A 57,671-nucleotide genomic window follows, 5' to 3' on the forward strand; every position below is an offset into this window, starting at 1 on the left:
CTGGCAGTTTTCTTCCAGCAGCTTCGTCATTTTTTTATCCTGACGCATGGGCAGGTAGCCCGGCAGATTCTGAATTTCACAGGTCGCGCCGACGGCCATCGCCCCAGCCTGCAGGGCCCTGTCGACGCTGGCGTTATATTCTTTAATGGCCTCGACAGAGGCGGCGCGGACGTAGCTTTCCATCCGCACGTGATCAGGCACGACGTTTACCAGATCGCCGCCGCTGGTGATGATAGGATGGAAGCGGACGTAGTCTTCTTCACGGAAGGTTTCGCGCAGAGCGTTGACGCCCATGAGGCCCAGCATGGCCGCATTCAGGGCGTTGATGCCGTCGTGAGGAGCCGCCGCGGCGTGAGCCGCTTTGCCATGGTATTCGACGAGCTTGCTGACGAAGCCGTCACAGGGGCTTCCGAGCTGGATTTCGCCTTGCGGGTCGTCCGTCGTCGTGACGTGCATCTGCATCGCCGCATCGATATCGTCGAAGCCGCCCTGGTAAATAATTTCTTCCTTGCCGCCGAGGAAATGAATTTTTCCCTTATTCCGCAGGGAATTTCTGTATTCGATTTCGATGCATTCTTCAGCGGGTACGGCAAATAAAACGACGTCGCCGCCCAAATATTTCATGGCGTCCGTATCGTGCAGGGCCATGGCGACGGCCATCAGGTTGGCCATCTGTACGTAGTGGCCGCAGCAGTGCGCCGCTCCCGTCGTTTCGTCGGCGCCGGGATGATTGCGGCAGACCAAGGCGTCCAGCTCGCCGAAGACGGCGACGGTGCGGTCCGATTTCGTCCCCTTCATGCGGCCTTTTACGCCGTTGATGCCCCAGCCGTCCGTATAGGAAATACCCAGTTCGTCGAAGGCTTTCTTTACCTTAGCCGACGTCTTATATTCCTTGTAGCCCAATTCCGGTTCGGCGAAGATAGATTCGCCGAAGGCCTTTATGTCGTCGAAGCGCTTTTCAATGGCTTCGCACACCGCTTTCTTTAATTCTTCTTTTGTCATTTATACACACCTTTTTTCATAAGATTTGCTTGCTTAGAATATGCCTTCCAGATGAAGAACTATTTCCGCCATAATCGTCGCACCGAGGAACGAACCGGTCGCTACCATAAGCGCTACGGGAACGATACGCCAGGACAGGCGCTTAAAGGCCGGAATATCCTTGCCCAGCGACAAGCCGGCATAGGCCAGGATCGGCGTCGTCGCAGCCAGTACGCTGAACTTGCCCGTCGTCTGGGTAATCCAGGCTTCGCCGGGGAATCCGGGAATCGACACGATGACGGCGATGATAGAGGCCCAGAACACGATAGGCAGCTTATTCAGGCCGGGAACATGGGCCAGCAGCACGCCGATGAGGGACAGGACGACAAAGACGATAGAGCTGATAGCCGAATCGGCAAGAGTGCCGCCGAAGCCGACGCAGTTGCCGACGGTGCAGAAAATACCAGTTAATACTAAAATGATGATCGTGTCGCGCATCATGTCGCCAAAGCTCTGCTTTTCCGCAGCCTTGGGAACGGCGTCGGCGACGACGTTTTCTTCCTGAACCGCTTCGACAGGAGCATTTTTAGACCGTTTATCGCCCGTAACCAGCTCGTATACCTTAACCGTAACGGGCAGGGAAATGAACAGGGCGAAGTAAATGCCCAAAATGGTCGTCATGAGGTTTGCCGCGCCGGCATAGGCCTGGATGCGCTGCGCTTCTTCCGGGAATACGGCGACCAGAGAGCCGATAGACGCGGCCATCATGCTGGCGCTGCCGATGCCGCCGCCCATCGCCAGGGCATAGGGATGGAAAAATCCCGTCCGGGCGATAATGCCGCTCAGAATAGAAATCCACAGCGCGCCGAACAAGGTGCCGCAGATGTACATGCCCATAACGCCGCGGCCTTCAGGAGAAAAGATACCGTATTTTTCAGCAATAATCGCTACGTTCGGTTCGCGGTCAATAGAATAGCAGGCGCCGATAGCTTCGCGGCCCATCTTTAAGGCCAGGGCCATGGGAAGGCCGAAGATGATCGTGCCGAAGAAGTGACCTAATTCCTGCATGATCAACGCCCAGCCGGAATTCAGCAGCATGTGCAGGTTCGGCCCGATGCCGAGACCGATCTTTACGATCAGCACCAGCATGGCAATCGGCATAACCTTGCCGGCTACATCCATCATTTTTTCATTCATGACTCCAAGAGACGGATAACTGAGGATGCCGCCCATTACCAGTGCATACAGCAGCGGTAAAAATACGACGAGACCGAAAGAATGAACGCCTATCAGCTCAGCAATAATGATGATAATGAACGCAAATAGGTGCACCTTCCAATTCCTAAGCAATTCCATAAAAATCCCTCCTATAAATACATTTGTATGATTTTAATAATACCATACTTTCCCCTATTACCATAGGCTTTTTTTGTATTTATACAGGAAATATTTTCCTGACCCAATCGCATATATTCCCTTGTCTACGTAACAAGTATATATTTTGTATACTATAAAATATACAAATCGCAGTTATGATACATACGAAAATACAGGAACTATCTCCGCATGATGGGCGATACTAAAAAAAGAAGCCGTATCACCGCCAGTACCATAACTTTCAATCCACACCCTCGCGTAGAGGGTGACTTTTTTCTATTGGTTTATTACGAGGTATAACTCCCATTTCAATCCACACCCTCGCGTGGAGGGTGACTTTGGTTATCAAATTGAGGATTTGAGTGCTAAAAAATTTCAATCCACACCCTCGCGTGGAGGGTGACATCAGCTTGTTTCGACGTTTGATACATTGCCGATTATTTCAATCCACACCCTCGCGTGGAGGGTGACGTTGTAAGCCGCCTCGATTTTACGATCATTATCTTATTTCAATCCACACCCTCGCGTGGAGGGTGACTCTTCATTTCATATAACAGTTTTCTTTTTTTTACGATTTCAATCCACACCCTCGCGTGGAGGGTGACAGTCCGCCAGCCCCCATGTCGCCGTCTGCACAAAATTTCAATCCACACCCTCGCGTGGAGGGTGACGACTGAGCATCGTCAATTTGAGCTGCAGCGTTTCATTTCAATCCACACCCTCGCGTGGAGGGTGACCGGAGGTACTGCCAGCGACTGGTTCTTTTTGCGTTATTTCAATCCACACCCTCGCGTGGAGGGTGACTTAACTGTTCACGAGTAAAGTAATTACCGAGAATATTTCAATCCACACCCTCGCGTGGAGGGTAACTGATTAGCTTAGTATCTAAATACGCCGCAAAAATTATTTCAATCCACACCCTCGCGTGGAGGGTGACGTTTCCCTCATTGTGTAAGCCGAGTTAGATAAAGATTTCAATCCACACCCTCGCGTGGAGGGTGACGTGGGGGCAGAGGCAAAAAATAGGCAAAAAAAGTTATTTCAATCCACACCCTCGCGTGGAGGGTGACTTCAAAGAGCGGTTTAATCGCTCCATCACTACCAATTTCAATCCACACCCTCGCGTGGAGGGTGACCGCTACATTTGGTATCTCTTACTCCTAAACATAGCATATATAGAATCCTATACAATTTTATCCAGCTGATTTGCTGAAAATCGCCGTCTATTTTGACAGCATATTACTTGTTTGAGTGCGAATCTTCCTGGTATATATCCGATGCTTACGACTCGCACAGCCTATTTCTATTGCCGGAAAGCCGCTACAGAATCAACGGGCCTTCTATGTCATATCGTTTGTCGACGCCGATGGATTCTACGGTCTTTTTATAGTGTTTCCCGAGGCGATAGAAACGCAAGTTATCGACAGATTCGTCAATCACCTCATGTAATTGGTGTTTCAGCTGCAAATATTGTCCTTCGTCTACTTCGCATTCAAATACAGAGTTTTGAACGCGCTGCCCATAGTTTAAACATATTTTAGCAGCCGTCCGCAGGCGGCGTTTTCCTGCCGCTGAATTCGTACTGATATCGTACGAAACTAAAATATACATTTCGTCTGCCACCTCAATTCCTGTTATTTCCAAAGAAAGGGCGGATAGGCGTCCAAATCGTTCCGCAAAAACCGGGCTAATAACGACGCCTGCAGGAACGGAACCAATCCCCAGGAAATCTTTTCCTTTATATAGGGATGAGTCAATTCTTCTTTTTTGCGTTCCTGCCATTTGGCAATCACTTTCTTGCGCCCCGATTCGTTTAACATGACCGCCCCGTTGCTCTCGGCGTCGAAGTCCCCGGCATCGACGACCTTTTTATTGATCAAGGACAGGACAAAGCGGTCCGCAACGGGAGCCCGCAATTCTTCCATCACATCCAGAGCCAGCGAAACGCGGCCCGGCCGGTCGACGTGCATAAATCCAGCGTAAGCATCCAGGCCAACCGTCTCCAACGCACTGGCTACGTCGTTGGACAATACGGCATACATAAAGGACAAAAGGGCATTGACGCGGTTCAATGGCGGCCGGCGCGAGCGTATGCCAAACGTAAAATCGTCTTTCTGATTTAAAATCATGTCGTCAAAACAGGAAAAATACAAAGCCTGCGCGCTGCCTTCAAAGCCTCTCAGCGTATCCAAAGCAGACGCGCCCCGAACTTTTTCCAGCATATCCGTCAGCTGCTGGGAACAAGCCTGCAGACGCCTGCCGTCCAACCGGTGCTCATACTGCCGAATATATCGTTCCATGACCCATTTTTCGTTGTATACTTTAGCCGCAATGATGTTGCGGACAATATCCAATGATTGGGCCGGATCATCAGCTACGCGGTACTGCGTCCGCCGCAGCAGGATATTTCCCTTGCTGCTTCCCTGAATCTGGGCAATAAGGCGTCCCTGCGGTGACATGTAGGCAATGCCGATTCCATATTCCATACACCGTTCCATGAGCTGCGGGCTCATTCCCAAATACGTAAACAGTACAATGTCCTGCAAATTATGGAGGGGATAACGGGCCAATGTTTTCTGCTGTTCCCGGACGACGATATTCTCTCCCTGCGTCGCTAAATACACGTCAGGCTTCGTGATATACAATGTATTTAGTAGCTTTCTCATTCTCCCAACGTCCTCTCTACGTACGAGCGGGCCGATTCTAATTTCTGCAGTCCCGGAAGGCAGATATCCTGCAGCGAACAAGCCCGGCACTTTGCGCTTTTCCGCACCTTCGGCGTATAGCCCTGCCGGTAGTACTTATTCATTTCGGCAGCCATATTCCTGACCGTTGCCCGCAGCTCGTCCGTAAATTCGACTTTCTCCCGCCGGCGCGTTTCAAAGTAAAATACCGCACCTTGGGAGACGCGGACTTCCATCATTTCTTCCAGGCACATAGCCTGCGCCGTAAGCTGCAGTATGTCGCTTTCTATCGTCTTCGGCTTCCCCCGCTTGTATTCCACGGGGTATACGATAAAGCAGGCGCCGTATTTGCTGAAGTAAGCTCCGCCCTCGTCTTCTATCAGCTCTACAGCGTCGCACACGCCTTGTATTCCCAACTCGTGAGACACGACAGGCAAGGAGCGCAGCACGCGCTTCTTGCCCATCTTTTCATCGCTCAGCCCTTCATCTACCAATGTATGCTTAATCGCTCCGTCGACGGTAAAGTAGTTTTCCGCCCATTGCTGCTCAATGTGGATGAGGGCCCATTGCCGGCGGCAGAAAGAAAAATGCTGCAGGCCGGCAAGCTGCAAATATTCAGTTTCGTTTCGTTGTCCTACGTTTTTCATCATATACCGTCTTCAATTTCTAATGTCAGACCCTTTTGCCGATACAGGTTCAGCCGTTCTTCATCTACAGACACGACGTAATCAGAAAAATCATGGACTTTGTCATCGGCCGGAGCCTGCGCCTGTACGAGTTGGTGAATCTTCGCCGACGAGGCGATCCCTAAGGCATTGGGATGGACAAACCAATACAATTTCTCTACAGCCATACTGCCTTCGGGACGAGCCGACGACATATCATTTTCAAACAAGGACAACAGGGCCTGCCGAATCAGCTGGGCGTCCTCGTCGGAAAAGCCTGTCCGCTGCGCAAAATAGCAGTTCATGCTGCCCGTAATCTTATATACGCCGAAATCTACAAAATGCTTCGTTCCCATCGTATCGGCCGACCGCTTTCCACTTTCCGAGGCCATGCCGTTCGTGCTTCTCGTAATCTGCATAGTAATCACATCGACAGGGGACAGGCTTTTTCCCAGGCTGACAGACACGGGACCCCGGATGCCCAACGACTGCTTTTTTTGGAAGGTCATAACCTGTCCGAAGCTTCGCACGTCGATCCACCGCCGGCATGCCTCCGCAGCAACGTCTTCAACAGTCTCTTTTGACGTAAAATGAGCCTTGTACCGTTCTTCCAATGACTTGCAGGCATCATCTACCCGATCGTTGGCCTGTACGAAAATTTCCTGTCCCATGTCCTGAAGCCTGTTGCGTATTTTTCGTTTGATGCAGACATCGGATATTTCCCCATAGCCTTCATAATCGGTACGAGGCATGTTTCCCAACAAGGGGTCGCCGTTAGGATTTGCCTGCCGTACCGATACAAACAACACAAAATCTATTTTCTTCGTCAAGCTGCTCATACCGCCGTTCCTCCTTCTTGCCGCTGCGCGTCAGATGTTTCGTCTTTTTTCGTATAAAATTGCTGCTGCTGATAATAATAGCCTAATATAAAATCAGAATTAGCCGTCTTCTCATGATGCTGCCCGTCCCCTTCATATTCCATAATTTCAGTATACAGCTCAGCCAATATCTTCTCAAAATAGACCTTGTATCCTGGCTTCTGCTTGCTCAGGATGGCCTTACAATACTGGGTCCGCTCTTCTAAAATAGAAATCGTCCGATACGGGCGATGTATCATGGAGGACCACAAGCGCGCCGCGTTGGTAACCCGCAGGTTGGAGTTTTCCTTTTTCTTTTCTTCGCCGCCGCTTTTACTTTCCAAGGCCGCCGTTTCCATTTTTTCATACACGGACAACAATCGCCCGTAGGCAAAGCTTCGCTTGTCCATACGCAGTATCGCTCCTTTATCGTTCAATACGGGAACCTTCTGATCCCACATCCCATGATCCCAATAATATTTCTTGACGATGCCGCAGCCCATCAGCAGGGCCTGGGGCCAGTATTTCCTATAGGACTGACGGTTCGTAAGGCGGAAAAACGCCGTTCGCATCATATCGGCCGGCAAGGGTTTTCTTTCCAGGATACAGGGCAGCAGCCGTTCAATAGCCGCCCGCCGTACCTTATCGTTCGCGCAGATAATCCCCTGCTCCGTTTCCTGGCCGTACAGGAAATGGACGACAGAATACACCGACGGCGTTTTCAACACGAAGGCTTTCTTTTTTGCCGACCATCCGGGCCATTTCATGCTTTCGTACCAAGCCTCGGCCCGCTGCTTTATGTCGGACTTGGGAAACGCGCGGAAATACTTTACGGCCATCCTGCCGTTATTGACCTTTTCCAGTACGAGAACGCAGAAGTAGTTATCGAAAATCTCGTCTCCGGCATCTTTCTTGCCGGCAAAATACTGGGCGATGGTCTTGCTATCTTTCCCATGCAGTACCTCTTCTTCCGTGCGCCGTATGGGGACAGGCTCTGCGGCGATTTCTCCCATGACGACGCTTTCGAGGATATCATCCTTCTCCTCTTCTTCCATGTCCTTCATGATCGGAGCGCCGCCTAAGGGCAAATCTCCGGTCATCCACGAAACGACGTTGGCGCCGCCGCCGATATACTCGCTGTACCGCTTCGTATCCAATAAGTATTTCAGCATGTTATGAATTCGCTGCGACGTTTCATAGCCCAGGTGAAAGACTTGCTCCCCCTTGGTAAAGCGCCCTATGTACGCTTCCTTATGATTGCTGATACCTATCAGCTTCGCCGTACCGACGACGCCGCGATGGGACGACACGCAGTACATGGGAAGGCCGGAAACGTCGCATGTTTCCACAGGCTTATCGCGGTTTGTATACTGCACATAGTCTATAAAAAATCGATGGAGCTCCCGATTCTGCGAAACCGATACGGCTCCGTCGCTGCGTTCTACGGCAAAGGTAATGAACAAATCTTCCAGAGAAATTTGCCGTGTTTTACCTTTCCCCTTTTCTTCTTCCTGCCAGGAGACGACCTCTCCTTCGACGTCGTAGGCCTGCTCGCCGCAGCAGATTTGGACCGTCCGCAGCACGTCCCGTCGGACAGTCCCCGACATGAGGTAGGTACATATGCTTTGGAAATCGTCATTGCGATGGCATTGCTCATACTCCCATAGGTCCTGAAGCTGTTTCATGTATAAGCTGTGGCGGGCGCCCTTCTTTTTTTCTACAGGCGCAAGATAAGAAAACTCGTCGCACAGCAAATGGGGGCAGTCGTTGGCCGTGCGGATAAGGGACCCCTCCGACACAGGAAAAACCGTATATTCGCCTTTCGTCAAAAAGCGGCCCTGCAAAAACATCCCGTCCCGGCTGATGGTCAGCTGCACGATATCTTCGCCCCGGCTCTGGCGGCTCGAGTGGTACAGCGGCAGCAGCATAGGCTCTGATTCTTTCCACACGTCGACTAATCCCGCCGCTTCAGCAGCGTTATACGTCTGAAGCAGCGCCTGAAGCAGATTCATCGGCCATTCCTCCCTCCTCGTCATATAAGGCCCATTGCTCGTCAACGGGCATATACATATCCTCCGTAAATTCCTTGACATGGTAATCGCGGAGCTCATGGCGGATCAGGCATTCTTCCGGCCGTATAAATGTAATGACCCCGTCGTCCATAACGATCGGCGCAAACTGCGAATACAGCGTGCCGGCAAGGCTTCCCTTTTTCATCCGCTCCTGATAGGAAAAGGAATGGAACATGATGCCGAAGGACATCTTTCCCGAAAATGGCGTCGTCAGCCCTTCGTATTCGCTGGCCCGCAGCCGTTCTACTTCGCCGATGCATTCCCTCGTCCCCAGGAAGATGTCGTGCCGCCCGCCGCGTTTCATCGAGCGCAGCAAGATTTGCTCGTGCTTCTTTTCATTCCGATCCTTCGCCATATCCGGCCGGTCGGCCCACTCAAAATGAAATTTCACAGCGTAGGCCACGTCTTTTAAATACGTATAATAGCTCAAATCCTTCTTTCCGTTCAGCATGGGCACGAGTATGTTCTTCGTCTCCGTTTGAATCGGCTTCAATACTTTGACTTCGTCGACTACATACCGCAGCGTCGGCTTCCAGTACACGGCTTCGACGATGCCCTGCAGGGCCTGGGCCGTCGGAACTTGATAGGTAAATTTTTCCCCATTCGCCTTGCTCATCGGGTCGGTGAACAACGCATAGGGGCCGCTTATCTTCATATAAAATGGGTTGGATTGAAACATAGATCTTTTCTCCTTATGCAAGTTAAAAAATGAGTTCGCTCCATTCTCCCTTCGTCAAGCCAAACTCTTCGTCGTATCCTTCCGGATCCAACAGGTATATGCCCAGCTCGGGTATGACCTGCACGTATTCCTTCATGTCGTACATGCCGACAGTATATCGCTGCAGCTTCTGCAGCACAGGCTTCAGCGCGGCGAAATCCGGATGGCCGTCGTCGCCGATGAATGCAAAGACTTCGTCTATCAGCTCCTCGTTCTTGTACGGAACGATGACGGTCTTTTCCTTGTTATCGATAAGCTGAAAGGCATCCGCCGCCGTTTTAAACCGCTGCCTCAGAAGATACGGAACAGAGGAGCCATGTCCTATGCGGTATTGCGCTGCCATATCCCGATTTTCGGACAGCATCTGCAGCAGCGTCTGGGAAAACGGGCCGTCCTGCACCGGATAGTCCAGAGCTTGCCGATTCTTCTGATATAAACGCCGAAAATATTCGTCTAGGCACGCCCCTATATCCAACGCTTCTTCTTCGCCCTTCGATCCATATACCTTGCGCAGCGCTTCCAGAGACGCCTCCCGTTCCTTCTGCAGAACGGGCATCTTTTCCAGCGTTTCATCCATATACATAAACAAATAGACCCGTCCGGGGGCCTTCCGTTTTCCATCGCGGTTGCACCGTCCGCCGGCCTGCAGCACGCCGTCCAAGCTGGTCAACGAACGATATACGATGTCAAAATCGATATTAACGCCTGCGGCAATTAAGTTCGTACTCACGCAAATCAACGGCGTCTGCCTCGAACCGTCCCGCAGCTTCTGCAATTCCTCTTTCATGCGCGTAATGCGCTCCAGCCGATGGGCCGCGCATAAATTCGTCGTCAAATACCAGCATTCCCCAGGCCGGTCATGCTCGTCGAGCCAATCGGCTATCGCGTCGTATACTTTGCGCACGGCCTTTTTCGTATTGACGATAATCAAGGCGCTTTTTTCCTGCTCCAGCTGCGTCATGACATGGGCGACGAGCTGCTCCGTAGATAAAAATTGGGTAAAGCGATCGCCCAAAAGAGAATAAAACTGAGCCCGTGCAAAAAACGGCGCTGTCATGAGACGCCTGTCGACTAACGCGACGGAACTTCCCTTTTCGTCCTTTTCATATATGCAGGGGTAGTTCAAAACCCCTTCATCGTCCAGCCCTGGCGGAGTCGCCGTACAGTGAATAATCGTCGCGCCCATCATATGGGTCAGGAAATTCATCATTAAGTTATACAGATGTACGCACGTCACTGGGAGTGACTGTATTTCATCAATGATGATGACAGAATGTATCAGCTTGGAAAACCGCCTCAAGCACGCCGACTGCCCCTTGAACAGCGTATTGCTGAGCTGTACCAGCGTCGTCAGTATAACCGGCGATTCCCAGCTTTCCCTCAGATATTCGGCGCCGTCGTATTCGTCCTCTTCTCCCTCGAAACCGTCGGAGACGACGCTGCTGTGATGCTCCAGCACGTGTTCCTTTCCGATAATATCCTGAATATCCTTGGCGTTTTGTTCCAACACAGACAAAAACGCCGTCGCATATATGATTCTCCGGTCATGAAACATACGGGCGTGGTGCAGGGCATAGCGAAGAGAGGCGTTCGTCTTGCCCGCCCCTACTGGCAGCGACAGCTTGTAACAGCCATCTTTTGTCTTCACTGCTGCCGCATACACTTCATCAGCCATTGCCGTGCGTACTTGGTTCAGTAAAGACGGATTCTTGGCTTGATGAAATTGGTCATATAGATGTTCTACGTTGCCGCTCATTTGCTTCCAAACAGCGTCTAATTCATCTTCTTCGTATACGTGATGTTTTTCTTCCATGGCCCAGTTCGCCGCATCATATACATCTGCTTCCTTTAATATGCTCGTCAATAACCGAACAGTAGCTCCGAAATAAAACAAGCTGGCCTGACGCCGACTGGCTGCATCCTGCGCAACGGCCTTTCCCGATTTCCCAAGCATGCGCTGAATGGCCTTATGCCAATCCATCCATTCAGCAAACCCCTTCTGATACAACTGAAAAAGGGATGTCTTAAACCATTTTCCGGCCCAGCCGTCCAATACCTGGATAAAGGATGTCAGCTCTTCATGATCAGCAATAAGGCGCTCATTTTCTTTCAGCCTCTTTTCTGTCCAGCAGCAGACGGTGCCGTCTTCCATTTCCTTGAGCACGTCGTATAATCCATGGTGAGCCAGAATAGGATATATGAGAAATTCATTATATATGCCGTACCATCGATACGTATCGGCAGAAACGGAATTCTTTACATACTTATACAATACATACTGGACATAACAAGCTCCGACGCCGGCGTGATCTCCGCCTGACGCCGCTTCGCCGCGGATATATTTCTGCCAATCACGATTTACCTTTCCCGCATCATGAAGAAGGCCGATAAGAATGCAGACAGATTCCAGCCCAAGAGACTTACCTATACGAGCCATATACTCAGCCGTATTCCTCGCGTGGTCTTTTATATACTGCCCTTTTTTCAGTTCTGCATCCCAGTGCGCCAGCAGCAAATCCCATTCGATATCCATAGCGTCCCGATCCCAAAAAATAATTAGTTGTAACTACATATTCCGTTTCATTTCTATACTATTGATTATACCATACCTTCAAGATAGATACCTAATAAAAAATATCTACATATAGTATTTTGATTTATTATGTATAATATTTTGCTAGCCTTGAACTGACAATACATCTAATGCTGTCATATGATTTCCATCCACACCCTCACGCAGAGGGTGACGAATATTACGATACTTCATCACAATATGGAGAGATATTTCAATCCACACCCTCACGCGGAGGATGACGTTGCTAAATGATACATTTGACATGGAGACATCCATTTCAATCCACATCCCCACACGGAGGATGACCGTCCTCTTTATCTTTGACTGAGCATTTTAAGCGATTTCAATCCACATCCCCACACGGAGGATGACTTTCTCCATGAACGACAATCCGCGAGCCCTTATGATTTCAATCCACATCCCCACACGGAGGATGACGTACATATTTCCAAATCTCCATCGGCTGCGAAAGATTTCAATCCACATCCCCACACGGAGGATGACCGCTGCATTTGGTATATCTTATTCCGAAATACAGCATATATAGAACTTGATGCAACTTTATCCAGCTGATTTGCTGAAAATCGCTGTCTATTTCGACAACATATTACTTGTTTGAGTGCGAATCTCTCCTCAATATATCCGATACTTGCAATTCGCACTTACCCATGTATTAAAGTATATAATCGTATTCACTAACTGAATTATGCGATTTTCCGAGGATTGTTTCCGATACCATATCCCTAATGGAACATAAAAGAGGATATCTAATCCAGTAAACAGATAGCTCAGACAACGTCTATCTCCACTCTTTTTCCAGTAGGAAATCGCGAATATTTCGGTGATTGATGCCGTCCCGACTCATGTCAAACTCGTCCAACGTAAGAACGTATTTAGGATAATTGTCCCGAACTCGCTCATAAACGCCAAATTCTTGTTGAATCGTTTCCTCTGACGCCAACAAGTAGGCGACCTGGATATACAGCCGATTACCTTGCGATTCACAGATAAAATCAACTTCTTTATCGCCAACTTTACCTACGGTTACAACATACCCACGGCGCAGTAGCTCTAAATAGACGATATTTTCCAATACCAAATTAATATCTCGCTGATTGCCGCCAAACACGGCCTCCCGCACGCCGTGATCGGCCACATAGTATTTTTCGTTCACCGTAAGAATTTTCTTCCCCCGGAGATCTTGCCGCTTCACTTGATAAAACAAAAAAGCGTCAGTACAGGCTTTCAAATATCCTAAAACTGTTTCCGGCGATACGGACCGCCCTTCGCTCTTCAAATACTTGGAAATAGCCGTAGATGAAAAGGTAGTGCCGATGTTGGCCGTCACATAGGCGATAATCCGCTCCAGCATATCTACGTCGCGAACTTTATTGCGTTGAACAATATCTTTAAGCTCCACAGAGTTAAATAAATCCTGCAAATACTGACGGCAAGCAGTTTCTTCATATCGCAGGTTGGCTAAATACGGCATCCCTCCAGCAGTGAGATAACGATTGAAACAAGTTCTGACATCTGCGTCCGGAAAAATAGTACGGTACAGCTGAATGAATTCATCAAACGAAAAGGGATAGATGACGAACTCCACATATCGCCCAGCCAAATACGTAGCCAGCTCGCCGGAGAGCAGCTTGGCATTAGATCCGGTAATATAAATATCGCAGTCTAACTCCACCCGGAAGGAATTGATACATGTTTCCCAGTCCTGCACTTCTTGGATTTCATCAAAAAAGAGATATACCTTTCCTGAAAGCTGTGCCGCCCTGCCGATGATTTCATCATGAAGGGCCTGAGCAGTACAAAGACTGGCATTGCTCATATTTTCAAAGTTAATAGAGATAAACTGAGAAGGATCCACACCGGACGCCGTTATCTCCTCCTGAATCAGTTCCAGCATAACAGACTTTCCACAGCGCCGAATACCCGTTAGTACTTTGACCAAATCGCTTCCGATAAACGGCCGAATACGGCTCATGTACGCCTCCCGCTTAATCATGCCTTTCCCCTCCCTTTCTATAGCAAAACCATAATAACACAGATATATCTGACATTCAATTTATTTGTGTCATTTTAACGGTTATACTAGATAAAAATATGAATTACATGAAATATAGCAGATACGAGGGAACAAATAGCAGTGCTTAATTTTTTACACCATTGGCAACAATGCTATATATCCATTATGATGAGCTTTACAATAAAAAAATTACAGTTCTTTTATCACCGTAATTTTGTCCCCAAAATATAATATTAAGTTTTCAATCCATCCCTTCATGCAAAAGATAGCTAGATCTGGCTCAGCGTAAACTTTTGGGTTTCTATGTATATAACTCCGTCTGCTTTATTATCGCCAAAGTAAATACGTAGTTCAGAGTGTCTTCGACATTGACGTAGGACTGGCCTAAGTTGTCATTGACGCTCTGTAAAAACTCCCATATACTGATAGTAAGAGAATCTGTATCAGGTAATGGCTGGTTAGACCCTTCTCGCTGAGAAGAATTTCCAGAGAGATTACTGCCTGGTTCTGATTCTATATGAGAATCAGTCGTTGGTACTGGCCGCAGAGGCCCCGGCTCCTTAGAGGCGGAATTTGCGGAGGTACTGCCAGCGGCTGATTCTGTATCAGAACCAGTTGTCGATACTGGCTGCAACGGGACTTGCTCAATAGAGGAAGAGAGTGCAGAGGTACTACCGGCAACTGGTTCTTTTTGCTTTGCCATCTCATACGCGCTTAGCAGCGTATCTTCTATATTCTCCTACTTCAACTTTAAACTCCTGTTTTTCTTTTTCGACCGTTACATTTACAGCATATAATTTATCTCCAATGTTAACAGGAGCAGCAACGCTTGATACTTCTTACTACTATACCATATGTGTTTCAATCCATATTCTTTTTCAATAATTTCTGGTACAGCCTCAATTATTTCGTAATGTAAGATAATTTCGCGCGATTCACAGTTATATCCCGCGCTCGCACTTACTGCTTTAAAATGATTGAGCCATTGGTTACAACACTCTTATTTCCAGTCTGTTCGTGCATGTGCGGGATATACCCGTCTTTTTCTTTTTTTTGAGACGACATCGTCTTCTGCCCCCAGCAGTTTGCGACGCAAATTGCGTTAATCCATACCAGCATATGTTTCCCGTACCGCAAGGACAGGATTTTTTTGTCTAAATCGACCCGTTCCGCAATGGGCGGCCTATACGCTTTTCGTTTTTACAGCTTTTCCGCTGATGTGGATCGGGTAGGCTTTGACAAAGTTCAGGTCTTAACCTTCTGTGTTTGCAGTCCTCTGAAACTGGGTCATTCGTTCAACCATAAATATTTTCTTTCGCCTCCTGGGCTACTTACGCTTGCCGCTCTGTTATCACCCGCAAAGTATCGTCAAAAACATTCGTACCAACCTCAAATTCAATCCACACCCTCACACAGAGGGTAACCGGCGTGGACGAATGTGTCTATGACGTCTCGAATATTTCAATCCACACCCTCACGTAGAGGGTGACGCTAATTGAGGAAATGCAGAAGGACGTACAAAAAATTTCAATCCACACCCTCACGTAGAGGGTGACGCCAGCGACCAGTGGCAACGTATATCACTATATCATTTCAATCCACACCCTCACGTAGAGGGTGACTGCACCGCACTGGATGATAAGCATAATTGCAGGAAATTTCAATCCACACCCTCACGTAGAGGGTGACTTTCCGGTTATCGGTGAAACGCAATCCGGATTGTTATTTCAATCCACACCCTCACGTAGAGGGTGACTGGATATGTAAAGTGTAATGGAGCTACAGTTAATAATTTCAATCCACACCCTCACGTAGAGGGTGACAGCTACATTTGGTATCTCTTAATCCGAAACATAGCATATATAGAAGCTGATACAATTTAATCCAGCTGATTTGCTGAAAATCGCTGTCTATTTTGACAATATAGTACTTGTTTGAGTGCGAATCTCCCTGGTATCTATCCGATGCTTGCCATTCGCACGTGTTCATCGTCTAGTACCATTCGTTAATGTAGCATTTTTCTGTCGGGAAGAAGGCTCCCAAGGTTTGCAAGGCTTTGTCGCTGCCGCATAGTTTTTCATTGAATGCCAGATCCGCTGGATCCATTGCGCCGAAGACCAGCAGCGCTAAGGTGCCGATAGGCATGACAGCGTCCAGCGGTTCCTGCGCCGTCCGTTCTACGAAGCCGCGTCCCTGCCGAACGGTCAGGCGGAACGTGCCGGTATTCCAGTCGGCCAAGGGGTCCTCCGTTTGGATGACAAGGCTGCCTTCAGCCTGTTCCGGATAGGAAATTTGCTCCAGTGCGCCTTTGACGTCGACAATGCGGCAAGTCATGAAGGGCATCGTTTCATGGCCCTGCTTGCCGTCGGGATAGAAGCGATAGGACTGGTCGTGAATTCCTTCGTTCCATTGAAATTCACTGCCTTGAGAGCGGTGATTGTAGACGTATTCTAATAAGCCCCGCTTCCCCTGCAGGGTGGCGTAGACAAATTCGCCGCTCGTAATCGTCCCCTCGCCGATTTGATAAAACATATAGGCAATCGGCGTATCATCATGAAATACGACGGCAATATATCCTTCGGCCAGCTGGGCCTCGATGTGGCTGCGCCACGATGCTTCATTGCGGACGGCGTAGCCTGACAGGTGTTTCGTATACGCCTCGTACACGGATGCCAAATAGGGCCACTGGTCAGCGCTGTTGACGAAGGCAAAACGGACCGTCCGATCCGTCAGGGGCCGCAGCGATTCCAGCGGCATCGTTTCCTTCCACTGATGGCAGTACAATTCATAGCCATAGGGCTGATAAAATCCCGCCTTCGACGGCATGAGAATATTAATATAATGGCCGCGGCGCTTCATTTCCTTCAGGGCGGCCGTCAGCAGCATCCGTCCTACGCCGCTTCGTCTGGCAGCCGGATGGGTCGCCAGGCCGACAATATACGACGTCGGCACGTCCCGTCCCCGCAGGCGCAGCGTATAAGGGTTTAAATGGGTAAGACAGGCCATTTCGCCGTCCTTAAATCCCATGAGCACGTTTTCCGGCTGATAAAACTTCGAAAAATACCACTGAAAAAAAGGATGTTCCCGCGGTTCGAAGCAATAGGCCCATAAGCTTTCTACCAGATCTCTGTCTTCTTCTTTCGCTAATCGGAAGTCCATTTTCCTGGCTCCTTCAAGGTGACTTCAAATTTTTCAATATACCGCACAGGGTTATACGATTCTTTGGACTGGCGCAGTCCCGGCAGGCCCATGTCTTCTTCCCGATTGATATACGTCGTATGGCTCCAGGCGTGAACAACGAATTCATGGTTAATGGCCTGGTACAGGCCGCGAATCGTCGGGTCGCTCTTTTCGTAGTGGATGATAGCCGTGTCGTCGTTCAGCATTTCGCCGATAGAAAAGGCTACGATCTTATTGTACATGCGGATAGCGCCGCCTGTCGGCTGGAGAATACCCCAGTTGTTGAACACTGTTTCAATGGCCTGGCGTTCGCCCTGAAGTTCTTCGTCGTCTTCAAAGCCTTCGTGCTTATCGTACCAATTTTCTTCCGCCGCGAGGCATTCGTCGAAGATTTCTTCCGTAATGGGAACGTATTCCCAGTTGCCGATGTACTGATTGCGGAAGTGGTTGAGGTTATTCTTTTTCTGCCGGTATTTTTTGCCGGACAGGTTGATGAGGTTCTGTGTCAAGTAGACGTATTCGTAATTGTCCCTATCCGGCGTAAAGTTGTAACAGTCCGGACAAAGAGCGCGGATGCGTTCCGCCGCTTCCGGCGTGACGCCCTTCATGAGGAAGGGATACCCGTGCTGGTCGAACCATTCGTGCATGCGCAGTATGGCCTTCGTAAAGCTGCCGTCATGACGGGTAAAGGGCGGCAGCCAAAACTGCTTCTTGCCGCGGCCGGAGCGGATGTACAATACGTTGTCTTCCTCCGCCCACTGGATTTCATACGGGTACTGCCAAGCAAACAGGTTCATAAAGGACGCGTCGGCCTGCTCGTATCTTTGTTGATGAAAATAGTCATCAATAATTTGCTTGTCTTCCAATCGGAATTCTCTGAACGAAATAATAGTAATTCCCCCTATCTATCTCTTATCGTATAGAAACGTATGGATTATCTTTTATATAAAAACGCCAGGGAAATTGTTTTCCCTTGACGGCGTAGTCGATGTTGATCCGCGTCGTGCGCACGACGGCAAACCGCGGCTGCTCCGCAGGACGGGCGATATACAGCTCGGAGCCGCACAAATCCAGTCGGTTCTGGGCCAGCGTAATATCCATAGCCCGGCACAGCTTGCCCGGGCCGTTGCTGACTGCCGGCTTTACGGCCTCCATGCAGCGGTTTTCCAACATATGTTCTATACCGGCTACGGGCTCGACGGCTCGTATGAGGACGGCCTGTCCCGAGCCTTCCGGTCCGGTAACGATGTTCACGCAGTGATACATGCCGTAAATGAGATATACGTAAGAAACGCCGCCGGCGCAAAACATGGGCTCCGTCCGCTTCGTCAGCCCGCGGAAGCTGTGAGCCCCGTCGTCGGCCATGCGGCGGTACGAGCCGCCGTAGGCCTCCGTCTCCACGATGCGGCCGATATAGGTCGTCTCCGCCGTGCGGTGAATCAAATATTGGCCCAGAAGCTTCGGCGCTACGACGCTGGCCCGCTCCTGATATTCTTCTTTAGTCCAAATCGTATAGGCCGTCATTTTTTCCGGTATCCTAAGGAATACGAAATTTCATAGGCGTACTGGCTCATGGTAAAAAGCATTTTCTGCCGGATAGAATCGTAAAACCGCATTGTCGGCCCGGCAATGGTCAGCGAAGCGATGACCTGCTCTTCGAAATTGAAGATCGGCACCGACAAGGCAAAGAGGCCATGCTCGCTTTCATCCTGCGTAATGGCGTAGCCGTTGTGCCGGATAGAGGCAAATTCTTCCTCCGACAAATGGCCGTACTGGACGATCATGCGGTTGCGCTCTTCCTTGGGAGCCCAGGCCAGCAGCACCTTGCCGGCGGCGCCCTTATACAGCGGCAGAGACTCGCCTATGGGAATGACCCGGCGCAGCGAGTGAGTGCTTTCCACATGGTCCAGACAAATGCGGCTGTCCCCTTCGGCGATGTATACGCTGGCCGTTTCGTTAAACATCTGCTGGAGCCGCCGCAAATAGGGCTTAACCAGCGTCATAACGTTTTCCGTCCAGTGGGAAGAATATCCCAGGGCCAGCGCTCTCGGTCCCAGCCGGTACTGCTTCGATATGTCGTCGCGCGTCAGATACTGACGGCGTTCCAGCGTATTGACGATACGAAAAGCCGTGGACGTGTTCAGATTCGTGCGGGCGGCGATATCCTTCAAATTCATCCCCGTATTGCACTCGACAAAGATATCGAGGACGTCTAAACTTTTTTCGAGCGACTTCAATAAGCTATTGTGTCGTTCCATTCCTTCTTCCTTCATTGCGCCTCACCTGTCCCCCTTAGGCTTACGAATTCACTTTCATGCCGATTTCCAACGAATCGGGCGGATCGACGATGACCTTGTCCCCTTCTTTCAGGCCGTCCAAAATGACGACGCGGCCTTCTTCTTCATCGCCGGTCAAAACGGACCGGGCGTCGGCCAGCCCGTTTTCATTGACGATATATACGAAATCGCCGCTGTCCTTGGTCCGCACGGCCGTCTTCGGCACGGTAATCTGCGACACTTCCTGCGGCGTCGATATGCGGATATGATAAAATTCGCCGGGCACAAACAAATTCTTGTCGTTGTTAAATGTTATTTTCGCCGTATACGCCCCTGTCGACGGGTCTTTCTCCGTCGCCAAATAGGTCAGCTCGCCGGCCTGCGATTCGCCCGACGGCGCGATGACCGATACTTGCAGCGTACCGGCCTGCTTAGCGGCCTGCAGGGCCTGCACGTACATCTCCGGCACGGCGAAGGTCGCTACCAGCGGCGTCATCTGCTGAATCGTAGCCAGCACGTTGCCGGCGACAGCTACAGACGGGTTTTCCGCTACGGCCGTAACGCGGCCGTTAATCGGCGAATAGATCGTAGCGTTGCTCAGCATATCGCGGGCAGCCTGAAGATTTTGCTGCAGCTGGGCAATGCGCCCGCTGTCTACGGAAGGAGCGCTGGCCTGAGGGGCCGCCGTCTGCGACATCATTTGATTGTATTCGACGCGGGATAAGGCTCCCATGTCGTACCAGGCTTTCAGTTCCACCCGGCGCTGGCTGTCGCCGGCCGAGGGCGTATAGGCCGGTGCCGCAGCTGCGGCAGACGTCGCAGCAATCAGCTCCGATTCGGCCGCGCTGACGCTCTGCTCATACGGGGCCGTATCGATTTGGACGACGATTTCGCCGGACTGTATTTCCTGCCCCTTTGCCAGCGGAGCCGATACGATTTTACCGGAAAGCTTAGGTACGATCGTCGTCATATGAAGGGCCGTAATATTCGCGTCCAGCGTCAGAGCGACGGGATGTTCCGTCTTGGAAACGGTCTCCGTTTCCGTTGAAACGCTGCTGCCGCAGCCCGAAAGCACGGCGGCCGTCATCGCGGCGGCAAGGGCTATAGCGATCCATTTTTTTACATTCACTGCAGGCCATCTCCATTTATATTAAAACATTGTATAATACAGCGTTACCAGCACTACGCCGGGCAGTCCGAGAATGCCGATGATAATGCCGGTCACAATCGTAATAGGCACGGCTTCCAATCCAATCATATATCCGTAAGAGTTAATGAGATATAAGGCGAGCAAGCCCACGGCAATATTGACCACGAGCTTGCGGAAGGGAGCCAGAATCAGCTTATTCAGCAAAAATAAGGCTGCGACGCCTATGGCAATCCACATAAGGTCCATCAGTTCCTACCTCACATTTCCTGACGGTTCGCCACGGCGCCGGCCAGGGTCGCCTCGTCGGCGTACTCGATGTCGCCGCCCATGGGCAGGCCTCTGGCGATGCGCGTCACCTTGATCCCCGCCGTCTTCAGGAGGCGGGCCAGGTACAAGGCCGTCGCTTCGCCTTCTACATCAGGGTCCGTGGCGATGATGATTTCCTTGACATCTGTATCGCTCAGGCGCTGCAGCAGCTCCTTGATGCGCAAATCGTCGACGCCGACGCCGTCCAAGGGAGACAGGGCGCCGTGGAGCACGTGATACAGTCCGCGGTAATCGCCGCTGCGCTCGATAGCCATGACGTCCTGCGGCGTTTCGACGACGCATATCGTCGAGCGGTCCCGCGTCTCGTCGCTGCAAATCGGGCAGGGGTCCTGAGAAGCTAAATTAAAGCAGACCGAGCAGAAGCACATGGTCTCCTTCGCGCTGCGGACTGCGTTGATAAAGGCGTCGACCTGCTCCTGCGGCTGCTGGACCATGTAATAGGCCAGCTTGCGCGCCGTCTTGATGCCGATGCCCGGCAGACGGCGAAATTGCTCTGTCAGCCGGTCTAAGGGCGTATCCATCAGAACATCCCCGGCAAGTGCATGCCGCCGGTAATCTTGCTCATTTCCTGAGCCATCATTTCGTCGACCTTCTTATTGGCTTCGTTGACAGCCGCTACGATGAGGTCTTCCAGCATTTCCGAATCTTCCGGGTCGATAATGCTCGGGTCGATATGAACGCTTTCGACGTTCTTTTCGCCGTTCATGACCAAGGTCAGCACGCCGCCGCCGACCGTCGCTTCTACAGTGCGTTTTTTCAAGTCGTCCTGAAGCTTCTTCATTTCCTTCTGCATCTTCTGTACTTTCTTCATCATGCCTTGCATATTTCCACCAAACATTTGTAATTCCTCCTGATTTTGAAATTATGGTTTATCTTCTATGTATATATTACAGTCTCCTACCGTTTTGAGCAACGGTTCCAGCAAAGCCCGGTCCGCGGCGGTCATCTCTTCCGGCAGTACCGGCCGCAGGGACGGCGGTTCTGCCGAAACAGGCGGCTGCGGACGGGAAGCCTCGTCGGAAACACTGGCAGCCGCCTCAGGCTGCGCCTCCTCTTTAGGACGAGGCTGTTCTTCTGCAGGACGACTGGTTATACCTGATTCAGCATTTTTTTTTTCGTATTCGGCCACGTCGGGCGAGCCTTCCAGGAAGCCCTTCATGTGGTAAGAGCCGCCGAGAACCATTTCCAGCGCCTCGTCGACAAACCGGAAATAATCTTCCCGATTGGCCCGCTTGACGAGGAAAGGCGTCTTATACGCTACGGCGGCCTCGCCGCCGCCGATATAGAGGACCCGGCCCGTCCGGACGCAGGACTGTACGCCGGGCTTTTTCAGCTTCTTGCCCAAGATATCGCACACCTGCTGCCAGATCCGCTGGTATTCCGCCGACGGCACGACGGAAGACGCACCGGAAGGAGAAGGCGCTGCCGGCTGTGCTGCCGCCGGCGCAGGGGGCTGCGGCCGTTCCTGCCGCCGTTCCGGCTCAATAACAACATCTCTGTCGGCCAGCTTAGGCGGCAAACTCTCCTGTATCGAAGGCGCAGCCAGTTCCTGCGGCGGCGCCGTATATTCGTCGTCGGGAAAGGGCACGGATTCTTCGTCCATGACGCCGGGCATGCCGTCTTCTTCCGGCAAGGGAATATATTCCTTTTTCTTCGCCGGCTCGCCCTTTCCAGGAATAGCGCCGCCGTGAAAGACGGCCTGCTCCAGCTTCAGCAAGCGGTCCAATATCCCGTCGGGGATAACAGCGCTCGGCCCCACTGGCGAAACGGCTCCCGCCGCAGGCATAGGCCGGCTGGCCATGAGCAGCCCCATTTCCACGGCGACCCGCGGCGCCGGCGAATTCTTCGCCGTCAGCATGGCCTGCTGCAGGACGTTCAATACGGCGAAGACCTGCTCCGCCGCCACGCTCCCGGCCTGCTTTGCCAGCTGGGGCAGCGAGTCGGCGTAGGCAGCCAGCGTATCCGTATGGGGATCGGCCTGGTACAGCATGATAGCCCGCAGGTGTTCCACCAGCTCCGTCAGGATGATCTGCGGCTCCTTGCCCATGCGGATCACATCGTCCACTGCTTTGATGACGACGCTTCCCCGCCCCTGAAACACGGCGTCAGACAGGGAAAACAGCCAGTCCCTGCCGATGAGTCCCAGCAAATCCCGAACGAGGCTCTCGTCGATCTGCCCGTCGGCGTTGCCAACGCACTGGTCCAGCATGCTCAAGGCGTCGCGCATGCCGCCGTCGGCCTGGACGGCCAAGATATGGGCGGCTCCCTTCGTCAGGCCGATATGCTCCTGCTCTGCCACGTACATCAGCCGGGCGGCGATGTCGGCGCTGGTAATACGGCGGAATTCATACCGCTGGCACCGCGACAATATCGTCATGGGAATCCGTTCCGGCTCCGTCGTCGCCAAGATGAATATGACGTGGGACGGCGGCTCTTCCAGCGTTTTCAGCAGGGCGTTGAAGGCTTCCGTCGTCAGCATGTGCACTTCGTCGATAATGTATATCTTCTTGTGGCCTTCGGCAGGCATAAATTTGATCGTTTCCCGCAGCGTCCGGATGTCCTCGATGCTGCGGTTGGACGCGGCGTCGATTTCCACGACGTCCATCGACTCGCCGCTCAGGATATGGCGGCATATTTCGCATTCGTTGCAGGGATGAGACGTCGGGCCGTGGACGCAGTTCATGGCCCGGGCGAAGATTTTAGCCGTACTGGTCTTGCCCGTCCCCCTGGGGCCGGAAAATAAGTAGGCATGCGCCACTTTATCCGTATCGATAGCTTTTTGCAGCGTTTCCGTAATATGGGACTGGCCGACGACGTCTTCAAAGCTTTTGGGCCGCCACTTACGGTATAATGCGATATATGCCATGTCTCGTCCTCTCCAGATATGAAAAAAAGCAGCTAACCGCTGCTTCTACCAACCAAAAAGTATTCGTGTATGATAACCCGCCAGGTTTCCTCGTGGCACATGAAAATGACTACTTATTGCTGCTTCCTCTCGGACCTGACAAGGTTCATAGGTTTCCATTGCACAAGCCCCGGCGGATTACCACGCACCAATACTTTTATTAAGTTAGCTATGTTATTATAGCGTAAAACAGGCCTTTTGGCAAGAGGAAAGGCCTGTTTTACCCTATATAAGCAAGAATAATTCGCAACTTTTTTCGCCGCGTTATGTCAGAAACGCAGTCCCTTTATTCCGCCGTTTTTCCTACGTATTCCACGATGGCATCCAAAATCGCCGGCAGTTTCTTCGACACGCTGCCGATGTGGACGCGTTCCGTCCGTTCGTGCAGGTCTTTTCCCCACGGTCCCAAGAGGATGAAGGGAATCTGCATTTCCGCCATGGCCGAGAAGTCGAAGCTGTAGGCCTTGCCCCACAGGAGCAGGTTGTCTTCCAATATATATTCGTTCAAATCGGGGGCGACGCAGCAGTAGCTGCAGTCCGATATGCCGTTGAAATAGTGCTTGAAGGTAATATCCGTCATCCCGCCGATTTCCCGCAGCAAGCCGTCGAACCGTTCGTCCTGCAGCATGGTGCTGTCCGCCGCCGGATAATAAGGCGGCACGAAGGCGATGACTACGAGGGGCTCCGTCATGCCCGTAAAATTGATAGTTTCTTCGATAAGGCGTATCGTTTCCTGGGCGTAGGTGCTTTCCCCCTTCTGCAGGGCCACAAAGCAGTTGTTCTTGACGGTCTCATAGAATACGTCGAAGCCCGGATAGACCGAGGCCCGCTTGAGCAGCTCCGCCCCGCTGATGACTTCCATAGACTGAGCAGAATCGACGCGGCTCAGCATCTTTTCCACGGCGTGGCGGGCCGCGTTCATCAGCAGGTACATAACATCTTCCGGCGTCTTCTGGTAGGTCATGAAATTAGCGCAGGCTGCAGCCCGCTGAGGCAGCGACACGTCGTAATGCTCCTTGCGGTCGCGGAGGTAAATCCACGCCGGCGGCGGCGTCGATTCTTCGCCCCACGAATCGGCCAGGGACATGTCGCCCTCCGTTTCGGCGATGATCTGGGACATGACGCCGATGGGATTGACGCCTTGCTGGTAATTTCCAATATGGACCGATTTCCCCTGTACGACGACGACGGGCAGGAGCTTGCCTACGGAACCCGTATACGACACGAGCTTGCCGTCGGCCATTTCATTCGGCTCGCTGTTGACCAGTACCCGGTACGTCAAGCCGTAAGACGCGCGCAGCTCCTTCAGGACCGTGACGGCGGCCCGCATCCCCGCCGAATAGGATTCCTCGTCAGGCAGGGAAATGTACAGCAAGCTGGCGTCGCCCGGATGAGCCGCATAGGCTTCAAAGACGGCCAGCTGGGCCGCCGCGCCGCCCTTCATGTCGCAGGAGCCGCGGCCGACGAGCCATTGGCCGCTCTGCAAATCGCAAAGGACCTCTTCGTTCGTCTCGTATTTCAGCAAATCATCCAGCAGCACGTCGGGAGAAAAGGCCTCGTCGCGCAGGATGCCGTACGGGTCTACGCCGACGACGTCGTGATGATTTAAGAAGATCACCGTGTCCTTTTTGCGTCCCTGCACAAAGCCGTACACGACGGAGCGGTCGTGCACGTCGTCGGGAATGTGAATCATGCCGCTCGTCACGTGTTCCATCTCCGACAGGGTTTTCTGCAGGTATCGTTCCATATCCCGTTCCTTGTCCGTATCGGTCTCGCTGTCGATAGCGATCATCTGCCGCAGCAGTTCCATGACTCGTTCGTTTCGTTCCATAATCCCTCGCCCCTTTTTTATGAAAATATCCACTTCTTGCGCGATACGTAGTTCCACACCGTTACAATGGCGCTGGCCATGATTTTGGAAACCATGGGAGGCAGCCCCAGGAGAGACGGCGATGTAAACAGCCACATGAGCAGCAGGTTCCATCCCAGTCCAATGGCGCTGACCAAGAACACCAGGGAAATTTCCGCCCCTTTCTTGTAGCGGCTGCCGCTGTCAAAGACGAAGCGGTTGCATAATATATAATGATATAAAGTAGACAAGGCGAAGGCCGTCGCCGTCGCCGTCAGGACAGCCTGCGTCTGATAGGCAAATACGCTCAGTCCCCTCAGCGTCTGAAACAGCACGTAAAACATAGCCCATTCAAACAAGGCCGCCGAACCGCCGACGAGCAAGTACATGAACAGCTTCACGTACTCGTTGTCGGTATAATCGAATCCAAAAATCTTTTTTTGTCTCATAGTATATCCGCTTACAATCTCCTTTACCGCGGCAAGATGTATGTTGTCCTAATTATACGTCATCTTGGAAAGAAATGCTACAAATTTACAGGTCCGACAGCAAATGGGGATAATTTTTTACTCAGCCCTTTATAGTCTGATAATTTTTTCACAAATTCCCCATTTGTTATAGTAAGGAAGCATAAAATATGGTAAACTATACATTAGTTAGGAATACGAAATAAAACACAGAAAGGAAGCGTCACCGTGGAGTATGTGAACTGCATTAATTTTCTACTTACTGTAGCCCAGCATGAAGTATTTCTCACCTTTTCCGAAAGCTTGTCCAAATACGGCATCACTCCGGGGCAATACGGAGTATTGGCCTGTCTTTGGAAGGATGAAACCTTGTCGCCGAAGGAAATCGCTACGATCCTCCGCGTAGAAAACTCTACGATTTCCGGCGTATTGGACCGGATGCAGAAGCGCGGCCTCATCGACCGCGTCCTCAATCCCAATAACCGCCGCAGCATTACAGTCAAGGCGACAAAGGAAGGCATGGCTTTAAAAGAGCCGGTGATGAAAACCATAGACGAACTGAATGATTTGGTCCTTCGTGATTTTTCGCCGCAGGAACGAGAGGAATTTATCGGCTATATCAAACGCATCATCCACCAGCACGACATGTAGCGCGTCATATCGAATACCGTTATCTCATGGACGATTCATGGATAGCGGTATTTTTTATTATTAATATTTCGTATTACAAATTATTTTCTATGCAATTTAGTCAAATTTCTTGACCTTCTGTTTTTCCTGTGATATTATGCGACCATAATAATTCTTATTACGAATTATTTCTACAAAGTATAATTTAATTCATCTACCAAAGGAGTGACTCCATTATGACAAAGTTTTCGTTTGAACAAAAAAACACATGCAAACTCATCCGCAAATTTACTTCTAAGAGCCTGACTCCTGTCAACACAAAAGTAAGCAAAGAAACGGAGTATGAAAAATTCCTCAACGGCATCTTGGCCAACCAAAATGTCGTCATCTAAAAAATCTCCGCAGTAAAAGCTCCCGAACCAGGGACATAACAAATCCGCTTATATTTTAATTTTAAATATATTACCGTTACCAGAAGGAGTGGACGCACTATGAATTTCAATTTGACAGAACAACAGCAGCAAATCGTCGATCAGGTTCGCGAATTTACGGCCCAGCGCTTAGCTCCCGGCGTACTCGAACGGGATGAACAGCAGGTATTCCCCGTAGAAGCCTTTAAGGAATTCGGCGCCATGGGAATGTTCGGCCTCTGCTATCCGAAAGAATTCGGCGGCACAGACGTAGGCTACCTCCCGTATATCTTAGCCGTCGAAGAAGTTTCTAAAGTCGATTCCTCCTTCGGTATCGGTTTTTCCGTCAATACGTCCTTATACGGCGGCAGCGTCATGTATTCCTCCGCTACGGACGAACAGAAAAAACGCTTCCTCTCTCCTATCGCCAGCGGCAAGGCCATCGGCTCCTTCGGCCTCACCGAAGCATCGGCCGGTTCCGACGCGGCAGGACAGAAGACCATTGCCACGAAGGACGGCGATGACTACATCCTCAACGGCACGAAGATTTTCAATACCAACGGCCCCCTGGCTGACTACACCGTCATCTACGCCCTGACCGACCCGTCTGTCGGCACGAAGAGCATGTGCGCCTTCGTCGTCGAAAAGGGCATGGAAGGCTTCCATGTCGGCAAGGTAGAAAATAAGATGGGCATCCGTTCCGCCCAGGTTTCTGAAATGGTCCTCTCCAACGTCCGCGTATCGGCAGACCGCATGATCGCTAAACCAGGCGAAGGTTTTAAACTGGCCATGAAAACCCTTGACGGCGGCCGCATCGGCGTCGGCGCCCAGGCTCTCGGCATCGCCGAAGGAGCCTTTGACATCGCCGTCAAATACCTCCAGGAACGGGAACAGTTCGGCAAGCCCCTGTTCAAGCAGCAGTACCTGGCATTCAAAATGGCCGAGCTCTACGCCGACATCGAAAAAGCCAAGCTCGTCCTCTACAAGGCGGCCTGCCTGAAAGAAGAAGGCAAACCCTTCACGACAGCCGCAGCCGTAGCAAAACTCACCTGCACCGACGTCGCCATGAAGGTCACGACGGAATGCGTACAGATGCTCGGCGGCAACGGCTACATGCACGAATATCATGTAGAACGCATGATGCGCGACGCAAAAATCACCCAAATTTACGAAGGCACAAACGAAATCCAGAAACTGGTCATTTCCGGAGGCTTGTTCCGTCGTAAATAATTGATAATCCATAAACTCTCCATCTAACATTATGACACGCGGCAATCCGGCAGATTCTTCCCTCTGCCGGATTGCCGCATTTTGCATGCTTTTGTAGCGCAGCACGACAAAAAAAATCGGCTGAAAACGCTTCAGCCGATTGTCTTGCCTGTATGCTTATTTCAACTTGGCAGCGACGTCGTTCGTAATGTCCTGACCCTGTCCGTCTACGACGGAACCGTTCAATACGACGTAATCCAAGCCTTTTTCCTGCTTAACAGCCTTTGTCTTTTCCAGAATATCCTTTTCCAGCGGCGTGAACAGCTCGATACGCTGTTTGTTCAGCTGAACGTTGAATTTCTGCGCCAATTCCTGCTGAGCTTTCGGGTCTTTTTCTTTCTTTACCTGATCTTGGAAATCCTTCTGGGCTTTTTCTACGTCACTGCGCCACTGAGCCATAGCCTTCGGGTAGTTCGGATGCTTCTGCAGCAGGGCTGCCATGTCGATGGTGCCCAAGCCGGCAGCGAAGGACGCGCCTACTGTACCTACTGTCATCATAGCGGCCATAAGGGCCGTCGCAATTGCTTTTTTCATAATTCATTCCTCCTCGTAATTCATTATATAATGATTGTTTTATTATTCTCTTACGCCGGTCAGCGCGAAGCATTCGCTGCGCACTGATTCTTCGCAGGAGCGCATAGCTAAAATCGTCTTTTCAAACAAGTCGGGAAGCTCCCATCCTAATCGTTCTGCACCTACCTTGATGACGTCGCGAGAGCAGCCGGCAGCGAAGCTCTTGTCCTTGAATTTTTTCTTCAGGCTCTTGACTTCCATGTCCTGGGTGCTCTTAGACGGCCGCATCTTGGCGGCGGCCCAAATGAGGCCGGTCAATTCGTCGGACGCGAACAATACCTTTTCCATTTCATGTTCCGGCTCTACATCGGAACAGAGGCCGTAGCCGTGACATACGACGGCGTGGATAAATCTGTCGTCGGCATCGATTTCCTTCAAGAGCTCCGGCGCTTTTTTACAGTGCTGCTCGGGATATTTTTCAAAGTCGATATCGTGCAGCAGGCCGACTAAGCCCCAAAAGTCTTCTTCGTCGCCGTAGCCGAGTTCCCTGGCATACCAGCGCATGACACCTTCTACCGTCAGGGCATGCATAATATGAAACGGCTCGCCGTTATACTTGCGCAGCAGCTGCAGCGCTTCTTGTCTGTCCATGAACGAATACCCTCCTTCGTTTCTAAATAACATCCTTATTATATCATAAATATATTTTGAAGGGATATATTCGCAACAGAATTGTAACAAAGAATTTAAAAACTTTCTTTACAGCCCTATCAGGGACTCCAGGCGGTTCATGCGGAAATCCTCGACGAGCTGCATGAAATCGCGGCGGTGGATGGGATTGTCGTGAAAACCGAACAAATGAGACGGACAACTGCAGTCGGTGCAGCCGAAATCCCATATCTGCCAATGGGAAATCGCCCCGACGGCGGCGGCCAGTTCGTGTTCCAGGTCGTCGGCCGTCCGGACGGGCAGGACCGCCGCCACGTCGGCGTATCGGCGCAGGTAGTCGATATGCCAATGCATTTTCTTGCGCTTCCTCGTATGGCGGGCCAGGCGTGACGCCAGATTCTTTTTAGCCGAGCCGACGTATACGTAGTATCCCTGGGGAAAGGAAATCTCTCCCTTCGCGCCGACCTCGATGTCCCGCCCTTCAGGCAGGTGCATGACGAGCATATAATCGCCGCAGTCGTGATTTTCCCGCCGCAGCACCTCTTCGGGGTACGACAAGAGCCGGACCGGCTCCGGCTGGGAAAACTCCGCCGTCCACCGCAGGGAAAAGGCCTTCCAGTCCAGCTTCGGCGCGCATTCCATAAACGTGGCGGCAAAGTCCGTGTCCGTATGGTAATCGGGCAGGAACCAGCGGGCCCGGTCCCAATGGACGAGGAACAGCACGCCCGTATGATAGCCGTCGTCGTGCATGGCCGCCAGTTCCGCAATATGCTTCCGGCCCCGTTCCGTCACAGCATCGGGAAACATGGCTCCCGATTTTCCAAACAAGGTACACGACTTGACCTCTAAATAAAACAGCTCCTTCCCCTTGTGAAGGAGCAGATCAAAACGGCTGTCGCCGACGGTCACTTCCCGCCGCAGCAGGCTCCACTCTTCCCAGCCGGGAATGCGGTGCTCCTGGATGAGCTTGGCCGCGATGTCGTTGTTGTACTGCGTATCCAGCAAGATAGGCACGCCGTCCCGTTCGATTCCGACGACGTCGTACGCCGTCTTGCGTTCCGTCTTGCCGACATGGCGCACGTATACGGCGGCGCCGGGAAACAGCAGCTCCCACATGCGTCCGGGATTGGGCATATGGCAGACCTCTACGGTTCCGTTGATTTCTACATAGGCGATGAAGCGGTTCGGCCGCTTCACGAAATACCCGATTTGAATGTCCTGCGTAAATTTCATGTGATTCCATACCTTTGCTATAAAAATAACGTTTGTATTTTTATATTATACCACACGATTGCGTGCGTTTCGTCCGAATTTCAAAATGCTTCGCTTCGCGGCCGGATAAAACGCCGGCACTCTCTTGTCTTTTTCTATCATCCTCTTGTATACTGTATATAAATACTCTATATCGTTTTGAAAAGGAGGCAATGCCTATGAACACATCGGATATGACGCTGCGGGACGCGGCGAAACGTCTATGGGAACAAAAATTTTCTTTTGCCGGCCGCTCGTCGCGCAGCGAATACTGGCTGTCTATCGCCGTCTTATATATCGTCGCATACGCTGCATTCTTTCTGCTGGCAGCCGTTTCAGCGGTTGCGGCCGCTCTATCTTCTACGGCGACAGCCGAAACGATATCCGCCGCCATGTCCGGTACGTTCGTCATCGTCGCGTGCTTCTTGAGCATCGCTTTTTTCGTAGCCGCGCTTACGCTCAATGCCCGCCGGCTTCACGACATCGGAAAATCCGGCTGGTGGCAGCTGCTGTCCCTCATCCCCGTCATCGGCGGATTCATTCTCTTCTTCTGGTTCGTCCGCCCATCAGACCAAGACAATCAATATGGCCCAAAAGAAATATAAATAGGCCGACAAACGCCCCGCTGCTCTCCACTGTCGAGACCAGCGGGGCTTCTCGTTATGTTAGAAAAAAACTGCCGAATTTCATGCACAAAAAATCCGCCAGACTTTCAGCGGAGAAAATCTGACGGATGTCAAAAGGGGGATATGAGTTATGCTTCTATAGGAATGGGAAATGGATTACTGAATGTCGATCGTACGAACCGATTCGGCCGGCTGCGGCGTTTCCTTCGGCAAGGTGACGGTCAATACGCCGTCAGCAAAGGAGGCCTGGATGCCGTCCTTCCGAATGCCGCTGACAGGGAAGCTGCGGCAGAAGGAGCTGCTCGACCGTTCTTTATAGATATAGTTCTTCTGGTCGTCTTGTTCGTCCTTTGTTTCTTCATGACGGGCCGACAAGGTGAGCACGTCGTCGTCATAGGTCAGGGAAATGTCTTCTTTGGCGACGCCGGGCAGATCCGTCGTCAATACGTATTCGTTGCCCTTGTCTTCAATATCGACTCTCGGAATATTGTACGAGCCTTCAAACGGTTTCATGAAATCGCTGAAGAAGCGGTCGGCAAAATTCATCGGAAATAATGCGTCGTTGTTCGTTACAATCGGAAATAAACTTTTCATCGTAAAACCCTTCTTTCATACGCCTCGTTGGATCTCGTTTGACTTACAAGCGCATCACGGGGTTAAACCATCGTATTACTGAATTTCAATCGTCTTGGCGGCTTCGATCTGCTTAGCCGTTTCCTTCGGCAAGGTAATGGTCAGCACGCCGTTGGCAAAGGATGCCTGAATATGGTCTTTCTGAACGCCGCTGACCTGGAACTGGCGGCAGAAGGACTGATTCGTCCGTTCTTTGCGGATATAGTTTTTCTTTTCGTCTTTTTCATCTTTCTTTTCTTCATGACGGGCCGAAATGGTCAGGATATCCTTATCATAGGTCAGCTTGATATCTTCCTTGGCCATGCCCGGCAAATCCGTCGTCAAGACGTATTCATTTTCTTTGTCTTCTACGTCGACCTTAGGAACGCTGTAGGAACTGTCGAACGGCTTCATAAAATCGCCGAAGAAATGATTTACAAAATTATCAGGAAATACTAAATCGTTATTTGTTACAATCGGGAATAAGCTTCTCATCATAAACCCTTCTTTCTAAAATACCTAATGAGATGCAATTACTTGATTGCTCTTTTGACTTTTATATGTCTGTCTGTAACCTCTTTCCGATTACAGCTATACTATATACCCGTTTTCCTCCCTTGTCAACACTTTATTTTGACTTTTTGACTTTTTTTTATAAAACACATCACGTCACGTCTATATAAACTAAGAACTAGATAGATAATATAAGACGTTACGCGTAACGCGACGGACCTGACTCGCCCGTAAAGGGCGTTCCTAAGCCGTTCTTTGTATGGTCACAGCGTGTTATCAGGCCGTAATAGCTCTGCATTACGGTGAAAACACAGCAATACAATGACGCCGATAAAAGGAAATTGACGCCGTCTGCCTTCTGCAATCCTAAGATATAGTCTTTTTAAATAAAATAAATTTATGCATTAATTATATTATTTTATCATATCTATAGTATTATCCTCTCTTATCCAGTATAATAAACGATATAAATAATCCAGTATTATGCCCGCCGTTCCGGCATACCAAGGGAGGCTTATTCATGACCATACACAAGATGACTTTAAAAGACGCCGCTGTAATTCTCTGGAAACGGAAGTTTTCCTTTTCCGGCCGCTCGTCCCGCAAGGAGTTCTGGCTGGGCGTCGCCGCGCTGTGGCTGGGCTACTACGCCGTCTTCAGCATACTCTACGCGATCTTCCTGTTCTTCATCGCCGGCGTTTCCCGCACGGCTCTGAACGGGGCCGTCCTGGCCGACGCCTTTCTCGTCCTGTACCTCGTCACCGGCCTGACCGTATTTTTTGTATCGGCCGCCTTGAACGCCCGCCGTCTCCACGACATCGGCAGATCGGGCTGGTGGCAGCTCGTCAGCCTGATTCCCCTCCTTGGCGGCCTCGTCCTGTTTCTCTGGCTCCTCCGCCCTTCCGACGGCGATAACCAGTACGGCCCGGAGGACTACTATTCTTCTATCCTGAACGAGTAGACGAAACATATAAAAAGACCTTGCCGGGGCAAGGCCTGAACAAAGGGAAGAAAATATATTAAGAAATGCGGCATTGAAGCTGCATGAGATGTTCTTGTAAAAATTCGACGTTGCGGTAAAATACGTCCAAACCGCCCTGCGGGTCGTAGCCTTCCAAAACCATGGGAAGATGGTAAGAACGCAGCGCAGGAAGTAGTTCTGTGAAATCAAAGTTCCCGTCGTACAGGGGCGTATGGTATAAGCCGCCGATACGGTTGCTGATGTGAAGCTTGGACACGGCATCGACGCGCCGCAGGATATCCAGCCCTTCGTCAGGGCTTTCGCAGTGAGCGATGTCCAGGGTATAGGTGAAGAAAGAAAAGAGGTCGCCTGTAACTTCCTTCATGGATTCTATATCAGTTACAAATTCCTTCTTCGTCTTTTCCATGATTTCCAGCGAGACGGGCATGTTCAGCCGGTACGACGCGTCGGCGATTTTCTGCAGGGACTCGTGCATGAGCAGGGCGCTTTCCCGACGCCAGCAGGGCATCGTCATATGGCCGGGGTGAACCGTCACTTCCCTGGCTCCGACGCGCTTGGCAAATTCCATCGACGCGATGACTTCCTCTACAGACGCCTGCCGTACGGCCTGGTTCATGGACGACAGGTTCAAATCCCAGCTGCAGCTGTGAACGACGGTATGCAGGGGATATTTCTGCGACAGCCGCCGGTATTCGCCTTCGTCATACTGCTGGCAGTAAAAGTGCTGGGCCCACATTTCCAAGCCGCCCAAGCCGAGTTCATAGACCTGGCGGAACATGTCGCGCAGCGAAAGATTCCATAACAAGGTAGACGAAATTAAAATCTGTTTCATCAGGTCTCCTCCTCACTAGTACGGTATTATTATACCCACGTCATTGTAAAGCTTCGGCCTGTATTATGTAAAAAAGATGTGCAATATCAGGAATATCCTTCCTGTACTGCACATCTTTCTGCGTTTTTCCCTGTATTTCGTTCAGCGAGGCCTTTATCCCAGCCATTCACCCGTAAAGGTCACGGCAGCCGGGCCGGTCATGTATACGTTGCCGTCTTCTTCGCTGTATTCGATGTGAAGCGTGCCGAGGTACAGCTGCACGTCGACGCTCCGTCCCGTAAAGCCGTTGAGGTACGAGCCGACGGCGCAGGCGCAGGAGCCGGTGCCGCAGGCCAGGGTCGCGCCGGCGCCCCGTTCCCACGTATGGACTTTGATCGTATGGTTGTCGATGACCTGGACGAAGTTCATGTTGGTCTTCCGCGGGAAGGCCTTGTACGTTTCAAACTTCGGCCCCAGTTCATGAAGGGAAACGGCGTCTACGTCGCGGACGTAGGTCATCGTGTGGGGCACGCCCATGAGCAGGCTGGTGATCTTATAGGTCTTGCCGTCGATTTCAATCGGTTCGTCGACGACGGGGCCGGCCGGCCCTTCCATGGGGATCTGGGCCCGGTCCGTAAAGGGCTTGCCCATATTGATGGTAACCAGGCTGACCTTGCCGTCTTCGCCGACAGTGACCTTCGGCTTCATGATGCCGGCCAGGGTTTCGACGGAAAATTCGTCCTTCGTAATGATGCCGTTGTCGTAGACGTATTTTGCGAAGCAGCGGATGCCGTTGCCGCACATTTCCGCTTCGCTGCCGTCGGCATTGATAATGCGCATCCGCACGTCGGCCTTATCGCTGGGCACGATGACGATGATGCCGTCGGCTCCGACGCCCGTATGGCGGTCGCACAGTTTCACGGCCAATTCGGAAAAATCCTTGTTTGCGCCTTCCTTATCTTCAAAAAATACGAAATCGTTTCCTAATCCATGCATTTTAACGAATTTCATCTGTATATCCTCCTTATAGGAAATCTATCATGCGTCTTACCATAGCTATTATACAATAACTGAAAATAGCAAGTATAGTAAAATCATGCTATACTTATTGCAAATCCTGCTGTAACGATCGGAGGCGACGCATGTGTATGAAAAAACGGGCTACCTGACGGAGCCCCTGAAGCTGTTTTACGTATCGGACAAAAGAGACTGGGCCTGTCCCGTCCATTATCACGAATTCGACAAGGTCATGCTGTTCTTTCAGGGCGACGTAACCTATGAAATCGAAGGGAAATCGTACCGGCTCCAGCCCTACGACATCGTCGTCGTGCCGGCCGGGCAGATGCACCGCCCCGTCGTCGGCGGAACCCATACGTATGAGCGCATCATCGCCTATATTTCGCCGGCGTACATTGAGTCCTACAGGCAGCGCGGCTGCGACCTGTCGGCCCTGTTCCAGACGGCGTCGCCTATTTTGCGCCAGCCTCAGGAAGCGGGCAGCCTCTACGGCGCGTCGTGCCGCCTCCGCCAGGTCTGCTGCGCCGAAGCCTGCGCCCATCATGCCGTGTTGAAGGAAACTCTGTTTCTGGAGTTTCTCATCTATTTGGCCCAATCTATTCAGGAGCGGCACATCGGCTACGTCAAGACGGGACGGCAAAACGAAAAGATACAGCGCCTCCTGACCTACATCAACGAGCACCTGCGGAGCGAGCTGTCCGTACCGGTTTTGGCCGAACAGCTCTGCATCAGCCCGGACTACCTCATGCACCTCTTCAAGGAAGAGACGGGCTATTCCCTGGGCCAATACATTACCATCAAACGCCTCCTCCTGGCCCGCTCCCTCATGCAGCAGGACCGCCCCCTGACGGAGGTATGCTACGACAGCGGCTTTAAGCAGTATTCCACCTTTTACCGGGCCTGGAAAAAATATTACGGCGCGTCGCCGGCCAAGGGCATACCGCCTCAGACGCGGCTCTTCCTCGAATAACGCCGCCTATCCCTGCCGCCGGTATTTGACAAACTAAAAAAAGTATATAAAATAAAACTATACAACTCATTGTATAATTGGGAAAGGATACCTCATGAAAGACAAAAACTTCATCATCGAACGCCAAATCCTGCGCATCGGCAATAAAATCAGCAACGGCCGCGACAAGGATTTGATCCCCTTCGATCTGACGGCCAATCAATCAGAAGCGCTGCTTTATTTTGACAACTGCCCGGGCCGTTCCATCATCGATTTAAAAGAGCACCTGCGCATTACCCATCAGGCGGCGCGGAATCTCGTCGAACGGATGAAGCGGAAAGAATTGCTCTACGTCGTCGTCTCGGAAGAAGACGGCCGCTTCAAGCAAGTGTATCTCACGGAAAAAGGCCGGACGACGTGCCATGACCTCAAACATCTCGGCACAAACGTAGGATGCCAGCTTTTAAAGGGATTGTCGGAAGAGGAAAAAGACCAGCTCCTTTCCTTACTCCTGAAAATAAACGACAACGTATGATGTCGTTTTTTTCGCTCCTATATACAACTAGTTGTACAATAATAGAAAAGGAGAACACGTCATGAATACTTCGGCCATCTGGACCAAAGATTTTATCCTGAACTGCATCGTCTGCTTCGTCGTAAACCAATCGTATTATATGACGATGGTCGTTATAGCCGACTACGCGGCGACGGCGCTTCACGCCTCGCTGGCAGAAGCGGGATTGGCCTGCGGCATCTTTATCTTAGGAACCTTATTTGCCCGCCTGTTTCTGGGCGGATGTATCGAACGAATCGGCCTGAAACGCTCCTTATATATCGGCCTGTTCCTCTTTTTAGCAGCCTCTCTCCTGAACATAGGAATCCACAGCCTGTATCTCCTCTACGCAGCCCGTTTCGTCCAGGGCGTCGGCTTCGGCCTGTCGTCGTCTACGACGGGGACGATTATGGCTCACCTCGTCCCGGCAGCCCGCCGCGGCGAAGGCACGAGCTACTACGCCATGTTTGTTACGCTGGGAACAGCTGTCGGACCCTTTGCCAGCTTGTATTTCTACAGCAACGGCGTCATCCTGTACAACCTCGTCGTCGGCAGCGCCCTCCTGATACTGGCCTTCGCGGCGACAGCCCTGCTCCATGTACCGGCGGAGGACCATGAGCCGTCTGTCTCCGAACAGCCTCGCTCCTATCTGTCCCTGCAAAACTTCATAGAGCCGACGGCTCTTCCCGTCGCGTTTCTCACCCTCCTCGTCAACTTGGGGTTCGCCGCCATATTAGGTTTTATGGCGTCCTTTGCCAAAGAAGCGGATCTCCTTGCCAGCAGCAAATATTTTTTCCTCGTCTATGCCCTGTTCACCGTATGCTCCCGGCCTTTTACAGGACGATGGTTCGACAGCCGCGGCGCGAATTTCGTCATGTACCCGGCATTTATATTCTTTGCCCTGAGCCTGTGCTTCATCAGCCTGTCGACGTCCGGCTGGATGCTGCTGGGCGCCGCCGCGCTGATGGGGCTGGGATATGGGACGTATATGTCCTGTTCTCAAGCCATCATTATCGGCTTGGCCCCTCGCGGCCGCATGGGCCTGGCGACGTCGACGTTTTTCGTCTTCATGGATCTCAGCGTCGGCGCAGGCCCTCTGGTTTTAGGTGCGCTGCTCCCCTATGCCGGTTTTCGCGTCATGTACGCGGCGCTGGCCGTGCTGCTGGCGTGCTGCGCCGTACTGTATTATGTCCTTTACGGCCAGAACGCTGCAAAACAAAAACTTGCAAGCAAGTAAATGACAAACAATCCCTGCCAGCCGACAGGGATTGTTGTTATAAAGAATTTGCGCCTATACGGCAATATTATTTATTGCCCGCCTTGGCCTCATGAAACGTATCGGCAGATGCCGGCTCCTTAGTTTCTTCTCCATCGCGAACGGCCGTTTTAAACTCCCGCAGGCTCTTGCCCAGTGCGCCGCCGACAGACGGCAGCTTTCCCGGCCCGAATACGACCAGTCCGATCACTAAAATCAACGCCAATTCCGGAAAACCTAATCCTAACATAGACTGCGCCTCCTTTGGCCTTACTGTAGCAAAGTTTCATAGCCCTTTCGTAAAATCGGCCTGTTCTTTTTGTAAAATTTCACCGGCCCTTCATTCCATACAATACCTTTACGGTATGTTCACAAAATATATACAAAAGGAAACTATACTAACGGTAAATTGAAAAGGCCTTTAAGGAGGAATCACACTATGTCAACGCCGTCATCTGAACATACCGTATCGCGCCGCAGCTTTTTAAAGCTCGCCGGCGGAGCCGCATTGGGAGCGGCCATGTTTTCCATGCCGTCCTTTTCCTTCGCCCGGGAACTCGACAATCCGAAGCGGACGCTGAAGCCCGTCGCATTTAAAGACATTCCCAAAAACGCCGTCGCAGCCGCCAACGCTTCGCCGCTGGTACAAAAATCCTTCGACGACATCCTGAGATTATCCAATACGATTGAAAACGGAAGCCTCCGCCAGGCCGTCGTCCGTCTCCTCAACGAGCCGACGCCGACCTTTATGCAGGAATATTCGTCCGCCGCATCCCGCAGCCGCCTCTATGCCGCATTGGCCGCCCAGAACTTAATCGACACGTCGAAAATCGACGAAAAGCACATACTGCCGCCCTTTAACGGCGCCGTGCAGAAATTCAAGACGGCTCCCGGCAGCGGCTACGGCAGCCACCACCCCTATCCGGGCGGGCTGGCTACCCATACGAGCTGCAACATGCACATTACGGATTACATCTGCCGAACCTATGAGGAAGTCTTTTACTACTCCGTCAACAAGGATATCGCCATCGCCGCTCAGGCTCTGCACGACATTTCCAAGCCCTTCGTCTTCCAGTGGAACGCCGACGGCTCGTCCCTGACGGAATATCCCATTGCCGGTCAGGGAGCGCACCACGCCCTGGCGCTGGCAGAAGTCATCTACCGCGGTTTTCCGGCAGAAGAAGTCGTCGCCCAGGCCTGTGCCCACGGCGCGCCGACGTCGAAGAAAGAAGAAGCCGACGTCGCAGGCTGGCTGAAAGCCGCCGCTATCATCGCCGGCAAAGACCCCGTCGCCTACGGCCTCGTCGGCAAAGACGGCCAGACGATTCCCAATCCTCACCATCAGGAAGGCTACATCGTCCACCTCGGCGACCACGACTGGGTACTGTCGTCGCCGGCAGCCCAGAAAACGGTCCTGCTCCTCAAAAAAATCGCCTATCAGGAATACGGCATGAGCCAGGCCGACCTGGAAGGAGCCGCCTTCAACCACTTCCGCAACTACGTCGGCGCGCAGCTGTCCTATATGTACCTCAACATGCTCGAAGCCGAATCGAACGGCTACAAGCTGGCAGCAGAACAAGTCGCCAAGGTCGTCTTAAAATAATACGTACGCCATAGTAAAATGTAAAAACAGCAGGCAGAGAATCCCGTTCCCTGCCTGCTGTCTTTATGATGCTTATACAGCATAGCCTATCTAAATACGCCGCTTTTCAATCTCATAACGGCATGATATAATACATGCGCTACCGCCTCCATACTGGTAGAAGGAAGGAGGTGCGCTGATATGGAATTGGTAATACCATTTATGATCTCCCTCGCGGCAGGCATAGTATGTCACTATGTTTGTAGATGGCTGGATGGAGAGTAACCGGTAGTCAGCCTGAGGTCTAAGCCGCCTCTGAAATGGAATAGAAAATCCCCTAGCTGCAACTAGGGGATTTTCGTTTTTTACTGCGCTGATGGAAATTCTTTAGTAATACCATTTTCCACATTCAGTATATCAATATCTGGCGTATCCGTCAATGAATATTCCGCCAATTATGCCTTTTGTCTATTGCGGTTGAAATTGATGAGGCTGCCGGCTTTGACGATTTCTTTTTCCGCGTCGGTCATGTCCGCGATGTACAGGGAAATTTCCTGAAGTTCTTTGCCGACGACGTAGGCCTTGATGTCCTTCATGTCGCCGTCGAGGGCTGCCTTGACGTTGGGGATATAGATGTAATCGCCGACTTCAAAGGACGGGTCGTCCTTCATCTGGAAGGGCAGCATGCCCCAGTTGATGACGTTGGAGCGGTAGCGCTTCGTCGCGTATTCCCGGCAGATATTGGCCAGGCCGCCGAGGACGCGCTGGCAGCTTGCCGCCTGTTCGCGGGCCGAGCCGTCGCCGGGCTTGACGCAGTAAATCATGCTGCCGATTTCCGTCGCCGCCATATCGGCGTCGGCAAATGTCTCTTTCAGCTTGGCAAAGACGTCTTTCAGCTCCTTGTCGACGGAGGCCGGGCATTGTCCGGCTATGCGGGCCCGTTCTGCCGCGTCGACGGCCTTGGCCCGGCCGACGTATTCCGGGTCGCGGCGGGACAAGGTGAATTCAGCCAGTCCCAGCGGATTGGAGCGGTACGACGACGTTTCGCCCGACGGAATCAGTTCGTCTGTCGTCGTCACGGGATCCATGATCTTCGAGCAGACCTTGACCAGGATGTTGTCGGCCAAAGCTTCCATATCCGGCCAGTCTTTGATGTTCGGCCCGTATACGAGAGCCGCTTCGCCGTCGGCCTGGCCGAAGCCCTGGTATACGCGCGACGCATAGGACGAGTTGTCGTAGTCGTAAGGCGGTTCTGTATAATCGTCCATGTAGCCTTCGGCCGACGTGAGGACGCCGCCGTTGGCCGCCGTCGCCGCGATGGAACGGGCATCCATGAGGGCTACGGCGGAGAACTGGCCGCTGCCCGGCTTCGAGCCTTCGCGGTTCGGGAAGTTGCGCGTCGTATGGCGGATGCTGAAGGCGTTGTTCGCCGGCGTATCGCCTGCGCCGAAGCAGGGGCCGCAGAAGGCCGTCTTGAATATCGCCCCGGCGGCCAGAAGATCGGCCACGGCGCCCTTGCGGACTAAGTCCATGTACACGGGCTGGGACGACGGGTAGACGTCAAGGGTAAAGACGCCGTCGCCGCAGGAAGCGTTCTTCAAAATATGAGCGGCGGCCATGACGTTGCCGTAGTTGCCGCCGGCGCATCCGGCAATGACGCCCTGCTGGACGTGGAATTTGCCGTCGGCGATCTTATCCATCAGGCTGTAATGGAGGTCGGGATTGCTCATGCGGCCGTTGATGCTTTCTTCCGTTTCATGAAGGATATCAGCCAGATTGGCGTTGAGCTCGTCGATGGTAAAGGCGTTGCTCGGATGCATGGGCATGGCGATCATCGGCTTGATTTTGCTCAAATCGACGTAAATGACGCCATCATAGTAGGCGACGTCGGCCGGATTAAGTTCCTTGTAATCCTGAGGCCGGCCGTGCTGGGTCAGGTAAGCCTTCGTATCGTCGTCGGTGCGCCATACCGACGACAGGCACGTCGTTTCCGTCGTCATGACGTCGACGCTGTTGCGGTAATCCGTATTCATCGACGCCACGCCGGGGCCGACGAATTCCATGACCTTGTTCTTTACATATCCATTCTTAAAGACGGCGCCGACGATGGCGATGGCGATGTCGTGGGGGCCGACGGCCGGGCTGGGCTTGCCCGTCAGGTATACGGCTACGACGCCCGGATAGGCGACGTCGTACGTATCGCGCAGGAGCTGCTTGACCAGCTCGCCGCCGCCTTCGCCGACGGCCATCGTACCCAGGGCGCCGTACCGCGTGTGGCTGTCCGAGCCGATGATCATCTTGCCGCAGCCGGCCATCTTTTCCCGCATGTACTGGTGGATGACGGCGATGTGAGGCGGTACAAAGATGCCGCCGTATTTCTTAGCTGCCGACAATCCGAATACGTGGTCGTCTTCGTTGATCGTGCCGCCGACGGCGCACAGCGAATTGTGGCAGTTCGTCAGCACGTAGGGCAGCGGAAACGTTTCCATACCCGAAGCCTTCGCCGTCTGGATGATGCCGACAAAGGTAATGTCGTGGGACGCCATGGCGTCGAATTTGATCTTTAACTGATCCATCGAGCCCGACGTATTATGAGCCTGCAAAATCGAGTAGGCAATCGTCCCCTTGCGGGCTTCGTCCTTGTCAGGCGCTTTGCCCGTAAGCTGTTCTACCCGCGCCGCTTCCCGTTCCGGCACGAGCTCCGAGCCGTGAACTAAGTATGCGCCGCCTTCATATAATTGAATCATGTCCAATCCCCCTCTTCATCTGTGCGATGCTGCATTACATTTCTCATGTCGAAATTTATGTAAATAAATTTCATAATATAAAATTTTATCTTCACATACACCATATTATATCATAATTATTCTGGCCCTGACTACCCTTACCCACTGGGTATCCGCGATTATTCGTATTTATTTTTTTCTGTAATCATGCTATAATAACTTATACTTTGCAAAAATGGCTGCGTCTATTTCTACAAAGCATTTTTATAAATATTCTGGAATAATTAGTAACGAAGCTATGCACAGTTCGTTTCCGGAAAGAGAGGAATCACATGGACAATAACATCTTTTTGGCCCAATTCTATGGAAAATCACAAAATTATACACAGATTCCCCGCGAATGGTTTTCCAAGTACGGCGTAAAGCGCGGCCTGCGCAACGAAGACCATACCGGCGTTCTCGTCGGCCTGACCCGCATTGCCGACGTCGTAGGCTATAAGCGCGACGCCGAAGGAAATAAGGTAGACTGCGACGGCATCCTCTATTACCGCGGCTTAGATATCCGCGATTTGGCGAAAAAGGAACGCTACAACGGCTACTTGTATGAAGAGGCTTGCTTCCTCCTCCTGTTCGGCTACTTGCCGACGCGGGAAGAGCTGGACGCCTTCTGCAACGTCCTCCAGGAAAATTACGACCTGCCCGACGACTTTTTGGAAATGAACCTCCTGCGGCTGCCGGGAAAAAACCTGATGAACAAGCTGCAGCACTCCCTCATCACCTTGTACAACTACGACGAAGACCCGGACAACACCGACGTATATCAGACCCTGCGCAAGGGCCTCAACATCATGAGCAAGCTGCCGTCCATCGCCGTCTACGCCTACATGTCCAAGGTGCACTATTACAACCGCCAGAGCCTGGTCATCCACTATCCGCGCAAGGATTACTCGACGGCGGAAAACATCTTGTCCATGCTCCGCCTCGACAGCGCCTTTACGCCGAAGGAAGCCCAGCTTCTCGACCTCCTGCTGTTCCTCCACGCCGACCACGGCGGCGGTACGAACTCGACCTTTACGAACGTCGTCGTCTCGTCGACGAATACGGACATCTATTCCAGCATGGCCAGCTCCATCGGCGCCCTGAAGGGCCCGCGCCACGGCGGAGCCAACGTCCGCGTGTCCCTCATGATGGAAAATATCATGGACGCCGTCGGCATCAAGGCCACGGACGCCCAGATCAAGGACGTCATCGAACGCATCCTCCGCGGCCAGTTCCGCCATCAGGATAAGCTGATATACGGCTTCGGCCACGCCGTATACACCCTGTCGGACCCCCGTGCCGAAATCATGCGCCACTACTGCGGCCAGTTAGCCAAGGAAAAGGGCATGGAAGATATCTTCAATTTCTACGTGCGCTTCGAACGCATCGCCAAGAAGACTTTGAGCGAAGAAAAAGGCGCGAATATGTGCAGCAACGTCGACTACTACAGCGGCTTCGCCTATCACATGCTGGGCATTCCCCGCGATTTGTACACGCCCCTGTTCGTCATCAGCCGTATGGTCGGCTGGCTGGCCCACAACATCGAGCATAAGCTGTACGACAACCGCATCGTCCGTCCGGCAGCGAAGTATGTCGGCGACTTAATGGATTATATACCTATGGAGGACAGATAACATGAAAACCATCACCGTATTTAAAGGCGACGGCATCGGCCCGGAAATCACCGACGCCGTCCTGGACATCTTAAAAGCTGCCAAGGCTCCCCTGGAATATGAAATCTTTAACGTCGGCGCCGCCGAATACGAAAAGAACGGCGCTCTCATTCCCGACGCCGCCTTCGCCTCCTTTGAAAAGACGCGGGTTCTGCTGAAATCGCCTATTACGACGCCTGTCGGCAAGGGCTTCCGCTCCCTTAACGTCACGCTGCGCAACAAATACGATTTGTACGCCAACATCCGTCCGGCCAAGTCGAATGCCGCCGTGCCGACGCCCTTCCCTAACGTCGACATCGTCACCTTCCGCGAAAACACGGAAGACCTGTACATCGGCGTCGAATACAAGATGAACGACGACACGGTCCAGGCCATCAAGCTCATTACGCGCAAGGCCAGCGAACGCATCATCCGCGCCGCCTTCGACTACGCCGTCGCCAACGGCCGCAAAAAAGTCACCTGCGTCCATAAGGCCAATATCCTCAAGATGAGCGACGGCATGTTCCTCGATATTTTCAGGGAAATCGCCAAGGAATACCCGCAGATCGAAAGCGACGACAAGATCGTCGACAACACGTGCATGCAGCTCGTCATGTACCCGGAAAACTTCGACGTCATGGTCATGCCCAACCTGTACGGCGACATCGTATCGGACCTGACCAGCGGCCTCATCGGCGGCCTCGGCCTCCTGCCGTCCATGAACGTCGGCGACGACTTCGCCATGTTTGAAGCCGTCCACGGCAGCGCCCCCGACATTGCCGGCAAGCATATCGCCAATCCGACGGCCTTCCTCTGGTCGGCCTGCATGATGCTGGAATACATCGGCGAAACAGACGTCGCTGCCAATATCCGCAGCGCCGTCGACGCCGTGCTGGCAGAAAACCAATGCCTCACGCCGGACCTCGGCGGCAAGGCCACGACGGAAGCATACCGCGACGCCGTCATCGCCCACTTAAAATAAACAACACGCACGCTAAAAAACAGCCCCTTGGAAATCTCTCCGAGGGGCTGTTCTGTTATCTCGATTTCGACGAGGAAAAGGACGGTATGCGGCTGAGGACGTACCGGCTCAGAAGCGTGCAGATGCAAAGGGACAAGACGCACATGACGGCGTACTTGGCATAGACGCCTCCGTCCCAGGGCCGCAGCAGCCAGACGACGTGCATGACGACGACCTGATGAATGTAATACACGCCATACGACAGGGACGACAACTGCCGTCCCCACGACCCGTACGAATCGGCAAAGCGCTGGAACGAGGCCGTCAACGCTGCGACGGCCGTCAGGCAGAACAGGCTGTGCAGGACGGCAAAGGCAACGGAATAGCAGCCTAGTTCATGCCAGCTATATCCATAGTCAAAGCGAAAGGCCGTATACACGACGGACAGGACGACAAAGGCAGCGCCCCAGGCTGCCGGAGAGGCGAACTGGCCCTGGGAAAACCAGCGGCTGCGCCAGGCATAGGCTCCCAGCCCGAATACGACGAGGTACAAGGGAGCCCGCGTCGGCTGAAAACACAGCACGTACAGGGGATGAATCCACACGGCGTCGTCGTAACACTGCAGCATCGCCCCCATAGAGAGGGCGCACAGGACGGCGCAGCCGAAAAAGACTGTCAGGGAAAACCGGCTCTGCGACGGCTGCAGCCACGCCGGACACAAACGCCGGCTCAGGTACAGCAGGCCGTACAAGGCCATCAAAAATCCCAGGTACCAATACTGGGCCTGCTGATAAAAAACGCCCCAAAACCATTCCATATAAAACTGGTAAAATGTCATGGGCACAGACCGGCTGAGCATATACAGATAGGCAATGTACGGAGCGATACAAACCGAGCCGAACAGCCACGGCAGGCCGACGCGCTTCCATTTCGCTTTCCAAAAGCTCCCCGTTCCTGCCAGGGACGCCGCACCGAAATAGCCGGAAATAAAAAACATGACCGGCATGATGAACACGTCGGCCCAGACGACAAATACCGTCGCCGCCAGGGACCGCTTGTCGTCCAGCACGTACCACCACTCCGGCGCGTAAGCCATATAGGACATGGCGCCATGAAACACGACGACCAGGGCGATGACCAGGGTTTTCAAGTTGTCCAAGAATATGATGCGACGTCCGCTCATACGATGCACCTCACAGTAATGTTACCCAAAGTATAGCACATACCCCGGAAAAGGGGAAAGGGAGAAGAAAAAGCTTCCGCTTCGTCTTCTCCCTTTGATAGAGGAATCTATATGGATTAGATGAGGTATCAGTAACGAATCGCCCTTACGGTTCTACCTTGGTAACAAAAATCTGCTTTCCGTCCTTAAAGCTCAGGACAACTGCCGACTTGACGGGATCGTGGAACTCGTTAAAGCTGATCTTGCCGCTGACAGCGTTGAATCCGCTGATCTTTTCCAGCGCCGCCTTCACTGTATCTTTATCGGTGCTGTTGGCGTCCTTGATAGCCTGGGCCAAAATCATCATGCTGTCGTATGCCACAGCTGCCGGAGCGTCCGGCTTCTGGCCATAGGCCTTCTGATAATTGGAAACGAAATTCTGAACGACTTCGGACGTATCGTCGGACGAATAGTGGTTGCTGAAGTAGCAGTCGACCAGGTTCGCCGCGCCGGCAATTTCCGCCAGCTTCGTGCTGTCCCAGCCGTCGCCGCCGACAATCGGCTGCGTCATGCCCATTTCGCGGGCCTGCTTGATGATCATGCCGACTTCCTGATAATATCCGGGAACGTAGATGACGTCGGGGTTGGCCGCTTTAATCTTCGTCAGGGCCGCCTTGAAGTCCGTATCCTTCTGCAAATACGCTTCCGTCGCTACGATAGAGCCGCCTTTTTTGCCGAATTCTTCTTCAAAGAATTTCTGCAGCCCCTTCGAGTAATCGCTGGAGTTGTCGACGTATACAGCCGCTTTCTTCGCCTTCAGCGTATCGGCTACGAAATCGGCCATGGCCTTGCCCTGGAAGGTATCGATAAAGGCGGCGCGGAATACGTAAGGCCGTACGTTATGCGTCGCCGGATCGACCGTAATGTCCGGATTCGTGCCGAACGGCGAAATCATCGGTATTTTTTCCTGATCTGCCGTGGCGACGCAGGCCAGGGCGCCGCTCGACGTGTCCGGGCCGACGATGAAATCGACCTGGTCGTCCAACAGCTTCTGCATGGCGTTGGCCGCTTCCGTCGCTTCGCTGCGGTTATCGGCGTAGCTGACTTCAATTTTCTTTCCCAGCAGGCCGCCGGCGTCGTTGATTTCCTTGACGGCCATTTCGATGCCGTTCTTAGCCGACGTGCCGTACGACGCGCTGTTGCCTGTCAATTCCAGGTTCGCGCCGATTTTAATCGTATCACTTGATTCTCCCGAACTGCCGCTGCAGCCCGTCAGCATGACGGCCATCGACGCAACGGCCACGGCAGCCAGCACGCATCTTTTCAATGTACTCATAGTCATAAGGTATCCCTCCTAAATTGTATATATAACATACCTGTAATGGTATATCCGCCGTAACGGGCCTCAGCCGCCCAAATACACCTTCCGCACTTCTTCGCTTTCGGCCAGCGACTGAGCCTCTCCTTCCAGCGATATGTGCCCTGTTTCCAGTACATAGGCGTAATCGGAAATGGCCAGGGCCATGCGGGCGTTCTGTTCGACTAACAGCACCGTCGTCCCCATGCCGTGTATTTCCTGCACCATATTGAATATTTCCTTGACCAGGATCGGCGCCAGCCCCATAGACGGCTCGTCCAGGAGGAGCAGCTTCGGCTTGCTCATCAGCGCCCGGCCCATCGCCAGCATCTGCTGCTCGCCGCCGGAAAGGGTGCCGGCCATCTGATTCATCCGTTCCTTCAAACGGGGAAAATGGTCGTAAATCATGTCCATGGTCTGGGAAATTTCCTTCTTATCCTTACGGGTAAAGGCTCCCATTTCCAAATTTTCCTTGACGGACATATCGGCGAAGACCCGCCGCCCTTCGGGGCAATGGGAAATCCCCAGCCGCACGATGGATTCGGCGCTGTCGTGCCGCAGCTCCTTTCCCATGAAAGAAATAGACCCGGTCTTGGAGCGCAGCAGCCCGGAAATCGTCCGCAGCGTCGTCGTCTTGCCGGCGCCGTTCGCGCCGATGAGGCTGACGACCTGTCCTTCTTCGACGCTCAGGCTGATCCCCTTCAGGGCGTGGATCGCGCCGTAGTAGACGTTGATATCCTTTAATTCCAACAGGCTCATGATCACACCTCCTCGCCCAAATAGGCCCGTATGACATCGGCGTTCGACTTGATTTCCTGCGGTATCCCCTGGGCTAAGATTTTGCCGAATTCCAGGACGTACAAGCGTTCGCAGATCCCCATGACCAGGGACATGTCGTGCTCGATCAGTAAAATCGTCAGCTGGAAGCGCTTCCGTATTTCTTCAATCAAATGCATGAGGTCGAGCGTTTCCTGCGGATTCATGCCCGCCGCCGGTTCGTCCAGCAGGAGCAGCTTCGGCCGGGCGGCCAGGGCCCGGGCAATTTCCAGATGCCGCTGCAAGCCGTAGGGCAGGTTGGACGCCAGCTCGTCCTTTTTATCGTCGAGCTTAAACAGCCGCAGCAGATCTATCGCTTCGCGTTCAATCCGTTCTTCTTCCTTCCCGTACCTGCCGACGCGCAGGATCGCTTCGGCCAGGCTGTATTTGACCAGGTAATTGCAGGCAATTTTGACATTGTCCAATACGGTTAAGTTCCCGAACAAGCGGATGTTCTGAAACGTGCGGGCAATGCCGTGCTGCGTAATCTTATAGGGCTTCATCCCCGTGACGTCGACGCCGTCGAATTCAATAGTTCCCGTCGTCGGCTGATATACGCCGGTCAGCAAGTTGAAGGCCGTCGTCTTTCCCGCGCCGTTCGGCCCGATGAGGCCGACGAGTTCGCCCCGGTTTAATACGATGTTAAAATCCTGGACGGCCTTGATGCCGCCGAAGGATATGGATACATTATTTGTTTTCAGCAACGGGTCCATCGCCGCGTCCCCCCTTCTTCCATTTGGACAGCATCAGCTCAGCCAGCTCCTTATTGCCGAGAATCCCATTCGGACGGTACAGCATGAGTATGATGAGCAGCAAGGCGTATACGATCATGCGGTATTCGGGATAGCTCTGCATCACAGCGGCAATCAGGGTCAGGATAAAGGCGCCGATGACCGAGCCGGACAAGCTGCCCAGGCCGCCTAAGACGACCATCGTCATGATGTCGAAAGACCGCATGAAGGTAAAGCTCGACGGATGGGCGATGCCGAAGTAATGAGAGAACAGCGCGCCGGCCAACCCTGCGAACATCGACGCGATCGTAAAGGCGAATACCTTAAAGGTCGTCGTATCGATGCCCATGGCTTCGGCGGCAATGGCGTTTTCCCGTACGGCCAGGCAGGCTCTCCCCTGCTTGGAGTGGATGATATTCTTTAAGACGAACAAGGTGACAACCATGCAGATAAACAGCCAGGGAAAGGTCGTATCCCGCGGAATGCCCGACATCCCCGACGCGCCGCCTACTTGCTGTATATTCAAAATGCAGATGCGGATAATTTCCCCCATGCCCAGCGTGGCGATAGCCAAATAGTCGCCCTGCAGCCGCAGCGTCGGCACGCCGACGAGAAAGCCCAGCAGGCCGGCAGCGGCCGCGCCGCCTATGAGGCTGACGATGAAGGGCAGGTGCAGGAATACGGTGCATACGGCCGACACGTAAGCGCCGACGGCCATAAATCCGGCGTGCCCCAGGGAGAACTGTCCCGTAACGCCGTTAATCAGGTTCAAGCTGGACGCCAGCATGACGTTCAGGCAAATCAAAGAGATATTCAGACGCCAAAACGACGATACGATTCGTTCGGCCATCAAAAACTGCAGGACGGCAAAGACGACGACGGCGGCGAGTAAGAATACAGCGTCTTGTTTTCGCAATCGGTTTATCATATTCATCACCTACACTTTTTCTCGTTCATTCTTTCCGAACAGTCCCGTCGGCTTGATGAGCAAGATAATAATCAAAATGGCAAAGGCTGCGGCGTCGCGGAAGGTAGACGAAATAAATCCGCTGACCATGGCTTCGACGACGCCTAGGATAATGCCGCCGGTCATCGCGCCGGGAATGATGCCGATGCCGCCGAGGACGGCCGCTACGAAGGCCTTCATGCCCGGCATGATACCCATGAGGGGCTCGATGGAATTATAGTAAATCCCGACGAGGACGCCTGCCGCGCCGGCTAAGCTCGACCCGATGCAGAAGGTAAAGGAAATCGTCTTGTCTACGTTGATTCCCATGAGCTGGGCCGCGTCGGGATCGTACGAAACGGCCCGCATCGCCTTGCCCATTTTCGTATAGTTCACGACGTAGGTCAGAATCAGCATCAGCACGACCGATATAAGGAAGATGACGATTTGCTGAAACGAAATCACTAAGCCGCCGATGTGGTACACGCTGTTGTCCAGTACGTGCGGAAAGGTCCGCGGCTGCGGCGACAAGGCGAGCATCGTCGTGTATTCCAAGAACAAGCTGACGCCGATGGCCGTCGTCAAAATGGCGATTTTCGGGCTATGGCGAAGGGGCTTATACGCCAGCCGTTCGACGACCATCCCCAAAATCCCCGTCATGACCATCGCCGCCAGGATCGCCGGCACAAAGGGCAGCCCCATGGCCGTAATCGCAAAAAATCCGACGTACGAACCGATCATGTAGATATCGCCGTGAGCGAAGTTGATCAATTTCATAATGCCGTATACCATCGTATATCCCAAGGCGATCAGGGCGTAAATACTGCCTAAGGATATGCCGTTAATGAGCTGCTGCACGAACTGCAGCCATAATGTGCCTTCCACTGTATATCTCTCCTTCCTCATGTCGGGAGCGCTCGACACGTTGCGTATCAAAGCAGCTGCTCGCTAATCGTATATCCTTCGTCCAGCCTGGTAATAAAAATTCTGCCATCGCCGGCGGTTCCTTTCGGCTGCGTCTGGCATATGGCGATAATCGTCGTAACGACAGCCGTCTTATGTTCGTCGTGGACGACGATATATACCATTTCCTTCGGAAGCTCGTCATACACAACGCCGTTTACCGTAACGCCGCGCTGTTTTCCTCGCCCCGAAACGGGCCAGTGCGTCAATCCGTAAAATCCTCGTTCGGCCAGCGCATCTTTCAGCGCCTTCAGCCGTTCCCGTCGGATAATCGCTTTAATTTCAATCATATTTTGTTCCCCCTCCCCCATACGCAAAACAACGGCGAAATTATTTTTTAATAATAACGCCGTTGTTATGGAAAATATTTTCTTTTAAGAATGAAGTTATTATAATATTTAATGTTTTAAAAATCAATTAGGCACTTGCATAAATATTTTTATGTATATGTATAACAGATTAAAAAATAAAAGGCATAGGCGTCAGGCATGTATCCAACCTATGCCTTTCTCCACTCGCCGGAGGACGTTATCCCCCAATAGCGGCGTCGACTTCGCTCAGTACGTCGTCCAAAATCTGCATCGCTTCCAGAAGCTGTTCTTTTGTAATAATAAGGGGCGGCGCGACGAGAAGCATATTTTCGTGAGAATAAGTACAAAAGCCCTTTTTCATCAGCGATTTGACGATGCCCGGCATCGTTCCCCCTTCGTCCTTTCCGTACGGCACGAGGGGCTCCTTCGTGTTCTTATCCTTTACCAGCTCGATAGCCGACCATAAGCCGATATACCGGACGTCGCCGACGCAGGCATGTTTTGCCTTCAGCTTTTCTTCTTCTTCGCCCAGCACCTTGCCGACAGCGTTTACGTTGTCCAAAATCCGCGCCTTATCGTAGTAATTCAGGCAGGCGACTCCGGCGGCGCAGGCCAGCGGATGGCCGCTGTATGTCAGGCCGCACGACAGGAGATGATCGTCGAAATAGGCGGCGATTTTCTTTGATACGGCGACGCCGCCGAGCTGAATATAGCCGCACGTAATCCCTTTGGCAAACGTCACGATGTCGGGCTTGACGTTGAAATGCTCAAAGGCGAACATCTTGCCCGTCCGGCACCAGCCGGCCATGACTTCGTCGCAGATCATCATGATGCCGAATTCATCGCACAGCTTGCACACGCCTTCCAGATAGCCCTTCGGCGGAATGATGACGCCGTTGGAGCCCGTAATCGTTTCCATGACGATAGCGGCGATCGTCGACGGATTTTCATAAATAATTTGTTCCCGCAGCTTGGCAATGTAAAATTTCGTCGCGTCTTCTTCGCTGGCAAAGGAAATGGCTTCGCGGTATACGTAGGGATCGAAAAATTTGATGAAGCCGGGAATCCCCGGTTCCAGCGGATAGCGCCGCGGTTCGCCCGTCAGATTGCCCGCGCCGAAGGTCGAGCCGTGATAGCTGCGGTACCGGCTCATGACCTTATAGCGCCCCGTATACATGCGGGCCATCTTAATGGCGTTTTCGTTGGCGTCGGCGCCGCCGTTGGTAAAAAATACCTTCCCCATGTTGTCGGGCATGCGGTCGATGACCATTTTAGCCAATTTAGCCCGCGGTTCTACAGCCAGACTCGGAGATATGAAGCAATATTTGTCGGCTTGTTCCTTAATCGCTTCGATAATGTCTTTGTTTCCGTGCCCCACGTTGGAATTCACCTGTCCCGACGACATATCCATATATCGCTTGCCGTCGCTGTCCCACAAGTAAATTCCTTCAGCCTTCGTAATGACTACGGGGTTCAGCCCCTTCTGCTTCGACCACGAATGCAGATTATACGTCAAATCCATGTCGCGAATTTCCTGTCCTGTCATGAGATCATCCCCCTGCGTTATAATACTAAAAAAGCAGCGGCGTCCTTTCGGAAAAGCGCCGTTGCTTTTTCTTGTGCTTATTATGTCATAGGCAATGCGATAAAACAATATGACAAAACCATAAACTTTATTGTACATTCGCACAATAATCACATCTGTTAAATTTTTACCACTATATTTCTTTATTCACTGGCATTCATTCTAAATTGAAGGTGCAGCCGTCCCTTTTGCGCAACACGAACGCGGCGGTCCCTAAAGCAGACGCGTTACGTTTGAAACAAATATTCAGTCCGGCCGACGCAACGGTCCTTTTCGAAATATACGCGGGGGACGCGGCGGCCGATATTGCAGAGCACTTCATGAGGTATCGTCCCTATGATGCGTGCCAGTTCATCCGCTCCGATATATTCGCTTCCCTGGCGGCCGAACAACACGCATTCTTCGCCTACGCGCACGTCAGGAATATCGGTAACGTCTATCATGCACTGATCCATGCATATATTGCCGATTTGCGGGACGCGCCGGCCCCGTACCAATACGTCGGCCCGATTGGACAGGAGGCGGGTATATCCGTCGGCATAGCCTAACGGCAAGGTAGCGACCAAGGTAGGACGACGCGCTCTGAACCTGCGGCCGTATCCTACGGTCTCGCCTTCTTCCAGGCGCTTCACATGGGTAATACAGCAGCGCAGGGACATGACGGGATGGGGTACAAACTCCGGATGACGCGCCGCATCAAAGGGATTATAGCCGTACTGAATAATACCGGGACGCACCATGTTGCAGAAAAACGCCGGATACGCCAGGACGCCGGCACTGTTGTCACAGTGACGGAGATGGAATGACACGCCTTCTTCCCACAGCCAGCGGTACAGCTGCGTAAACTGAAAGAATTGCTCCTTCGTGTATGCGCAGGCGTCGTCAGCCGCGTCGTCGGCCACGGCAAAATGCGTAAAGATCCCTTCCATCATCACGCCGGGCAGCGCCCTGATGCGCTTTATCTCTTCGACGCTTCGTTTCGACAGCTTGTAGCCGATACGTCCCATGCCGCTGTCTACGGCAATATGGACGCGCACGGTCTGCTGCGTCCGTTCGGCTTCCTGCGAAAAAAGCACTGCGTCGTCGTAATGAAACACGGCCACGTCGATATGATTGCCCACGACTTCCGCTGCGCGCCGCCCGTCCGTATGCCCCAACACCAGGATAGGAGCCGCAATACCGGAGCGGCGCAGCTCGACGGCTTCGTCCAGACAGGCTACGGCCAGCCGGTCCGCTCCGTTCTGCAAAAAAACGCGGGCCATCGCCACGGCGCCGCATCCGTAGGCGTCGGCTTTGACGACGGCCATAATCAGCGTATGCGCGCCGACAAGACGCCGAATATGCCGCATATTATACGCCGCCGCATCCAAATCGACCTGCGCCCACATAGGACGCCTCGAAAATGATTCTGTACACTGCAATACCTCTGCGTTTATGGTTTCGCATATAGCCATAATCCTTCGCACCTCCCATAACCCCGGCCGGGCAAACGCCGTCAAGCCGTCATTTAGATATATGAGCGTATATACGGGCTACGACGCCTGCCGTCACATCATACGACGTCGCCTTGACGGAAGCCGTCTTCATGACTATCGTCGTAAATTTCTCAATTTCTTCTTCAGACAGCGTGACCGTATCGGGCATGAGATCTTTCATAAATGCTTCGAAGTCATCGGAGCCGGCGAATCCCAGCAATTCCCATACGCGCTGGGCTTTATCGGCCATGGATTCTTCCATAAGCTTCATGTACTGAGGCAGCAGCAGGCCGTTGGCCCGGCCATGCGAAAAACCCCTGTAATACGTCAGGCAATATCCCATGCCGTGTACCAGCGTCGTACCAGCCTGGGAAATGACGATGCCCGCCAAGGTCGAAGCATACATGAGGTCTTCGCGGACGGCATAGGACAGCGTGCCGCGCAGCTGCGTCAGATGAAGGCCGAAAAAGCGCAGGGCTTCTTCAGCCCATACGTCGCTGACAGGCGTCGCATCCTTCGCCATATAGCCTTCTATCGCATGAGACAAGGCGTCGATAGCCGTGTCGATCGTCACGTGTTCCGGTACGCCCATCGTAAAGGACGGATCGGCCAAAGACAGCTTCGGATATAACATTGGCGATTTGACGCCCTGCTTCGTGCCGGCCTTATGATTGGTCAGGATACTAATTTTCGTCACTTCGCTGCCCGTGCCAGACGTCGTAGGAACGGTGACAATAGGCAGGGGCGGCGCTCCGTACGGCCCTGTAAACAGCATCTCGTCGTCCAAATCGTTCGTGCATAATAAGGCGATCACTTTAGCTGCGTCCATAGGCGAACCGCCGCCAATGCCGATGACGAAGTCAACCTGTTCCTTCCGCCCTAGCTCCGCGCCGTTCCGCACGGTTTCGACAGACGGGTTCGCTTCTACTTCGTCAAACAGGACCCAGCCGAGGCCTGCCGATTCCAGTACGGCGACGACAGCGTCCTGCGATCCGTTTCGCTTCGCCGAACTGCGTCCCGTAACGATCAGGGCTTTCTTGCCCAGCGCCGCCATATCTGCCACGGATTGGGCAACGCATCCTTTCCCGAAATACAATTTCGTCGGCATTTCATACGTAAACATACCAAACTCCCCCTGCCTATAATGATGATGTATACTATCACGCGCCGATTCATCCGTCTTTCTGTATGGAAAACAGCTTCTTGATTTTCAGCGCGATGAGAATATCCAGCTTATCTTCTTCTTCGTTTAGTTTCTTCCCCGTAATAGTTTCTATCTTATTCAGTTTATACAGCACCGTATTGCGGTGAACCACTTCGTGAACTGCCGTATCCTTAATACTGCAGCGATGAGACAGGTAATATTCCAGAGTCTCCACCAGCGACGAATGATGAGCGGCGTCGTATTCGTCCAGCCCTTTCATCGTATCGTCGTAAAATTGCCGCAGCGTGCCTGGTGAAGGACCGTCCAGCAGCAGCTTGTACACGCCGACGCGCTCATATTGTACGACAGGCCGCGTTTCCGAAACGAGAGCCGTCATAGCTGACGCCCGCGTATAGCTTTCAGACAACCGTTCGACAGAAGGTACGGCCGAGCCGACGCAAACCGTAACGGAAAGGTCTCGGCCCAGAAAGTATTCACGCCATTCCCAGGCCCTGCTCCATGCGTTTGATTCACCTTCGTCCGGCGCTACGCATACCAGAGCGTCGCCGTACGTCAAAACGTGGACGTCGGGCTCGCAAGCGCTCATCTGCGCCGCCGCCTCGTCGAGACGGCGGCGTTCTGCCGGACGGACGACGAAAACACGGAAGGCCTTATCGATATCTATGCCGTACGTCCGCAGGGCTCGGCAAGCATTGCCGCACTGGCCCGGATGCATGAGAATAAACAGGAAATATTGGAGAAATTGTTGTTCTCTAGTTTCCTCTTCAATGATAAACTGGCATAAGTAGCGTGTAATATCGACTAACCGCACGCTCCACGGAATAAGGAACAGGGGAAATCCGCGTTGTTCGCAAAACGCCGCGACGGATTTCGGAACGCTGCGTATAAAAGGGCCGATGTTGATCACCAATCCGCTAGCTCTGCTTTTCTGTAACTTCTTGATATAATCCAGCAGCCACTCTTCGCCGTTATAGATACTTCCCGTGCAAAACACCAGTTCCCCGCCGTGTAAAAACAAAGCGGATTCCTTGTTTTCTATAATGTGTATCCACGAAACACGGCTGTCAAAGCCCTGCGTTCCTGTCAGGCACTGCATCTTGTATACTTTCTGACTTTTAGCATATAAAAACCCTACTGTGACAACCACATGTTTCGCCCCCTTAAACGAAAACGAGCACGATGAACAGTGTACACTTCATCGTGCTCGCGTTAAACGCTTTTATGCTTTTGTATAACCGTACTACATTTTCGTAAGTTAGTAAATATCATCGCCAGATTTTCCTAATATATTTTATGTATGTGCGTTATAATCTGTAAACATAAAACATTTACACCACGCTTCACGCTGTAACGCCTATGTAAGTATGGTATAATGGAAAAAAATCTATCAGGAGGACACTCATGAATATTACCGTCTTAGGCTGCGGCCGCTGGGGCGCTTTCCACGCCTGGTACGCCGACCGCATCGGCCACACCGTCACCTTATGGGGCCGCCCGTCGTCCCGCAATCTGGAAACCCTTCGCTGTACGGGAAAAAACGAATACCTGACCCTGCCCTCGTCCATCGCCCTGACCGACGATTTGGCCGACGCCCTGCATAATGCCGACGTCTGCATCATTTCCATCAGCGCCCAGCAGCTCCGCGCCTTCGCCGGACAGCTTCGAGAAACGGGATTTTCCTCGTCCCTGCCCTTCATCCTGGCCATGAAGGGGCTGGAAATCGGCAGCGGCAAGCGCCTAACGACGGTCATGGAGGAAGAGCTGGAGCCCGACGTGCAGACTGCCGTCTGGGTCGGCCCGGGCCACGTGCAGGACTTCGTCGCCGGCATGCCGAACTGCATGGTCATGGCCTCCCGCGACATGGACCTGACGCGCCGCCTCGTCGACGTCTTCACCAGCCCCCTCATCCGCTTCTACTACGGACAAGACCTCCTGGGCATTGAAATCGGCGCGGCTGCCAAAAACGTCATGGGCATCGCTGCCGGCATGCTCGACGGCGCAGGCCTTACGAGCCTCAAAGGA

At 52.5% G+C, this 57,671-nt stretch carries 53 protein-coding genes, 1 other RNA gene and 2 CRISPR repeat arrays (2 of these 56 cut by a window edge); of the genes, 12 read left to right on the forward strand and 42 right to left on the reverse strand.

What is annotated here, in order from left to right; genetic code table 11:
* From OCV58_RS02555 to OCV58_RS02660, 22 genes are all read right to left on the reverse strand, one after another.
* On the reverse strand, positions 1-1,002 hold the 5' portion of the coding sequence (locus OCV58_RS02555) for an amidohydrolase (RefSeq protein ID WP_154876853.1). 306 nt of this gene lie to the left of the window's left edge; the window shows 1,002 of its 1,308 coding nt (coding positions 1-1,002); it begins with the start codon at positions 1,000-1,002; its stop codon lies off the left edge, out of view.
* 33 nt (positions 1,003-1,035) lie between these two features.
* A complete protein-coding gene (locus OCV58_RS02560; RefSeq protein ID WP_154876854.1) occupies positions 1,036-2,337 on the reverse strand; it encodes a DUF3100 domain-containing protein in 1,302 nt (433 codons plus the stop codon).
* A 259-nt stretch (positions 2,338-2,596) separates the two neighbouring features.
* Positions 2,597-3,494: direct repeats of the CRISPR family, unit length 32 nt; unit sequence ATTTCAATCCACACCCTCGCGTGGAGGGTGAC.
* A 184-nt stretch (positions 3,495-3,678) separates the two neighbouring features.
* Positions 3,679-3,969, reverse strand: coding sequence for a CRISPR-associated endonuclease Cas2 (gene cas2, locus OCV58_RS02565; RefSeq protein ID WP_095629594.1), 291 nt, complete (start codon positions 3,967-3,969; stop codon positions 3,679-3,681).
* A gap of 23 nt (positions 3,970-3,992) precedes the next feature.
* Complete coding sequence (gene cas1c / locus OCV58_RS02570; protein WP_154876855.1) at positions 3,993-5,024, reverse strand: type I-C CRISPR-associated endonuclease Cas1c; 1,032 nt, start codon at positions 5,022-5,024, stop codon at positions 3,993-3,995.
* Entirely contained in the window at positions 5,021-5,692 is a 672-nt protein-coding gene (gene cas4 / locus OCV58_RS02575; RefSeq protein ID WP_232818808.1) for a CRISPR-associated protein Cas4, read from the reverse strand. The genes cas1c and cas4 overlap by 4 nt, the downstream gene beginning before the upstream one ends.
* Positions 5,689-6,546: a type I-C CRISPR-associated protein Cas7/Csd2 gene (cas7c, locus tag OCV58_RS02580; RefSeq protein ID WP_154876856.1), complete on the reverse strand. Its 858-nt coding sequence runs from the start codon at positions 6,544-6,546 to the stop codon at positions 5,689-5,691. Before cas7c ends, cas4 begins: the two co-directional genes overlap by 4 nt.
* Positions 6,543-8,576, reverse strand: coding sequence for a type I-C CRISPR-associated protein Cas8c/Csd1 (cas8c, locus tag OCV58_RS02585; RefSeq protein ID WP_267312759.1), 2,034 nt, complete (start codon positions 8,574-8,576; stop codon positions 6,543-6,545). The genes cas7c and cas8c overlap by 4 nt, the downstream gene beginning before the upstream one ends.
* Positions 8,542-9,315, reverse strand: coding sequence for a type I-C CRISPR-associated protein Cas5c (gene cas5c / locus OCV58_RS02590; RefSeq protein WP_154876858.1), 774 nt, complete (start codon positions 9,313-9,315; stop codon positions 8,542-8,544). The genes cas8c and cas5c overlap by 35 nt, the downstream gene beginning before the upstream one ends.
* 22 nt (positions 9,316-9,337) lie before the next feature.
* Positions 9,338-11,887 carry a CRISPR-associated endonuclease Cas3'' gene (locus tag OCV58_RS02595; protein ID WP_154876859.1) on the reverse strand — a complete coding sequence of 850 codons (2,550 nt, stop codon included), beginning with the start codon at positions 11,885-11,887 and terminating at the stop codon, positions 9,338-9,340.
* Positions 11,888-12,728: 841 nt separating this feature from the next.
* Positions 12,729-13,943: an ATP-binding protein gene (locus OCV58_RS02600; RefSeq protein WP_154876860.1), complete on the reverse strand. Its 1,215-nt coding sequence runs from the start codon at positions 13,941-13,943 to the stop codon at positions 12,729-12,731.
* A gap of 1,413 nt (positions 13,944-15,356) precedes the next feature.
* Positions 15,357-15,787: a CRISPR direct-repeat array (repeat unit 32 nt; unit sequence ATTTCAATCCACACCCTCACGTAGAGGGTGAC).
* Between the two features lie 169 nt (positions 15,788-15,956).
* Positions 15,957-17,123, reverse strand: coding sequence for a GNAT family N-acetyltransferase (locus tag OCV58_RS02605; protein WP_154876861.1), 1,167 nt, complete (start codon positions 17,121-17,123; stop codon positions 15,957-15,959).
* A complete protein-coding gene (locus OCV58_RS02610; RefSeq protein WP_276809092.1) occupies positions 17,108-18,010 on the reverse strand; it encodes a DUF2156 domain-containing protein in 903 nt (300 codons plus the stop codon). Before OCV58_RS02610 ends, OCV58_RS02605 begins: the two co-directional genes overlap by 16 nt.
* Before the next feature lie 46 nt (positions 18,011-18,056).
* Positions 18,057-18,668, reverse strand: a complete 612-nt coding sequence (locus OCV58_RS02615) for a DNA-3-methyladenine glycosylase (RefSeq protein WP_154876863.1) — start codon at positions 18,666-18,668, stop codon at positions 18,057-18,059.
* The gene (locus OCV58_RS02620) at positions 18,665-19,402 is read right to left on the reverse strand and encodes an IclR family transcriptional regulator (protein WP_232818809.1); all 738 of its coding nucleotides are present in this window, start codon (positions 19,400-19,402) and stop codon (positions 18,665-18,667) included. The genes OCV58_RS02615 and OCV58_RS02620 overlap by 4 nt, the downstream gene beginning before the upstream one ends.
* A gap of 40 nt (positions 19,403-19,442) precedes the next feature.
* Complete coding sequence (locus OCV58_RS02625) at positions 19,443-20,549, reverse strand: efflux RND transporter periplasmic adaptor subunit (RefSeq protein ID WP_154876864.1); 1,107 nt, start codon at positions 20,547-20,549, stop codon at positions 19,443-19,445.
* 21 nt (positions 20,550-20,570) lie between these two features.
* Entirely contained in the window at positions 20,571-20,816 is a 246-nt protein-coding gene (locus OCV58_RS02630; protein ID WP_087477811.1) for a pro-sigmaK processing inhibitor BofA family protein, read from the reverse strand.
* A gap of 11 nt (positions 20,817-20,827) precedes the next feature.
* Positions 20,828-21,418, reverse strand: coding sequence for a recombination mediator RecR (gene recR / locus OCV58_RS02635; protein WP_087477810.1), 591 nt, complete (start codon positions 21,416-21,418; stop codon positions 20,828-20,830).
* Positions 21,418-21,735: a YbaB/EbfC family nucleoid-associated protein gene (locus OCV58_RS02640; RefSeq protein WP_087477809.1), complete on the reverse strand. Its 318-nt coding sequence runs from the start codon at positions 21,733-21,735 to the stop codon at positions 21,418-21,420. The genes recR and OCV58_RS02640 overlap by 1 nt, the downstream gene beginning before the upstream one ends.
* A gap of 24 nt (positions 21,736-21,759) precedes the next feature.
* On the reverse strand, positions 21,760-23,763 hold the full coding sequence (dnaX, locus tag OCV58_RS02645; RefSeq protein WP_154876865.1) for a DNA polymerase III subunit gamma/tau: 2,004 nt from the start codon (positions 23,761-23,763) through the stop codon (positions 21,760-21,762).
* A 40-nt stretch (positions 23,764-23,803) separates the two neighbouring features.
* Positions 23,804-24,038, reverse strand: an RNA gene (gene ffs / locus OCV58_RS02650) — signal recognition particle sRNA large type.
* A 50-nt stretch (positions 24,039-24,088) separates the two neighbouring features.
* Positions 24,089-25,633, reverse strand: coding sequence for a M20/M25/M40 family metallo-hydrolase (locus tag OCV58_RS02655; RefSeq protein WP_154876866.1), 1,545 nt, complete (start codon positions 25,631-25,633; stop codon positions 24,089-24,091).
* A 17-nt stretch (positions 25,634-25,650) separates the two neighbouring features.
* Complete coding sequence (locus OCV58_RS02660; RefSeq protein WP_087477805.1) at positions 25,651-26,100, reverse strand: GtrA family protein; 450 nt, start codon at positions 26,098-26,100, stop codon at positions 25,651-25,653.
* Positions 26,101-26,346: 246 nt separating this feature from the next.
* Between OCV58_RS02660 and OCV58_RS02665 the strand changes: the two genes are divergently transcribed.
* The 3 genes from OCV58_RS02665 to OCV58_RS02675 all read left to right on the forward strand — a co-directional run bounded on the left by OCV58_RS02665 (position 26,347) and on the right by OCV58_RS02675 (position 28,388).
* Complete coding sequence (locus tag OCV58_RS02665) at positions 26,347-26,769, forward strand: MarR family winged helix-turn-helix transcriptional regulator (RefSeq protein ID WP_087477804.1); 423 nt, start codon at positions 26,347-26,349, stop codon at positions 26,767-26,769.
* 215 nt (positions 26,770-26,984) lie between these two features.
* On the forward strand, positions 26,985-27,140 hold the full coding sequence (locus tag OCV58_RS02670; protein WP_158221354.1) for a hypothetical protein: 156 nt from the start codon (positions 26,985-26,987) through the stop codon (positions 27,138-27,140).
* A gap of 99 nt (positions 27,141-27,239) precedes the next feature.
* Complete coding sequence (locus tag OCV58_RS02675) at positions 27,240-28,388, forward strand: acyl-CoA dehydrogenase family protein (RefSeq protein ID WP_087477803.1); 1,149 nt, start codon at positions 27,240-27,242, stop codon at positions 28,386-28,388.
* 156 nt (positions 28,389-28,544) lie between these two features.
* Here OCV58_RS02675 and OCV58_RS02680 read toward each other — a convergent pair whose 3' ends face one another.
* The 3 genes from OCV58_RS02680 to sfsA form a co-directional block, all read right to left on the reverse strand.
* A complete protein-coding gene (locus OCV58_RS02680; protein WP_087477802.1) occupies positions 28,545-28,961 on the reverse strand; it encodes an OmpH/Skp family outer membrane protein in 417 nt (138 codons plus the stop codon).
* A gap of 42 nt (positions 28,962-29,003) precedes the next feature.
* Complete coding sequence (locus OCV58_RS02685) at positions 29,004-29,591, reverse strand: hydrolase (RefSeq protein WP_154876867.1); 588 nt, start codon at positions 29,589-29,591, stop codon at positions 29,004-29,006.
* Positions 29,592-29,699: 108 nt separating this feature from the next.
* Positions 29,700-30,842 (reverse strand): DNA/RNA nuclease SfsA, encoded by a 1,143-nt coding sequence (gene sfsA, locus OCV58_RS02690; protein WP_154876868.1) that lies wholly within the window; start codon positions 30,840-30,842, stop codon positions 29,700-29,702.
* A 197-nt stretch (positions 30,843-31,039) separates the two neighbouring features.
* Between sfsA and OCV58_RS02695 the strand changes: the two genes are divergently transcribed.
* Positions 31,040-31,465, forward strand: coding sequence for a DUF805 domain-containing protein (locus tag OCV58_RS02695; protein WP_157949723.1), 426 nt, complete (start codon positions 31,040-31,042; stop codon positions 31,463-31,465).
* Positions 31,466-31,642: 177 nt separating this feature from the next.
* Here OCV58_RS02695 and OCV58_RS02700 read toward each other — a convergent pair whose 3' ends face one another.
* The gene (locus tag OCV58_RS02700) at positions 31,643-32,080 is read right to left on the reverse strand and encodes an Hsp20 family protein (protein ID WP_107196265.1); all 438 of its coding nucleotides are present in this window, start codon (positions 32,078-32,080) and stop codon (positions 31,643-31,645) included.
* A 75-nt stretch (positions 32,081-32,155) separates the two neighbouring features.
* The gene (locus OCV58_RS02705) at positions 32,156-32,596 is read right to left on the reverse strand and encodes an Hsp20/alpha crystallin family protein (RefSeq protein WP_154876869.1); all 441 of its coding nucleotides are present in this window, start codon (positions 32,594-32,596) and stop codon (positions 32,156-32,158) included.
* Between the two features lie 535 nt (positions 32,597-33,131).
* On the opposite strand from OCV58_RS02705, the gene OCV58_RS02710 reads away from it, so the two are divergent.
* The gene (locus OCV58_RS02710; protein ID WP_154876870.1) at positions 33,132-33,572 is read left to right on the forward strand and encodes a DUF805 domain-containing protein; all 441 of its coding nucleotides are present in this window, start codon (positions 33,132-33,134) and stop codon (positions 33,570-33,572) included.
* Between the two features lie 58 nt (positions 33,573-33,630).
* Here the strand turns inward: OCV58_RS02710 and OCV58_RS02715 are convergent, their stop codons facing one another.
* Positions 33,631-34,425: a sugar phosphate isomerase/epimerase family protein gene (locus tag OCV58_RS02715; protein ID WP_154876871.1), complete on the reverse strand. Its 795-nt coding sequence runs from the start codon at positions 34,423-34,425 to the stop codon at positions 33,631-33,633.
* 153 nt (positions 34,426-34,578) lie between these two features.
* Positions 34,579-35,415, reverse strand: coding sequence for a diaminopimelate epimerase (gene dapF / locus OCV58_RS02720; RefSeq protein WP_154876872.1), 837 nt, complete (start codon positions 35,413-35,415; stop codon positions 34,579-34,581).
* Between the two features lie 133 nt (positions 35,416-35,548).
* On the opposite strand from dapF, the gene OCV58_RS02725 reads away from it, so the two are divergent.
* From OCV58_RS02725 to OCV58_RS02735, 3 genes are all read left to right on the forward strand, one after another.
* Positions 35,549-36,391, forward strand: a complete 843-nt coding sequence (locus tag OCV58_RS02725; protein ID WP_087477794.1) for an AraC family transcriptional regulator — start codon at positions 35,549-35,551, stop codon at positions 36,389-36,391.
* Between the two features lie 94 nt (positions 36,392-36,485).
* Positions 36,486-36,905 carry a MarR family winged helix-turn-helix transcriptional regulator gene (locus OCV58_RS02730; RefSeq protein WP_087477793.1) on the forward strand — a complete coding sequence of 140 codons (420 nt, stop codon included), beginning with the start codon at positions 36,486-36,488 and terminating at the stop codon, positions 36,903-36,905.
* A gap of 61 nt (positions 36,906-36,966) precedes the next feature.
* On the forward strand, positions 36,967-38,160 hold the full coding sequence (locus OCV58_RS02735) for an MFS transporter (RefSeq protein WP_154876873.1): 1,194 nt from the start codon (positions 36,967-36,969) through the stop codon (positions 38,158-38,160).
* Positions 38,161-38,227: 67 nt separating this feature from the next.
* On the opposite strand, the gene OCV58_RS02740 is transcribed toward OCV58_RS02735, so the two are convergent.
* A complete protein-coding gene (locus tag OCV58_RS02740) occupies positions 38,228-38,428 on the reverse strand; it encodes a twin-arginine translocase TatA/TatE family subunit (protein WP_087477791.1) in 201 nt (66 codons plus the stop codon).
* Between the two features lie 189 nt (positions 38,429-38,617).
* On the opposite strand from OCV58_RS02740, the gene OCV58_RS02745 reads away from it, so the two are divergent.
* Positions 38,618-39,781 carry a twin-arginine translocation signal domain-containing protein gene (locus OCV58_RS02745; protein ID WP_154876874.1) on the forward strand — a complete coding sequence of 388 codons (1,164 nt, stop codon included), beginning with the start codon at positions 38,618-38,620 and terminating at the stop codon, positions 39,779-39,781.
* Positions 39,782-40,215: 434 nt separating this feature from the next.
* Here OCV58_RS02745 and OCV58_RS02750 read toward each other — a convergent pair whose 3' ends face one another.
* Complete coding sequence (locus OCV58_RS02750; RefSeq protein WP_154876875.1) at positions 40,216-42,507, reverse strand: hydratase; 2,292 nt, start codon at positions 42,505-42,507, stop codon at positions 40,216-40,218.
* Positions 42,508-42,818: 311 nt separating this feature from the next.
* Here OCV58_RS02750 and OCV58_RS02755 point away from each other — a divergent pair, with 311 nt between their 5' ends.
* Both OCV58_RS02755 and OCV58_RS02760 read left to right on the forward strand, forming a co-directional pair.
* On the forward strand, positions 42,819-44,159 hold the full coding sequence (locus OCV58_RS02755; RefSeq protein WP_095628969.1) for a citrate synthase: 1,341 nt from the start codon (positions 42,819-42,821) through the stop codon (positions 44,157-44,159).
* 1 nt (position 44,160) lies between these two features.
* The gene (locus tag OCV58_RS02760) at positions 44,161-45,159 is read left to right on the forward strand and encodes an isocitrate/isopropylmalate dehydrogenase family protein (RefSeq protein ID WP_154876876.1); all 999 of its coding nucleotides are present in this window, start codon (positions 44,161-44,163) and stop codon (positions 45,157-45,159) included.
* Positions 45,160-45,214: 55 nt separating this feature from the next.
* On the opposite strand, the gene OCV58_RS02765 is transcribed toward OCV58_RS02760, so the two are convergent.
* The 11 genes from OCV58_RS02765 to OCV58_RS02815 form a co-directional block, all read right to left on the reverse strand.
* Positions 45,215-46,321 (reverse strand): acyltransferase family protein, encoded by a 1,107-nt coding sequence (locus OCV58_RS02765; RefSeq protein WP_154876877.1) that lies wholly within the window; start codon positions 46,319-46,321, stop codon positions 45,215-45,217.
* 145 nt (positions 46,322-46,466) lie between these two features.
* A complete protein-coding gene (locus OCV58_RS02770) occupies positions 46,467-47,642 on the reverse strand; it encodes an ABC transporter substrate-binding protein (protein ID WP_154876878.1) in 1,176 nt (391 codons plus the stop codon).
* Between the two features lie 63 nt (positions 47,643-47,705).
* Positions 47,706-48,410: an ABC transporter ATP-binding protein gene (locus OCV58_RS02775; RefSeq protein ID WP_449566817.1), complete on the reverse strand. Its 705-nt coding sequence runs from the start codon at positions 48,408-48,410 to the stop codon at positions 47,706-47,708.
* 8 nt (positions 48,411-48,418) lie between these two features.
* A complete protein-coding gene (locus OCV58_RS02780; protein ID WP_154876880.1) occupies positions 48,419-49,186 on the reverse strand; it encodes an ABC transporter ATP-binding protein in 768 nt (255 codons plus the stop codon).
* A complete protein-coding gene (locus OCV58_RS02785; RefSeq protein ID WP_267312760.1) occupies positions 49,161-50,132 on the reverse strand; it encodes a branched-chain amino acid ABC transporter permease in 972 nt (323 codons plus the stop codon). Before OCV58_RS02785 ends, OCV58_RS02780 begins: the two co-directional genes overlap by 26 nt.
* A 9-nt stretch (positions 50,133-50,141) precedes the next feature.
* The gene (locus OCV58_RS02790; RefSeq protein ID WP_087477782.1) at positions 50,142-51,035 is read right to left on the reverse strand and encodes a branched-chain amino acid ABC transporter permease; all 894 of its coding nucleotides are present in this window, start codon (positions 51,033-51,035) and stop codon (positions 50,142-50,144) included.
* 47 nt (positions 51,036-51,082) lie between these two features.
* Entirely contained in the window at positions 51,083-51,403 is a 321-nt protein-coding gene (locus OCV58_RS02795; RefSeq protein ID WP_087477781.1) for a P-II family nitrogen regulator, read from the reverse strand.
* A 238-nt stretch (positions 51,404-51,641) separates the two neighbouring features.
* Complete coding sequence (locus OCV58_RS02800; protein WP_154876881.1) at positions 51,642-52,970, reverse strand: aminotransferase class III-fold pyridoxal phosphate-dependent enzyme; 1,329 nt, start codon at positions 52,968-52,970, stop codon at positions 51,642-51,644.
* A 266-nt stretch (positions 52,971-53,236) separates the two neighbouring features.
* A complete protein-coding gene (gene alr / locus OCV58_RS02805) occupies positions 53,237-54,397 on the reverse strand; it encodes an alanine racemase (RefSeq protein WP_267312761.1) in 1,161 nt (386 codons plus the stop codon).
* Between the two features lie 115 nt (positions 54,398-54,512).
* Positions 54,513-55,607 carry an iron-containing alcohol dehydrogenase family protein gene (locus OCV58_RS02810; protein WP_154876883.1) on the reverse strand — a complete coding sequence of 365 codons (1,095 nt, stop codon included), beginning with the start codon at positions 55,605-55,607 and terminating at the stop codon, positions 54,513-54,515.
* 49 nt (positions 55,608-55,656) lie between these two features.
* Positions 55,657-56,796, reverse strand: coding sequence for a PucR family transcriptional regulator (locus tag OCV58_RS02815; RefSeq protein WP_154876884.1), 1,140 nt, complete (start codon positions 56,794-56,796; stop codon positions 55,657-55,659).
* A 254-nt stretch (positions 56,797-57,050) separates the two neighbouring features.
* Here OCV58_RS02815 and OCV58_RS02820 point away from each other — a divergent pair, with 254 nt between their 5' ends.
* Positions 57,051-57,671: the 5' portion of an NAD(P)H-dependent glycerol-3-phosphate dehydrogenase gene (locus OCV58_RS02820; RefSeq protein WP_154876885.1), read on the forward strand. The gene runs 339 nt beyond the window's last position; only the first 621 of its 960 coding nucleotides appear in the window; its start codon is at positions 57,051-57,053; the stop codon falls past the right edge of the window.

The organism is Megasphaera stantonii (genome assembly GCF_025567065.1).
Taxonomy (GTDB): Bacteria; Bacillota; Negativicutes; order Veillonellales; family Megasphaeraceae; genus Megasphaera; species Megasphaera stantonii.

Coding starts and splice junctions, on each gene's coding strand:
- OCV58_RS02560 (WP_154876854.1), bottom strand. CDS start 2,337: ATGGAATTGCTTAGGAATTGGAAGGTGCACCTATTTGCGTTCATTATC.
- cas2 (WP_095629594.1), bottom strand. CDS start 3,969: ATGTATATTTTAGTTTCGTACGATATCAGTACGAATTCAGCGGCAGGA.
- cas1c (WP_154876855.1), bottom strand. CDS start 5,024: ATGAGAAAGCTACTAAATACATTGTATATCACGAAGCCTGACGTGTAT.
- cas4 (WP_232818808.1), bottom strand. CDS start 5,692: ATGATGAAAAACGTAGGACAACGAAACGAAACTGAATATTTGCAGCTT.
- cas7c (WP_154876856.1), bottom strand. CDS start 6,546: ATGAGCAGCTTGACGAAGAAAATAGATTTTGTGTTGTTTGTATCGGTA.
- cas8c (WP_267312759.1), bottom strand. CDS start 8,576: ATGAATCTGCTTCAGGCGCTGCTTCAGACGTATAACGCTGCTGAAGCG.
- cas5c (WP_154876858.1), bottom strand. CDS start 9,315: ATGTTTCAATCCAACCCATTTTATATGAAGATAAGCGGCCCCTATGCG.
- OCV58_RS02595 (WP_154876859.1), bottom strand. CDS start 11,887: ATGGATATCGAATGGGATTTGCTGCTGGCGCACTGGGATGCAGAACTG.
- OCV58_RS02600 (WP_154876860.1), bottom strand. CDS start 13,943: ATGATTAAGCGGGAGGCGTACATGAGCCGTATTCGGCCGTTTATCGGA.
- OCV58_RS02605 (WP_154876861.1), bottom strand. CDS start 17,123: ATGGACTTCCGATTAGCGAAAGAAGAAGACAGAGATCTGGTAGAAAGC.
- OCV58_RS02615 (WP_154876863.1), bottom strand. CDS start 18,668: ATGACGGCCTATACGATTTGGACTAAAGAAGAATATCAGGAGCGGGCC.
- OCV58_RS02620 (WP_232818809.1), bottom strand. CDS start 19,402: ATGGAACGACACAATAGCTTATTGAAGTCGCTCGAAAAAAGTTTAGAC.
- OCV58_RS02630 (WP_087477811.1), bottom strand. CDS start 20,816: ATGGACCTTATGTGGATTGCCATAGGCGTCGCAGCCTTATTTTTGCTG.
- recR (WP_087477810.1), bottom strand. CDS start 21,418: ATGGATACGCCCTTAGACCGGCTGACAGAGCAATTTCGCCGTCTGCCG.
- OCV58_RS02640 (WP_087477809.1), bottom strand. CDS start 21,735: ATGTTTGGTGGAAATATGCAAGGCATGATGAAGAAAGTACAGAAGATG.
- dnaX (WP_154876865.1), bottom strand. CDS start 23,763: ATGGCATATATCGCATTATACCGTAAGTGGCGGCCCAAAAGCTTTGAA.
- OCV58_RS02655 (WP_154876866.1), bottom strand. CDS start 25,633: ATGGAACGAAACGAACGAGTCATGGAACTGCTGCGGCAGATGATCGCT.
- OCV58_RS02660 (WP_087477805.1), bottom strand. CDS start 26,100: ATGAGACAAAAAAAGATTTTTGGATTCGATTATACCGACAACGAGTAC.
- OCV58_RS02670 (WP_158221354.1), top strand. CDS start 26,985: ATGACAAAGTTTTCGTTTGAACAAAAAAACACATGCAAACTCATCCGC.
- OCV58_RS02675 (WP_087477803.1), top strand. CDS start 27,240: ATGAATTTCAATTTGACAGAACAACAGCAGCAAATCGTCGATCAGGTT.
- OCV58_RS02680 (WP_087477802.1), bottom strand. CDS start 28,961: ATGAAAAAAGCAATTGCGACGGCCCTTATGGCCGCTATGATGACAGTA.
- OCV58_RS02685 (WP_154876867.1), bottom strand. CDS start 29,591: ATGGACAGACAAGAAGCGCTGCAGCTGCTGCGCAAGTATAACGGCGAG.
- sfsA (WP_154876868.1), bottom strand. CDS start 30,842: ATGAAATTTACGCAGGACATTCAAATCGGGTATTTCGTGAAGCGGCCG.
- OCV58_RS02695 (WP_157949723.1), top strand. CDS start 31,040: ATGAACACATCGGATATGACGCTGCGGGACGCGGCGAAACGTCTATGG.
- OCV58_RS02700 (WP_107196265.1), bottom strand. CDS start 32,080: ATGAAAAGTTTATTTCCGATTGTAACGAACAACGACGCATTATTTCCG.
- OCV58_RS02705 (WP_154876869.1), bottom strand. CDS start 32,596: ATGATGAGAAGCTTATTCCCGATTGTAACAAATAACGATTTAGTATTT.
- OCV58_RS02710 (WP_154876870.1), top strand. CDS start 33,132: ATGACCATACACAAGATGACTTTAAAAGACGCCGCTGTAATTCTCTGG.
- OCV58_RS02715 (WP_154876871.1), bottom strand. CDS start 34,425: ATGAAACAGATTTTAATTTCGTCTACCTTGTTATGGAATCTTTCGCTG.
- dapF (WP_154876872.1), bottom strand. CDS start 35,415: ATGAAATTCGTTAAAATGCATGGATTAGGAAACGATTTCGTATTTTTT.
- OCV58_RS02730 (WP_087477793.1), top strand. CDS start 36,486: ATGAAAGACAAAAACTTCATCATCGAACGCCAAATCCTGCGCATCGGC.
- OCV58_RS02735 (WP_154876873.1), top strand. CDS start 36,967: ATGAATACTTCGGCCATCTGGACCAAAGATTTTATCCTGAACTGCATC.
- OCV58_RS02740 (WP_087477791.1), bottom strand. CDS start 38,428: ATGTTAGGATTAGGTTTTCCGGAATTGGCGTTGATTTTAGTGATCGGA.
- OCV58_RS02745 (WP_154876874.1), top strand. CDS start 38,618: ATGTCAACGCCGTCATCTGAACATACCGTATCGCGCCGCAGCTTTTTA.
- OCV58_RS02750 (WP_154876875.1), bottom strand. CDS start 42,507: ATGATTCAATTATATGAAGGCGGCGCATACTTAGTTCACGGCTCGGAG.
- OCV58_RS02755 (WP_095628969.1), top strand. CDS start 42,819: ATGGACAATAACATCTTTTTGGCCCAATTCTATGGAAAATCACAAAAT.
- OCV58_RS02760 (WP_154876876.1), top strand. CDS start 44,161: ATGAAAACCATCACCGTATTTAAAGGCGACGGCATCGGCCCGGAAATC.
- OCV58_RS02765 (WP_154876877.1), bottom strand. CDS start 46,321: ATGAGCGGACGTCGCATCATATTCTTGGACAACTTGAAAACCCTGGTC.
- OCV58_RS02770 (WP_154876878.1), bottom strand. CDS start 47,642: ATGACTATGAGTACATTGAAAAGATGCGTGCTGGCTGCCGTGGCCGTT.
- OCV58_RS02780 (WP_154876880.1), bottom strand. CDS start 49,186: ATGGACCCGTTGCTGAAAACAAATAATGTATCCATATCCTTCGGCGGC.
- OCV58_RS02785 (WP_267312760.1), bottom strand. CDS start 50,132: ATGATAAACCGATTGCGAAAACAAGACGCTGTATTCTTACTCGCCGCC.
- OCV58_RS02795 (WP_087477781.1), bottom strand. CDS start 51,403: ATGATTGAAATTAAAGCGATTATCCGACGGGAACGGCTGAAGGCGCTG.
- OCV58_RS02800 (WP_154876881.1), bottom strand. CDS start 52,970: ATGACAGGACAGGAAATTCGCGACATGGATTTGACGTATAATCTGCAT.
- alr (WP_267312761.1), bottom strand. CDS start 54,397: ATGTGGGCGCAGGTCGATTTGGATGCGGCGGCGTATAATATGCGGCAT.
- OCV58_RS02810 (WP_154876883.1), bottom strand. CDS start 55,607: ATGTTTACGTATGAAATGCCGACGAAATTGTATTTCGGGAAAGGATGC.